Annotated in this window: 62 protein-coding genes and 2 rRNA genes (1 of these 64 running past the window's edge); 27 read left to right on the top strand and 37 right to left on the bottom strand. The window is 46.6% G+C overall.

Going from position 1 to position 56306, the window contains the following annotated elements:
* Positions 1-173 carry the beginning of a tetratricopeptide repeat protein gene (locus V4534_08155; GenBank protein ID MES2504834.1) on the bottom strand. It extends 532 nt beyond the left edge of the window, so only the first 173 of its 705 coding nucleotides appear in the window; its start codon is at positions 171-173; its stop codon lies off the left edge, out of view.
* Between the two features lie 4 nt (positions 174-177).
* On the bottom strand, positions 178-984 hold the full coding sequence (locus V4534_08150; protein ID MES2504833.1) for an AAA family ATPase: 807 nt from the start codon (positions 982-984) through the stop codon (positions 178-180).
* A gap of 42 nt (positions 985-1026) precedes the next feature.
* Between V4534_08150 and V4534_08145 the strand changes: the two genes are divergently transcribed.
* The 4 genes from V4534_08145 to tnpA all read left to right on the top strand — a co-directional run bounded on the left by V4534_08145 (position 1027) and on the right by tnpA (position 4516).
* The gene (locus V4534_08145; GenBank protein ID MES2504832.1) at positions 1027-1872 is read left to right on the top strand and encodes a 3'(2'),5'-bisphosphate nucleotidase CysQ; all 846 of its coding nucleotides are present in this window, start codon (positions 1027-1029) and stop codon (positions 1870-1872) included.
* A complete protein-coding gene (locus V4534_08140) occupies positions 1839-2927 on the top strand; it encodes an AI-2E family transporter (GenBank protein MES2504831.1) in 1089 nt (362 codons plus the stop codon). Before V4534_08145 ends, V4534_08140 begins: the two co-directional genes overlap by 34 nt.
* Positions 2917-3696: a tetratricopeptide repeat protein gene (locus V4534_08135; protein ID MES2504830.1), complete on the top strand. Its 780-nt coding sequence runs from the start codon at positions 2917-2919 to the stop codon at positions 3694-3696. The genes V4534_08140 and V4534_08135 overlap by 11 nt, the downstream gene beginning before the upstream one ends.
* A gap of 367 nt (positions 3697-4063) precedes the next feature.
* Positions 4064-4516, top strand: a complete 453-nt coding sequence (gene tnpA, locus V4534_08130) for an IS200/IS605 family transposase (protein ID MES2504829.1) — start codon at positions 4064-4066, stop codon at positions 4514-4516.
* Positions 4517-4719: 203 nt separating this feature from the next.
* Here tnpA and V4534_08125 read toward each other — a convergent pair whose 3' ends face one another.
* Positions 4720-5514 carry a Fic family protein gene (locus tag V4534_08125; GenBank protein MES2504828.1) on the bottom strand — a complete coding sequence of 265 codons (795 nt, stop codon included), beginning with the start codon at positions 5512-5514 and terminating at the stop codon, positions 4720-4722.
* Between V4534_08125 and V4534_08120 the strand changes: the two genes are divergently transcribed.
* The 8 genes from V4534_08120 (at position 5515) to V4534_08085 (ending at position 14437) form a co-directional block, all read left to right on the top strand.
* A complete protein-coding gene (locus tag V4534_08120) occupies positions 5515-6564 on the top strand; it encodes an FAD-dependent oxidoreductase (GenBank protein ID MES2504827.1) in 1050 nt (349 codons plus the stop codon).
* A 34-nt stretch (positions 6565-6598) separates the two neighbouring features.
* Positions 6599-7303, top strand: a complete 705-nt coding sequence (locus tag V4534_08115; GenBank protein MES2504826.1) for a PspA/IM30 family protein — start codon at positions 6599-6601, stop codon at positions 7301-7303.
* Positions 7300-8046 carry an electron transfer flavoprotein subunit beta/FixA family protein gene (locus V4534_08110; GenBank protein ID MES2504825.1) on the top strand — a complete coding sequence of 249 codons (747 nt, stop codon included), beginning with the start codon at positions 7300-7302 and terminating at the stop codon, positions 8044-8046. Before V4534_08115 ends, V4534_08110 begins: the two co-directional genes overlap by 4 nt.
* Complete coding sequence (locus tag V4534_08105; protein MES2504824.1) at positions 8046-8993, top strand: electron transfer flavoprotein subunit alpha/FixB family protein; 948 nt, start codon at positions 8046-8048, stop codon at positions 8991-8993. Before V4534_08110 ends, V4534_08105 begins: the two co-directional genes overlap by 1 nt.
* Positions 8990-11365, top strand: coding sequence for a signal peptide peptidase SppA (gene sppA, locus V4534_08100; protein ID MES2504823.1), 2376 nt, complete (start codon positions 8990-8992; stop codon positions 11363-11365). The genes V4534_08105 and sppA overlap by 4 nt, the downstream gene beginning before the upstream one ends.
* Positions 11366-11374: 9 nt before the next feature.
* Positions 11375-12664 carry an NADP-dependent isocitrate dehydrogenase gene (gene icd, locus V4534_08095; protein ID MES2504822.1) on the top strand — a complete coding sequence of 430 codons (1290 nt, stop codon included), beginning with the start codon at positions 11375-11377 and terminating at the stop codon, positions 12662-12664.
* Between the two features lie 106 nt (positions 12665-12770).
* Positions 12771-13226, top strand: a complete 456-nt coding sequence (locus tag V4534_08090) for a potassium-transporting ATPase subunit C (protein MES2504821.1) — start codon at positions 12771-12773, stop codon at positions 13224-13226.
* Positions 13223-14437 carry a chloride channel protein gene (locus V4534_08085; GenBank protein ID MES2504820.1) on the top strand — a complete coding sequence of 405 codons (1215 nt, stop codon included), beginning with the start codon at positions 13223-13225 and terminating at the stop codon, positions 14435-14437. Before V4534_08090 ends, V4534_08085 begins: the two co-directional genes overlap by 4 nt.
* Here V4534_08085 and ruvC read toward each other — a convergent pair.
* Positions 14399-14956 carry a crossover junction endodeoxyribonuclease RuvC gene (ruvC, locus tag V4534_08080; protein MES2504819.1) on the bottom strand — a complete coding sequence of 186 codons (558 nt, stop codon included), beginning with the start codon at positions 14954-14956 and terminating at the stop codon, positions 14399-14401. The two genes, V4534_08085 and ruvC, sit on opposite strands and share 39 nt — an antisense overlap.
* Positions 14957-14962: 6 nt before the next feature.
* Positions 14963-15400: a hypothetical protein gene (locus tag V4534_08075; GenBank protein ID MES2504818.1), complete on the bottom strand. Its 438-nt coding sequence runs from the start codon at positions 15398-15400 to the stop codon at positions 14963-14965.
* 42 nt (positions 15401-15442) lie between these two features.
* Here V4534_08075 and V4534_08070 point away from each other — a divergent pair, with 42 nt between their 5' ends.
* Complete coding sequence (locus V4534_08070) at positions 15443-16492, top strand: hypothetical protein (protein ID MES2504817.1); 1050 nt, start codon at positions 15443-15445, stop codon at positions 16490-16492.
* Here the strand turns inward: V4534_08070 and V4534_08065 are convergent.
* From V4534_08065 to V4534_08055, 3 genes are read right to left on the bottom strand one after another with little or no spacing between them, the layout of a single operon-like run.
* Positions 16443-16898, bottom strand: a complete 456-nt coding sequence (locus tag V4534_08065; GenBank protein MES2504816.1) for a hypothetical protein — start codon at positions 16896-16898, stop codon at positions 16443-16445. The two genes, V4534_08070 and V4534_08065, sit on opposite strands and share 50 nt — an antisense overlap.
* A gap of 45 nt (positions 16899-16943) precedes the next feature.
* Positions 16944-18194, bottom strand: a complete 1251-nt coding sequence (locus V4534_08060; GenBank protein MES2504815.1) for a hypothetical protein — start codon at positions 18192-18194, stop codon at positions 16944-16946.
* Positions 18195-18254: 60 nt separating this feature from the next.
* The gene (locus V4534_08055) at positions 18255-18620 is read right to left on the bottom strand and encodes a hypothetical protein (GenBank protein MES2504814.1); all 366 of its coding nucleotides are present in this window, start codon (positions 18618-18620) and stop codon (positions 18255-18257) included.
* Between the two features lie 41 nt (positions 18621-18661).
* Between V4534_08055 and V4534_08050 the strand changes: the two genes are divergently transcribed.
* A complete protein-coding gene (locus V4534_08050; GenBank protein MES2504813.1) occupies positions 18662-19132 on the top strand; it encodes a regulatory protein RecX in 471 nt (156 codons plus the stop codon).
* Here the strand turns inward: V4534_08050 and V4534_08045 are convergent.
* The 5 genes from V4534_08045 to V4534_08025 form a co-directional block, all read right to left on the bottom strand.
* Entirely contained in the window at positions 19110-19505 is a 396-nt protein-coding gene (locus V4534_08045; GenBank protein MES2504812.1) for a type II toxin-antitoxin system VapC family toxin, read from the bottom strand. The two genes, V4534_08050 and V4534_08045, sit on opposite strands and share 23 nt — an antisense overlap.
* A complete protein-coding gene (locus V4534_08040) occupies positions 19502-19762 on the bottom strand; it encodes a hypothetical protein (protein ID MES2504811.1) in 261 nt (86 codons plus the stop codon). Before V4534_08040 ends, V4534_08045 begins: the two co-directional genes overlap by 4 nt.
* Before the next feature lie 61 nt (positions 19763-19823).
* On the bottom strand, positions 19824-22127 hold the full coding sequence (locus tag V4534_08035) for an ATP-binding protein (GenBank protein ID MES2504810.1): 2304 nt from the start codon (positions 22125-22127) through the stop codon (positions 19824-19826).
* On the bottom strand, positions 22124-22519 hold the full coding sequence (locus V4534_08030) for a response regulator (protein MES2504809.1): 396 nt from the start codon (positions 22517-22519) through the stop codon (positions 22124-22126). Before V4534_08030 ends, V4534_08035 begins: the two co-directional genes overlap by 4 nt.
* A gap of 58 nt (positions 22520-22577) precedes the next feature.
* On the bottom strand, positions 22578-22985 hold the full coding sequence (locus V4534_08025; GenBank protein ID MES2504808.1) for a hypothetical protein: 408 nt from the start codon (positions 22983-22985) through the stop codon (positions 22578-22580).
* Positions 22986-23081: 96 nt separating this feature from the next.
* Between V4534_08025 and V4534_08020 the strand changes: the two genes are divergently transcribed.
* Complete coding sequence (locus tag V4534_08020; protein MES2504807.1) at positions 23082-24077, top strand: hypothetical protein; 996 nt, start codon at positions 23082-23084, stop codon at positions 24075-24077.
* Between the two features lie 334 nt (positions 24078-24411).
* Here V4534_08020 and V4534_08015 read toward each other — a convergent pair whose 3' ends face one another.
* Entirely contained in the window at positions 24412-25098 is a 687-nt protein-coding gene (locus tag V4534_08015) for a hypothetical protein (GenBank protein MES2504806.1), read from the bottom strand.
* A gap of 515 nt (positions 25099-25613) precedes the next feature.
* Between V4534_08015 and V4534_08010 the strand changes: the two genes are divergently transcribed.
* Both V4534_08010 and V4534_08005 read left to right on the top strand, forming a co-directional pair.
* The gene (locus V4534_08010; GenBank protein MES2504805.1) at positions 25614-25985 is read left to right on the top strand and encodes a hypothetical protein; all 372 of its coding nucleotides are present in this window, start codon (positions 25614-25616) and stop codon (positions 25983-25985) included.
* Positions 25986-26036: 51 nt separating this feature from the next.
* On the top strand, positions 26037-26699 hold the full coding sequence (locus tag V4534_08005) for a histidine phosphatase family protein (GenBank protein ID MES2504804.1): 663 nt from the start codon (positions 26037-26039) through the stop codon (positions 26697-26699).
* Here V4534_08005 and V4534_08000 read toward each other — a convergent pair.
* Positions 26658-27740, bottom strand: a complete 1083-nt coding sequence (locus V4534_08000) for a hypothetical protein (GenBank protein MES2504803.1) — start codon at positions 27738-27740, stop codon at positions 26658-26660. The two genes, V4534_08005 and V4534_08000, sit on opposite strands and share 42 nt — an antisense overlap.
* Positions 27741-28173: 433 nt before the next feature.
* On the opposite strand from V4534_08000, the gene V4534_07995 reads away from it, so the two are divergent.
* The gene (locus V4534_07995) at positions 28174-28713 is read left to right on the top strand and encodes a hypothetical protein (protein ID MES2504802.1); all 540 of its coding nucleotides are present in this window, start codon (positions 28174-28176) and stop codon (positions 28711-28713) included.
* A gap of 112 nt (positions 28714-28825) precedes the next feature.
* Here the strand turns inward: V4534_07995 and V4534_07990 are convergent, their stop codons facing one another.
* The 4 genes from V4534_07990 to V4534_07975 form a co-directional block, all read right to left on the bottom strand.
* Positions 28826-29023 (bottom strand): hypothetical protein, encoded by a 198-nt coding sequence (locus V4534_07990; protein ID MES2504801.1) that lies wholly within the window; start codon positions 29021-29023, stop codon positions 28826-28828.
* Between the two features lie 83 nt (positions 29024-29106).
* On the bottom strand, positions 29107-29739 hold the full coding sequence (locus tag V4534_07985) for a hypothetical protein (protein MES2504800.1): 633 nt from the start codon (positions 29737-29739) through the stop codon (positions 29107-29109).
* Positions 29740-29844: 105 nt separating this feature from the next.
* Positions 29845-31035: an MFS transporter gene (locus tag V4534_07980; protein MES2504799.1), complete on the bottom strand. Its 1191-nt coding sequence runs from the start codon at positions 31033-31035 to the stop codon at positions 29845-29847.
* Positions 31036-31263: 228 nt separating this feature from the next.
* Positions 31264-32202: a hypothetical protein gene (locus V4534_07975; protein ID MES2504798.1), complete on the bottom strand. Its 939-nt coding sequence runs from the start codon at positions 32200-32202 to the stop codon at positions 31264-31266.
* A gap of 126 nt (positions 32203-32328) precedes the next feature.
* Between V4534_07975 and V4534_07970 the strand changes: the two genes are divergently transcribed.
* On the top strand, positions 32329-32628 hold the full coding sequence (locus tag V4534_07970) for a hypothetical protein (GenBank protein MES2504797.1): 300 nt from the start codon (positions 32329-32331) through the stop codon (positions 32626-32628).
* A gap of 108 nt (positions 32629-32736) precedes the next feature.
* Here the strand turns inward: V4534_07970 and V4534_07965 are convergent, their stop codons facing one another.
* Both V4534_07965 and V4534_07960 read right to left on the bottom strand, forming a co-directional pair.
* On the bottom strand, positions 32737-34005 hold the full coding sequence (locus V4534_07965) for a hypothetical protein (protein MES2504796.1): 1269 nt from the start codon (positions 34003-34005) through the stop codon (positions 32737-32739).
* 29 nt (positions 34006-34034) lie between these two features.
* A complete protein-coding gene (locus V4534_07960) occupies positions 34035-34706 on the bottom strand; it encodes a DUF4382 domain-containing protein (protein ID MES2504795.1) in 672 nt (223 codons plus the stop codon).
* 145 nt (positions 34707-34851) lie between these two features.
* Between V4534_07960 and V4534_07955 the strand changes: the two genes are divergently transcribed.
* The 3 genes from V4534_07955 (at position 34852) to V4534_07945 (ending at position 36390) form a co-directional block, all read left to right on the top strand.
* Positions 34852-35124 carry a hypothetical protein gene (locus V4534_07955; protein ID MES2504794.1) on the top strand — a complete coding sequence of 91 codons (273 nt, stop codon included), beginning with the start codon at positions 34852-34854 and terminating at the stop codon, positions 35122-35124.
* Between the two features lie 169 nt (positions 35125-35293).
* Positions 35294-35467: a hypothetical protein gene (locus tag V4534_07950; protein MES2504793.1), complete on the top strand. Its 174-nt coding sequence runs from the start codon at positions 35294-35296 to the stop codon at positions 35465-35467.
* A 566-nt stretch (positions 35468-36033) separates the two neighbouring features.
* Entirely contained in the window at positions 36034-36390 is a 357-nt protein-coding gene (locus V4534_07945) for a hypothetical protein (protein ID MES2504792.1), read from the top strand.
* A 76-nt stretch (positions 36391-36466) separates the two neighbouring features.
* On the opposite strand, the gene V4534_07940 is transcribed toward V4534_07945, so the two are convergent.
* A complete protein-coding gene (locus V4534_07940) occupies positions 36467-36613 on the bottom strand; it encodes a type II toxin-antitoxin system RelE/ParE family toxin (protein MES2504791.1) in 147 nt (48 codons plus the stop codon).
* Between the two features lie 272 nt (positions 36614-36885).
* A complete protein-coding gene (locus V4534_07935; protein ID MES2504790.1) occupies positions 36886-38781 on the bottom strand; it encodes a hypothetical protein in 1896 nt (631 codons plus the stop codon).
* 362 nt (positions 38782-39143) lie between these two features.
* Here V4534_07935 and V4534_07930 point away from each other — a divergent pair, with 362 nt between their 5' ends.
* The gene (locus tag V4534_07930) at positions 39144-39269 is read left to right on the top strand and encodes a hypothetical protein (GenBank protein ID MES2504789.1); all 126 of its coding nucleotides are present in this window, start codon (positions 39144-39146) and stop codon (positions 39267-39269) included.
* A gap of 43 nt (positions 39270-39312) precedes the next feature.
* Here V4534_07930 and V4534_07925 read toward each other — a convergent pair whose 3' ends face one another.
* The 4 genes from V4534_07925 to V4534_07910 form a co-directional block, all read right to left on the bottom strand.
* The gene (locus tag V4534_07925; protein MES2504788.1) at positions 39313-40119 is read right to left on the bottom strand and encodes a hypothetical protein; all 807 of its coding nucleotides are present in this window, start codon (positions 40117-40119) and stop codon (positions 39313-39315) included.
* A 54-nt stretch (positions 40120-40173) separates the two neighbouring features.
* Positions 40174-40854, bottom strand: a complete 681-nt coding sequence (locus V4534_07920) for a DUF2490 domain-containing protein (protein MES2504787.1) — start codon at positions 40852-40854, stop codon at positions 40174-40176.
* Between the two features lie 76 nt (positions 40855-40930).
* Complete coding sequence (locus V4534_07915) at positions 40931-41509, bottom strand: hypothetical protein (protein MES2504786.1); 579 nt, start codon at positions 41507-41509, stop codon at positions 40931-40933.
* A gap of 176 nt (positions 41510-41685) precedes the next feature.
* Positions 41686-42462, bottom strand: coding sequence for a hypothetical protein (locus tag V4534_07910; GenBank protein MES2504785.1), 777 nt, complete (start codon positions 42460-42462; stop codon positions 41686-41688).
* Positions 42463-42637: 175 nt separating this feature from the next.
* On the opposite strand from V4534_07910, the gene V4534_07905 reads away from it, so the two are divergent.
* Positions 42638-43687, top strand: coding sequence for a hypothetical protein (locus tag V4534_07905; protein ID MES2504784.1), 1050 nt, complete (start codon positions 42638-42640; stop codon positions 43685-43687).
* 175 nt (positions 43688-43862) lie between these two features.
* Here V4534_07905 and V4534_07900 read toward each other — a convergent pair whose 3' ends face one another.
* Complete coding sequence (locus tag V4534_07900; protein ID MES2504783.1) at positions 43863-44570, bottom strand: hypothetical protein; 708 nt, start codon at positions 44568-44570, stop codon at positions 43863-43865.
* Positions 44571-45938: 1368 nt separating this feature from the next.
* On the opposite strand from V4534_07900, the gene V4534_07895 reads away from it, so the two are divergent.
* On the top strand, positions 45939-46958 hold the full coding sequence (locus V4534_07895; protein ID MES2504782.1) for a nodulation protein NodZ: 1020 nt from the start codon (positions 45939-45941) through the stop codon (positions 46956-46958).
* A gap of 125 nt (positions 46959-47083) precedes the next feature.
* On the opposite strand, the gene V4534_07890 is transcribed toward V4534_07895, so the two are convergent.
* Complete coding sequence (locus V4534_07890; GenBank protein MES2504781.1) at positions 47084-48073, bottom strand: M48 family metallopeptidase; 990 nt, start codon at positions 48071-48073, stop codon at positions 47084-47086.
* 232 nt (positions 48074-48305) lie between these two features.
* Here V4534_07890 and V4534_07885 point away from each other — a divergent pair, with 232 nt between their 5' ends.
* Positions 48306-48683, top strand: coding sequence for a hypothetical protein (locus V4534_07885; protein MES2504780.1), 378 nt, complete (start codon positions 48306-48308; stop codon positions 48681-48683).
* A 244-nt stretch (positions 48684-48927) separates the two neighbouring features.
* Here V4534_07885 and V4534_07880 read toward each other — a convergent pair whose 3' ends face one another.
* Both V4534_07880 and V4534_07875 read right to left on the bottom strand, forming a co-directional pair.
* The gene (locus V4534_07880; protein ID MES2504779.1) at positions 48928-49230 is read right to left on the bottom strand and encodes a hypothetical protein; all 303 of its coding nucleotides are present in this window, start codon (positions 49228-49230) and stop codon (positions 48928-48930) included.
* 725 nt (positions 49231-49955) lie between these two features.
* Positions 49956-50291: a hypothetical protein gene (locus V4534_07875; protein ID MES2504778.1), complete on the bottom strand. Its 336-nt coding sequence runs from the start codon at positions 50289-50291 to the stop codon at positions 49956-49958.
* A 236-nt stretch (positions 50292-50527) separates the two neighbouring features.
* Here V4534_07875 and V4534_07870 point away from each other — a divergent pair, with 236 nt between their 5' ends.
* Positions 50528-50905, top strand: coding sequence for a hypothetical protein (locus V4534_07870; protein MES2504777.1), 378 nt, complete (start codon positions 50528-50530; stop codon positions 50903-50905).
* 122 nt (positions 50906-51027) lie between these two features.
* Here V4534_07870 and V4534_07865 read toward each other — a convergent pair whose 3' ends face one another.
* The 6 genes from V4534_07865 to V4534_07840 all read right to left on the bottom strand — a co-directional run.
* Complete coding sequence (locus tag V4534_07865; GenBank protein ID MES2504776.1) at positions 51028-51486, bottom strand: hypothetical protein; 459 nt, start codon at positions 51484-51486, stop codon at positions 51028-51030.
* Between the two features lie 13 nt (positions 51487-51499).
* Positions 51500-52030, bottom strand: coding sequence for an NUDIX hydrolase (locus V4534_07860; GenBank protein ID MES2504775.1), 531 nt, complete (start codon positions 52028-52030; stop codon positions 51500-51502).
* Between the two features lie 14 nt (positions 52031-52044).
* Complete coding sequence (locus tag V4534_07855; GenBank protein MES2504774.1) at positions 52045-53337, bottom strand: hypothetical protein; 1293 nt, start codon at positions 53335-53337, stop codon at positions 52045-52047.
* A gap of 564 nt (positions 53338-53901) precedes the next feature.
* Positions 53902-54546 (bottom strand): hypothetical protein, encoded by a 645-nt coding sequence (locus V4534_07850; GenBank protein MES2504773.1) that lies wholly within the window; start codon positions 54544-54546, stop codon positions 53902-53904.
* Positions 54547-55105: 559 nt separating this feature from the next.
* A 5S ribosomal RNA gene (gene rrf, locus V4534_07845) occupies positions 55106-55222 on the bottom strand.
* 115 nt (positions 55223-55337) lie between these two features.
* Positions 55338-56306 (bottom strand): 23S ribosomal RNA (locus tag V4534_07840); the annotation flags it as partial.

Here is a 56306-nt window from a genome sequence, read left to right as displayed (position 1 = left end):
GCCAGCATCCAAACAGCGCCAAGCCCTGAAGCTAACGCGAAAGCAGATAGCCCTACCACCAGAATCTTAGCGGGAAAGCCACGAGAGGGCCGGTGCGCCGTTGACCAAGTATAACCCTGCTTTTGCTGGGCGGGCGTTTGGCGATGTTTTAAAGCATTCAGAATAACCGACATAGCGCTATCTCCATCCTAAATCGTAAAAAGCTTCTTTTACCAATCGATGGTCAATGCTGCGGGTACGCTTGGAATACGCAGCTAAAAGTGTTCGGTCACAAAGCATGTTGGTCATACGCGGTGAGCCCTTGGCATATTTATAGATATACTTGATGGCCCGGCGATCGAAATCGACGTTCTTTCTATCGCCAGCAACAAATAGCCGATGCTTGATGTACTCAGAAAGCTCTTCAAAAGTCAGAGAACCCAGGCGCTGGCGAATGCTAATGCGTTGGTTTAACTGTCTTAAACGATACTCCTGCAACAGCTTTTCCAGCTCTGGCTGGCCAACCAGCACGATTTGCAAAAGCTTTTTGTCGTCTGTTTCTAAATTCGATAGAAGCCTAATGGCCTCTAGCGCCTCGAATGACAAATTCTGTGCTTCGTCAATCCAAAGCACCGCGTTGTGGCCGCTGCTGGCTTTTTCCAAAAGGGAGCTGTTTAATTGCTCGACCATTTCTTCGTTAGACTCGCCCTGGCGGCTATAGCCAAAATCAGCAAGAATTGCTTTCAGCAGACCAGTGGTTGAAAGGAGCGGATTTAAGATGACCGCCGTGTCTGTCTTTTCATGCAGCCTACCGATGACTTCTCGGCAGATGGTGGTCTTGCCAGTCCCAACTTCGCCAGTCAGCATTAAAAAGCCTTTGCGACCATGAATGCCATAGGCCAGTGCCTCTGCAGCAGCCTCATGTTGCTTAGTCCAATAGATGAAGCGCGGATTCGGCGTCATGGTAAACGCTTCTTCCGAAAGCCCAAAGTAATCCAAATACATGGGCTTATTGTAACTCTATCTCACAAGTGGAATACAAGCATCATGACGCTTTCAATCGAATTAAAAATCGCTGAGCAATTAGCGCGTCAAGCGGGCGAGCGCGCCCTAAAACTTCAACACTTGGGCGTTGCCCGTTATAAAGATAACTTTGAGGGCCCTGTCACGGAAGGCGATTTACAGGCAGACCAAATCATTTGCGAAGGCCTTAAGCAAAGCTTCCCAGATGATTTAATTATCAGTGAAGAGAGCTACGTCGCTGGCTCGTTGGTGCCCGAAGCGCACCGAATCTGGTTTATCGATCCGATTGACGGAACCAAAGACTATGCCGCTGGCGGCGCCGAATACTCGGTGATGATAGGCCTTTGCATAAACAACCAGCCGGTTTTAGGCATCGTGTTCGAGCCCGCAACAGGCATTCTATGGCGCACAGACGGAGAAAGTGCCGAGCGCGTTGAAGCCGATGGAAGCATTCACAGCTTAAATGTTCAGCTGAGGCAGATTTCAGCCACAGGCCCTACACTGGCCGCGAGCCACCACCATCGCTCTGAATTTCTAGATTTTCTCGAAAGTTCGCTGCCTATCTCAAAAATTATTCAAAAAAGTTCAGTTGGACTAAAAATTGCTCTGATTGTGGACGGAAAAGCCGATGCATATATCAGTTCAGGCAGGCGCATTAAACTTTGGGACACTTGCGCGCCAGTAGCAATTTTAATCGCATCTGGCGGCGTTTTTAAAACCATTCAGGGCAACACACCCGATTATATGGGCCCTATTCAGCATGGGATTGAAATTAGTGCTGCAACACCCCATGCTAGCCTCTGGTTGGCAGACAGGCTTCAAAAGGTAATAGAGCAATGGACTACTTTAAGAAAAATCAAAAAGTTCTAATTTTAGCGGCGCTATGGTTTGCGATCGTAGTAGGCCTTTTTCTGCTCAGCGAGGTGCTGTTGCCATTCGCTTTGGCAATCTTGCTCGCTTATGTTTTGGACCCGTTGGTCACCCGCATCAACCACAAACGGATTCGAGGCCGTATGATTCCTCGCTTTGTGGCGGTACTGATTATTTACGGCTGCATCGGCGTTTTTGTTTATCTGTTCTCAACGTTGTTTTTACCTGAACTCTATCAAGAGTTGGTCCGCCTAGCGAAAACGGCTACGGAAGCCTTGAACGAACTGCGCGAAACCAATCTTCAGGAATTTGCCAACCGCATTGAATATTACCTGCAATATTATCACCTGCCGTTTCAGGAAATCGATTTAGTCCAATTGTTACACAACTCTTTGACCGACCTGTCCGAGTTTATCAAAGCGCAATCCTCCAACATTGTGTTCGAACTGCAAAGTTTAGTGAAAGGCGTGTTTGGCTTCTTCTTCAACTTAATCCTAGTGCTCATGATCGCTGGCTTTATCTTGGTAGATACCGGCCGCATCCGAATCTTCGCCATGGGTATGGTCACCGGCAATGCAAGACCAGCATTCGAGCAGTTTTTAGCGAAGGTGGACTCAGGCCTGGCGGGCGTTGTGCGAGGTCAGCTGATTATTTGCGTGGTCAATGCGGTTTTGACTCTGATTGGACTACTCTTACTTAAAGTGAAATTCGCGCTGATTTTAGCCACGTTGGCAGGACTATTCAGCTTGATACCTATTTTTGGCAGCATTATCAGCACGGTTCCGATTGCCCTGGTGGCGATGCTAACCTCTCTATGGACTGGCGTGTTAGCGCTTTTATGGATCGCTGGGATTCATTTCTTAGAAGCCAACTTTTTAAACCCGAAGATTTTAGGCAAAACCGCCCAAATTCATCCGGTCATTGTCGTTTTGGCGCTGGTCGCCGGAGAACACTTCTTCGGCATCTTCGGAGCATTGTTGGCGGTACCTATTGCAAGTATCATGCTAACGCTGTTTGAATCCCTGCTAGTCAAAGCACACACCTATGGCGAATAAGGCAAGCGAAAGACACAACGAACGAGGCATCGAACTAGCCCTCAAAGGCTGGGAGGCCGAAGCGTTGTGTGAGTTCGAAAAAGCCATCGTGCATGACCCTGAATTCGCTCCACCCTACGATAATATTGCAAACGTCTACGCTGAGCGCGGCCAACATTTAGAAGCCCTCAAATTATACATCCGAGCTTTAGAACTCGCACCAGACGACTCCACCATTCATTACAACTTCGGCTGCTTTCTATCAAACTACGCCAGCGACATGGCCATCGCAGCTTACCGGCATGCTGGCCAGTCAGCGTCCAGCTTTCCCGAAGTTCACCTAAATCTCGGCATGTCGCTTATGGCCGGGGGCCATATGGGCGAAGCGATTGAACAACTGCAAATTGCGACTCAAGCGGCTCCTAATGATGCAGCCGCATCTTACGAGTTAGCCTGCGCCTTATTGCAAACGGGGCAATTTAAAGAAGCCGTGTCTGAATTTCGACGCGCAACACTTAAAGATCCTGAGCAGCAAGCCGCTTGGTTTCAACTAGGCAGCTGCTATCTGCAACAAGGCTTTTACACAGAGGCAAACAATGCACTTGCTCGGGCCTTGCAGTTAGAGCCGAAGGATCCCTTTTGCCTGTGCGAACTCGCTTGTTTGCGCCACCTGCAGGGGCAAGAGAAAGAAAGTCAGACCCTTTTAGAAAAGGGGCTAAAACTAGACCGACCCGGCGTAGAATCTAGAATCCTAAAGACACCCCATTTAAAAATATTAAAACGCCCCTAAACCCTCTCCCACTTCGTGGGAGAGGGAGATTTTGGCTAGCCAAAATCGGGAGAGGGCGCACCCGATTTTAATCGTGTCATCAACCACGCCCATGGGGTGCGCCCAACAATTCCGTCGTGCCGTCACCCGGACCATCGGCGGCCGCTGCGCGGCCTTGATTGTCCGGGCTACTGAGTAGGATCGTGCCCTTCGGGCCCTCGCACATGTTTTGCTTTCCGGCCCGGAGGGCTGGAAAATACCCCAGGTAGCCTAGGTTGGAGCAAGCGTAGCGAGCGCAGGCCTAGGTTAGGCATTCGCCCCTCCTATATATGAGCTCTGAAAGAGTGACATAGAAGCCAAATTTCCTCTCAACGTTCTATTAAACGCTATGTCTCAATCATTGGCGTCAGTAAAATTACATATTATTTTTAGCACCAAGGAACGCACGCCTTGGTTGTCGCCCGAAATTCGTCATGAGTGCCACCGGTATCTTGCCACGGTTGCTAAAAATAATAATTCTCACGTATATGAAGTTGGCGGAGTAAGCGACCACGTCCACATTTTACTAACGCTCCCGCGAACATTAACATTGTCAAAATTAGTGGAGATATTAAAAACAGCAACTTCTAAATGGATTAAAAAAAGGGATCAAAGTTTAACGCATTTTGCTTGGCAAACTGGTTATGGCGTTTTTTCTGTAAGCCAATCTCAGCTACCGAAGGTCCAGCGATATATCAAAGAGCAGGAACTTCATCACCAAAAAGCAAGCTTCAAGGACGAACTTGTCCAGTTTTTAAAAAATTCAAATGTCAAATTTAACGAAGAGTATTTGCTAGACTAGAGCGCTCTTTCAGAGCTCATATATGGGAGGGGCGGATGCCTACCCTAGGCCTGCGCTCGCTACGCTCGCTCCAACCTAGGCTACCTGGGGTATTTTCCAGCCCTCCGGGCCGGAAGGCAAAACATGTTGGAGGGCCCAACGGGCACGATCCTACTCAGCAGCCTGGACAATCAAGGCCGCGCAGCGGCCGCCGATGGTCCAGGTTATACCGTCTCTCTAGCGTATTTCAGTTGAGACTCGAGTGCTGAATCCATGCTATCTAGAAGGAATTCCCTTAGCGGTTCCTGCCCTTCTCTTAAGGCTTCGTAATATCGCTGTCTTTCACTGCCGTGGATAATTACGGAGCCGTAGCCGCCTTGTTTGAGGAAGCTGTTCATGTAAAGCCGGCCGATTTTTCCGGAACCTTCTGAGAAAGGGAAAATCGACATGAACTGACGGTGGAATATCACGGCTTGATTAACCGGATGTTGTGCTCTGAACTCTGGGTGTTCTGTTTGAGCGCACAAATCTTGTAGCCGAACTTTGATTAGGCCCGGCTCAATCAGCTCGTGCAGATAGGTTCCGTGAAGGGGGATAATGCGTCTGAAGGCGCCTTGATCGCGTTTACCCACGTTTTGATAGAGCTCTAGATGCAGTTTGATGACATCTTCAAATCTCACCGTGTTGGGCTGATATATCTCGTGTTCAGAGCGCACTTCTTGCGGGACCAGGCACATCTCCTGAAACAGGCGCCGATGGTTTTTAATCTCGTGCATGATTCGGTTTTTGAAAGTAGATGGCCGAACCTGCGCGTTGAAAGCCAGATGAATGTCTTCTACATTTATCACCTGTCCATCTAGAGCAGAATCGTGAAGCACATAGGCCCGACTACACATATCCCGAAATTGATGATTAAACTCATGGTGCTTTTTGTTTAATACATGTTTAAGTTTTTGAACTTTTTCTTCGATAGCGAAAAAACGTTCCCGAACGTCAAAGTCGTCGAATTCAAAAAACATATGAGATTTATAGGGATCATGTCACCACGTCACATCTGTCAAACGTCCGACCTCTTAATTTTAGGCGCAGGGATCACCGGGCTCGCGGCTGCATACTACCTGAAAGACGCATGCGACCTGCGGGTATTAGAGGCGAGCAATGAATTAGGCGGCGTTATTCGCACTCATCAGCAGGAAGGGTATTTGCTAGAATCCGGCCCTGACTGTTTTATGAATCAAAAACCTCAATGCTTGGAGCTCGCCAAAGCAATCGGTTTACACGACGATATTATCGAAAGCCAAGATCAAAATCGGCGTGTCCTGATTCTAAGAGAGGGCCAGCTCCACCACACTGACTATTCAGACAAAGCCGTCACTGAGTTTCTAGGCAACCGAGCACAAACCAACGTCAACCCTGCACCGTTTTTGAGTTTTAAAAATGGCATGCAGGCATTCCCGCAAGCTCTGGCTAGCCAGCTTGGCGAGAGAATCGTGCCAAACACACCAATCACGTCAATTAAATACGCAGACAACTACTGGCAAGTAGGAAATTTCAAAGCACGAGCCGTTCTATCGACTTTGCCTGCGGCGCAAACAGCGAAGCTACTTGGCGTTTCCTGGCCGCAATTCGGAACGGTCTCAACGACTAGCGCCTATTTAGCGTACAAACGCGAAGATATTGCGCATTCGCTGGATGCATTTGGCGTCATGCTGCCTGCAGCCGAGAATCGAAAAATAAGCGCAGTCACCATTGTTTCATCGAAGTTTAAAAATCGTTGTCCAGACGGCACGGTTTTATTCAGAGCCTTCACCAAAAACGCCCCTGCCGATGCGCGCACTGAAATCGAAAACCTTTTCAAACCTGGGGGGCGGCCCGTTTTAGAAAAGCACTTCACTGTCAAGTACGCCGATCCGAAATACGCAAGCGATCACGCCGCGCAAGTAAGGACTATCGAAGCATCTTTACCAGCAAACTTCTTTATCGCAGGCAGTCCTTATCGAGGCGTTGGCTTGGCAGACTGCATTGAACAGGCGCAGCGGTTTAAGCTTGCACGCCACTTCGAACGGTGAGATAAAGCTTCTTATTTGAAGGAGTTCGCTAATTATGGGCTTTTTAAGACGCTTTTGGACGATGATCAAATCGCAATTAAACCATCTGGTTGGAATCGCTGAAGATCCCGAAAAGATGCTGAATCAAACGCTGATGGATATGCAGGAGCAGCTCATTTCAGCCAAGCGCCAGGTGGCGGTTGCCATTGCCGATGAAAAACGACTGATTCAACAATACGAAAAAGAAAAGCAAGCAGCATCCGAATGGGAAGAGCGGGCCATGTTAGCCGTTGGCCAAAATAACGACACCTTAGCGACCCAAGCGCTCGAGCGCCAAGCAGAGCATGTCAGACTTGCCTCCGGGTTCGAAGAAAACTGGCGCGCCCAAAAACAATCCGTCGACACACTTAAAACTGGCCTTTCCAAGCTGAGTCAGAAAATCGACGACGCCAAGCGCGAAAAAGATTTACTCATCGCTAGAGCCAGACGCGCTCAAGCTCAAAAAAGCATCACTGAAACCATGTCGGGCCTAAGCGCTAACAGCGGCCTTGAAACCATGGGTCGTATGGAAGAAAAAATTCGTCAAATGGAAGCCGAAGCCGATGCCACGACGGAACTCGCCGAAGAAATTCACAGCGACAACCTCTTGGCAGAGTTCAAAAAACTTGAGCAACCTGCTAAAAGCAGCGAGGCACTTTTAGCATTGAAGGCCAAAATGGGCGTGTTGCCTCCCGCACAAGAAGTGAGACAACTCAAATGAAAATCTTAGTGACTGTCAAACGTGTTCCTGATTACGCAGCCAAGCTGACCATCGACCCTTCGGGCAATAAAATCAAAACGGAAGGCGTTAACATGATCGCCAATCCTTTTGATGAAATCGCCGTCGAAGAGGCTTTGCGGCTTATTGAAAAGCACGGCGGTGAAACGTGTGTTTTATCGATTGGCACAGATGACTGCACCGCTCAAATCAGGGCCGCCATGGCCATGGGCGCCGACCGCGGCATTTTGGTCAAAACCACGGAAAGCCTCGATTGTGTTTCCATCTCCAAAGTCATCGCCAAAATCTTCGGAGAAGAAAAGCCCGATATTCTGCTCATGGGCAAGCAAGCCATCGATGATGACAGCCACCAAGTCGGCCAAATGGTCGCGGAACGCCTAAACTTGGGTCAAGCAACCCAAGCCAATAAAGTGGTGCTCGAAGGCGAATGGGCAACGGTCATCCGCGAAGCAGACGGTGGCCTAGAAACCCTGAGCCTCAAAATGCCTTGCGTCATCACCACCGATTTACGCTTAAATGAGCCAAGATACGCATCTTTGCCCGGCATCATGAAAGCGAAGAAAAAGCCACTCGATGAGCGGGAGTTGTCTTCCTTGGGCCTCAGCCTAACGCCTAGTGTCACATTGCAAAAATTAGAGATGCCGCCGAATAAACAGGCCGGTCAAATCTTGCCCGATGTTCAAACCCTGGTTTCTAAACTTCGTGACGTGGAAAAGGTGATCTAATGTCAGCAACCCATTTAATTGTCGCCGAATACGATTCAACCCATCTCAAAAATGCCACGCTCAGCGCAGTCACTGCCGCTCAGAAAATCGAAGGCACCGTCCATGGCTTGGTGTTAGGCAAAAATGTCAAACACATTGCCGATGCCTTTGCAAAACACGTCTCTCAGGTTCACTACGCTGAACACGACGGTCTTGAACATCGCGTGGCGCAGCCATACGCTAAAGTCATCGCAGACGTCGCCAAATCTATCGGTGCCACTCATATCTGGGCAGCCGCCACAGCTGCAGGCAAAGACATGATGCCCCGCGTTGCGACCAGGCTTGATGCGGCGATGGCCTCCGACATATCAGATGTCGTAGACACCAAAACCTACAAACGTCCCATGTGGGCAGGTGGCCTCACCGGCACTGTAGCACTCAGCACGTCAATTCAAGTTATTACTGTGCGTCCAACCGAATTTGTTCAAGCTGCGGCCAATGCATCAGGCAATGTCAGCAATTTCGCCGCCGATCCAGGCCCATCCACCACACGCTTTGTCGGCTTCGAAGAAGTAAAATCGGAACGTCCAGAGCTAGCCGACGCAAGCGTCGTTATATCTGGCGGGCGAGGTCTTAAAGGCCCTGAAGGCTTTAAGCAGTTAATCGAGCCGCTGGCCGATCAATTGAACGCCGCCATCGGTGCAAGCCGAGCCGTTTGCGATGCTGGTTGGGTTCCAAACGATTGGCAGGTGGGTCAAACAGGCAAAGTTGTGGCACCAAAGCTTTACATCGCCATCGGCATTTCTGGCGCGATTCAGCATGTTGCTGGCATGAAAGGCTCTAAAGTCACTGTGGCCATTAACAAAGATCCCGAAGCACCCATTTTCCAAGTGGCCGATTATGGCTTGGTGGGCGATGCTTTCACCATTGTCCCTGAACTCATTGAACGTTTAAAGGCTCTTGCATGAAAACTCGTGTCCATGTCGGTTTTGTTCTGCTTACCTGTCTTTTTTCTGTCGGCGGGAACGCGCAAGTTCGAACAGCCGACGTGGCGGAGCGGGTTTTAAACCCTGGCCCTCAGATTGCCAGTGGGCAAGATGCTTGGTCGTTATACAACAATCCTGCGGGTCTAGCCTTTGTCAACGGTTCCGAGCTGGCCGGTGGCTATGCTCACCACTGGAGCAATCCCGACGCCTTGCATCAAGCCCAGTTCACTGCAACATTTAGTCTTTTTAAAGGCCTGTCGCTTGGACTTGGGACGCAGCTTCAACTGCCGGACAATACTTCGGCCACTGACAAAGGTCTGGTGAATGGCCAGCTCGGTCTGGCTTATCGTTTTGGTCGGAGCGTTTCGATGGGTGGTTGGGCGTTTAAGCAACGCCAATATGCCAATGAATCATCGGATCCATTCTTATTTGGATTTGGTGTGCAGCATTACCCAGCGCCATGGATTTCCTACGGCATGCTTTCTCGTCAGGTTTACGACAACTTTGGCTCGCCGGCAGAATTTCAAGTAGGCTTAAGTCTTAGGCCCTTTGGCGATGACTACACTTTTTTTGGTGAGGCGCGCTTTTGGCCAACCAAAGATTCTTGGTCGGGTAGCTATCACATAGATCCCATTGCCGGCGCGCGCATTGACCTAGGCGGCGTCACGCTGATTGGGCAAGCGGTGATTAACAGTTCGCCATCTTTCATGTTCGCCCTAGATTTCAACTTTGAGCACTTCGGCATGGGCGCCGTGGCAGGGAATGCTTACGCTGGTGGCAGATTTAGGATGTCCAGCGAAGCTAAAGAAAGTGTCACCGTGCCATCGAAAAAATGGGTGCGCTTGAACATCAATTCCAAAGGAACTGAAGACCAAAAACCTGACTCATTAGCAGCCAAGCTGTTTGCCAAGCCAAGTTCACCTTTATTTTTTCTAAACTCTCTGGAACGGTTGATTGCAGATACTTCCGTTGAAGGCGTTTTGGTTTATCTAGACTCCCCAGATTTTGGCTTTGCCCGAGCGGAAGAGCTTAAAAATAGTCTAATGGCGCTCAAAAATAGTGGCAAACAAGTGGTGGTGTATTTAAATAACACCAGCGTTGTCGCCTACTACGTGGCTTCAGCCGCAGATAAAATCTATTTAAATCCCGGCGCAGAAGTTAAGCTCGATGCATTCCAAACCACCCTGGTTTACGCAAAAAAAGGGCTAGATAAACTTGGCGTTGAAGCGCAAGCTGTTCATGCCGGTGCTTACAAATCAGCCCCTAGAGTTTTTACAGCAAATGAGCCCGGCGCCGAAGAAGTTGAAGTTGTTAACGCCATTTTAGACGAGCGCTATCAACATTTCGTAGAAGCTTTAGCCAAAAAAACCGGCAAAGCACCGACTGAAATGAAAGCACAAATCGACTTGGGCGAGCTCAGTTCAGACGAAGCGCTCACCGCTGGCTTGGTGAACGCCCTGATGAGCGAAAGCGATGTGCCCGAGCTAAAAAATCAATTCCGCACGCTGGACAAGCAAGCCCACGTGACGACCTGGGGCGAGCAAGACAAAATCGCCATTATACCGATTGTTGGCACCATCATTGCCGGCCATGCAGCACCCTCCTTTTTTTTTCCCAGGGTACAAACCGGCGCGGATGATGTCACTCAGTGGATTGAGCACGCTGTTAACGACCCGTTCACCCAAGGTATCTTAGTTCGCATCGATTCGCCTGGCGGTGATGCTTTCGCTTCCGATCAAATTTTCCAGGCTTTGATGAAAGCGCGTCAAAAAAAACCCGTTGTTGCCTCTATGGGTGATATCGCGGCTTCAGGCGGTTACTACGCTGCCGCAGCAGCTCAACAAATTTGGGCTGAGCCATCAACCCTGACAGGCTCCATTGGCGTTTTCAGCTTGAGTTTTTCCGCCGAAAAACTACTTGATAAACTTGGCGTGTCCAGCTTTGAATTTAATCGAGGCAAACTGCCAGGTCCCACCCTGTTCCGCCCTTTAAGTGCTCCGGAGCGCAAGCGACAAGAACAGCTGATCGAATGGCGCTATACACGTTTTAAACAGGCCATTGCGCAAGGACAAAATCGCCCGGTAGAAGATATTGCTCCGCTGGCGGAAGGCCGTGTTTGGACAGGTGAGCAAGCTTTGGCAAATCATTTGGTTCATCAGCTAGGCGGATTTTCTGAGGCGCTTAACCAACTCAAAGAGCTGGCTGGCCTAAAAAAAGACTCGAAAGTTCAACTCTCCCTTTATCAACCGCAAGGCTTAGGACTATTCAACTTTGGCGCAAGTCCGTTTGCATCCGCCCTGGACCTCATCGAGCATAACGGCAAAGCCATGGCCCTCATGCCATTCATTTTATAGGAGAATCATATGACCGAATCCACAGTTGTTCCTTATATTGAAGGCGACGGCACCGGCCCAGATATTTGGCGGGCCAGCCAGCGTGTTTTTGATGCAGCGGTAGAAAAAGCCTATCAAGGTAAACGAAAAATCGAGTGGCTTGAAGTCTACGCAGGCGAAAAAGCATTCCGCAAATTCGGCAACTGGCTTCCTGATGAGACGTTGGAAGCATTCAAAAAACACAAGATTGGCATCAAAGGCCCGCTGACCACCCCTGTTGGCGGCGGTATTCGCTCCCTCAACGTGGCGCTACGTCAAATCCTTGATCTTTATGTCTGCCTACGCCCAGTGCGATGGTTTCAAGGTGTACCCTCGCCTGTTAAACGCCCTGAAAGCGTTGACATGGTTATCTTCCGAGAAAACACCGAGGACATCTACGCTGGCATCGAATACGCCGCTGAAAGCGCTGAAGCTCAGAAATTAATCGCCTTTTTGCAAAAGGAAATGGGCGTTAATAAAATCAGGTTTCCTGAAACCAGCGCCATCGGTATCAAGCCAGTGTCCAAACAAGGCACTGAACGCTTAGTCAAAAGCGCCATCGAATACGCTTTGAAAGAAAAGCGTAAAAGCGTGACCTTTGTGCACAAAGGCAACATCATGAAATACACCGAAGGTGGCTTTCGTGATTGGGGTTATGCCTTGGCCAAGCGCGATTTCAGAGACCAAATCATTACCGAGAGAGAATCGTGGATTTTAAATGACCCGAGCAAAAATCCAACCAATTTAGAGCCAGGCTTTGATATGATGACTGAAAGCCAGCAGCGCGCTATTGTCGATGAAATCAATCAAGTTTGGAGCACTTTGTCGCCGGCTCATTTGGGCAAGGTGATGATTAAAGACTCCATCGCAGACATCACCTTACAGCAAGTGCTGACTAGGCCGAAAGAGTTTGACGTGATTGCAACGCTGAATCTCAATGGCGATTATTTAAGCGATGCGCTGGCAGCGCAAGTCGGCGGCATTGGCATCGCGCCTGGTGGCAATATCAACTATCAAACAGGCCATGCCATTTTCGAAGCGACGCATGGCACAGCACCGAAATATGCAGGTCTTGATAAAGTGAACCCAGGTTCAGTGATATTGTCCGGCGAGATGATGCTCAGATATATGGGTTGGAACGAAGCCGCCGACTTGATTATCAAGGGCATGGACGGCGCGATCTCAGACAAGCAAGTGACCTACGATTTCCACCGGCTAATGGAAGGTGCAACACTCCTAAAGTGCTCCGAATTCGCCGGCGCCGTCATCGGTCACATGTAACCTCACCCCCAGCCCCTCTCCATTAAAGTCCCTCTCCAGATCCTGGAGAGGGATTTAGGGTGAGGTTGCCACGGAATATAACACCGTCCCCCTCGGTTCCCATCTCATGGGCCCAGTGTTGTTCTTTTTATCGATGCTTGTTGTTACCGGGCTTTTGTATCCCCTGGCGGTTACCGGGGTCGTCAGAGTGATTTTCCCTGAAAAAAGCGCTGGCAGCCTCATTGTAAAAGACGGCAAAGTCATCGGCAGTGAACTCATTGCTCAGCCTTTCACCAACCCAAAATATTTCTGGCCGAGACCTTCCGCCAGCAACTATCATGCAGTACCTTCAGCAGCCAGCAACTTGGCGCCGACCAACCCGCAGTTTCCTAAGCAAGGCGAGCCTACCAGCTCAGGCAGTGGTCTTGATCCGCACATCACTTTAGAAATGGCGCTCGACCAAATTGACCGCATTGCAAGCGCTAGAGGTGTCGACCGAAAGACTGTCGAGTCGGTGCTCACCGGCAAGCACCATATGAATGTGTTGCTCGCCAATCTGGAATTAGACATTATAGCCCCATGATTCTCAAGCGACTGACGGCCACCATCTTGGTCGGTATTACCGCCGGCCTGCTGGGCATGGGCTTAGCCCTGCTCTTGCACGCTTTGCAAACTATAGCTTTTGGAACTCACTCCGCCGATTTTTTAAGGGCGGTCGAAAATGCTTCACCTGAGCGCAGGCTAATCGTTGTCATCAGTGGGGGTCTACTCGGCGGCATAGGCTGGTGGCTCTTATACCACTTCGGCAAACCTCTAGTCAGCATTTCCCAAGCGGTGCAAAACAACCACCCTATGCCGCCCGTGAAAACAGTCCTGGGCGGTATCTTACAAATCACCTCAGCAGCGCTGGGCTCACCGCTTGGGCGAGAAGTTGCCCCACGGGAACTTGGGGCTTTAAGCGCACAATGGCTTTGCAAAAAATTCGACCTCACACCGGCGGATACGCGCACGCTTATTGCCTGTGGTGCAGGCGCGGGCCTTGCGGCGATTTATAACGTCCCTTTAGCAGGTGCGCTATTTGCGCTGGAAGTCATCTTGCGGAAAGTCAGCTTGCAACTTGCTTGCCAAGCTTTTTTTGTCTCTGGCCTCGCGGTCTTGGTCTCATGGATTGGGCTCAAAAATCAGCCTGCCTATCACATAGCGCCCATGCATCTGACGGTATCATTGATTGTCTGGTCTCTCATTGCTGGATTACTGCTGAACTTTTTAGGCGTGCAATTTAAAAAAGCTGCACAGCGCATGAAAAGCAGCGCTCCAAAAAACTGGCGGCTGCCGGTATTTTGCTTTATCAACTTCGCGTTGTTAGGTATCTTATCCGTCTATTATCCAGCGTTGTTGGGCAACGGCAAAAGTCCAGCTCGATTAGAATTCGATCACGAAATCAATTTATGGCTGACGGGAATCTTGCTGATCCTACGGATTTTCTTCACGCTCTCAACGGTGAGAACTGGCCTGCCTGGCGGATTATTAACCCCATCGTTGGCTATTGGCGCATTGTTATCTGCATTGCTGGGTGCTGGCTGGAACATGATATGGCCAGGCTCAGAGCTCAACGCTTTTGCAATTATCGGCGCCGCGGTATTTTTAGGCGCCGCACAAAGCATGCCGGTCACGTCGGCTGTGATGATTTTTGAATTCACGCGCATGGATCTGAGGTTCGCTCTCCCGGTTGCGTTGGCAATCGGCATTCCGTGGTTATTTCAGCAGACCTTGAGCCTGCGCAAGCGCCATTAACCCGTCTCGGGATTTCTTCGCACTAACGCGCGGGATCTTTAAACCTTCCGGTGCCAGCAAATGAGACATCGCCAAAGCCAGCGCATCGCCAGCGTCCTCAGCAGGCTTTTTATCGAGCTTTAATAATACGCGAACCATCTCGCCCACTTGATCTTTGCTCGCACTGCCTGTGCCAGTCATAGCCTGTTTTACTTTTCGGGGAGCCATCGCCGTGACTTCAATTTTTTTGAGGCCCAGCATGGCGAGACAAGCGCCACGCGCTTGACCTAAAATCAACGCTGCACGGGGATGCTCACCCGAAAATACATCTTCCAAGACAGCATGATGCGGCTGATAAAGCTCTAATACTGATTGCAACCGCTCGGCCAGCTCGCCAAGTCGTGTATGCAGTTCTGTCTCCAAATCAAGGCGCAACACCGTGGCATGAACCAAGTGAATTTTTCTTTGTGCAATATCATAGTCAATGATACCCACACCGGTTTTTCGCGAACCGGGATCTATGCCAATAATACGCCGCATTGGCGCTTAAGGTAGCCGATTTTGCAGCCGTTGACCATTGCCAAGAGGGCTATCCGGCCCATGTAAGGCCTGGTTCGGGTGAGACCTCACCCAATAGCCAGCAATCCTCGTTGTCACCATTTTCCAAACGCCAATGGTTCCCATCCCCACAATTACCGCTGCAAAGGTAGCCAGCGCAAAAGTTCCAGCCAAATAAGCTGACTCCGTCCGGCTCTCAACCAATTTAGTGGTCTCAGCAACTTGCACTCTAATATCTTCGATCGTCTTCAACATGGATGGAACTTGCGCGCTGATATCTGCCACAATATCGCTTAAATGACGCACAGTCTCTACAGCTTCCTGCACCACCGCCATGCAAGTGGCGTTACCAGCATCAGCATGACTCCCTTTTGCCGGACCTAGAATCAAAATCAGAGAAAACAAGTGAAAAGTGATGGTACGCATGCGTGGAGTAAGAGCACCTTTTTAATAGTTATTATTCCTCCCATGCGCCTCTTGATTCTTCTAGTCTTCTTAAGCTTACCTACCTATGCCACCTGCCAATATTACGAAGGCAAATGCCAGGCAGATTGGATGCGAGACCTCCCAGACAGTATTAAAAGCCGGCCTCTGAATCAGATTCACCTACCCGGCTCCCATGACAGCGCTGCCTATTATTTTAATCTTTCAGCAACACCCAGCCTAAAGACACCCATGATGAACTGGGCCATCAACATCGCCCGCCGAGAACCTATTATCGCAGGCCTCATTCAGCGCACCACCCTCACGCAGAAGCTGACGCTCATGCAGCAGCTCGAACAAGGCGTGCGCGCGCTTGATTTAAGGATATTTTATAACCAAGCGCTCAAAGCATTTTACTTGGCACACAGTATTGCGAGCATTCCACTCGATTCCGCTCTGGAGCAAATACAAGCCTTTTTAAAGGTCCACCCCACTGAACTTTTACTGGTACAGATGCAGCCGGACGCGGAACACAGCGAAAACCACCAGCCCTATCAAGAGCAGGCTCTAGATAAAATCGAAATAACTTTGTCAAGTTTACTCGTGCCACGTTTAAACAAATTCACCTTCAACCAAACACTAACCATGAGAGATTTGCTCGCCAAAAAATACCAAATACTTTGGAGCACAACGCTTGACCCTCAAAGACCTCGTCGCGCCATCTGGCCAACAAATGCTTTCAATACCTACTGGCCAAACTCCCAAAACACGACCGAATCGCTCGATCGAATCGTTGATTATATTCAGGAACTTGAATCCGGCAATCAATTGAATCTAGTATTCTTCACGGTTACCCCAACCCAAGACTCCCTTATCGCGGCCATCGTCGGCTATGCCGCCGAATGCGACACGCCAGACAGCCTCATCGAATGGTCAGAACTCATGAACAGAGCTTCAATCGAGTATATCAACAACGCATCGAGAGAACTAAAATCAGTCAATATTATCAGCTCGGATGCGCCATCTGACGAGCTTATTCAAAAAATTATTGAGCTAAATTTTCACGTCCCCGCGAAGCCTGCCATAACTGGATAATACGACGTATTTCTTTGGCCAACTCGGTAGGAAGGGTCAAGATCCTAAAGTCGCTTCGTACATACGGGAGCAGCTCACCATTTCGGGAAAGAGAAGTAAGAGCCAGGCGTACTGGGCCAGTCGGGACAACAGGAATTGAGCTTGGGTTCATCCCCATATCGAGTATGGCAGCGAATGCCATTGGCGAAGGCTGTATCGTTCCTAAGTTAACATAAAGCCAATTAGCCAACTCTTGAACTTCTACATTACCAGAGAGCGAAAAATGCAACCGCAAATGAGATCGAAGCGCGTCAATTTTTTGGGAATCGCTCATCTCTGGACCGAAAGTCGCCAGATGATCCGTAAAATTTCCAGCTAAAAGGCTATACCCAAAAAGAATCCCGCAAACCACTTGAACAAATCTCATGGCTTACGGGAATAGTATCAAATCCAAATGAATTCAACGCCTGAACTAACCATCTGAAAGCGGTGCGTGTCGACGTAGTCTAACCCCAGTTCTAGCTGCACCAGCCCCGTCTGTGACATCGGCGCTATCCGGCTCACCATTACCGTTATGCCGATCGAAAGCAACAAATACCCCATCAAATTCACGATGCGGATCTAAGTTAACTACAGCAAATTCACGTCGCCGATCCAGGTCAACGTTGATCACAGATACTACATCTTCTTTAGAAAATGTTTTGGTCACAAATTGATAAGCCTCCGTCCACTTTCCTTCAGCAAGTAAATTGGCAAACCATTCTAACTGAGAGCCGATTGTTAAACGGGGAACTGCATAGGAAATAAGACTGACAATATCTTCATCTACTATTTTATAACCGGAACTTATTAAAGAAGACTTTTCGTCATTAGTAGCCATTGCATAGGCAAAAGGCAGGATTACTGCATTATGAACAGAACCGATAAGTAAAGCAGCAGAGTTACGACTTTTCGCCGCTAGAATTTCTAAGGCTTTAAGGGCTAAAGGGTTCAAAGGTTTAAGTCCCATCGATAGCAATCTTGGGCGCAAGTGTGGAGACATCGCCATCGCAAGATGAAGACGAGGAGAGGTCGCTCGCTGAGGCTGTCCTGTAAGCGCAGATGTTTTCGAGGTCAGTTTCGCATGCCTCATCGTTAAAGCAATCAAGTCTCTGGACACACCATTTAGAGCATCATTGCAAACTCTAAATAGCCCATCTGAACTTCGCACAACAGCGTTACTTTTGGACTTCAGCAGTGAAGAAGACTGATAAATCGCAACCGCAGATACGGCAGCTCGTACCAAAACGAGGTTTTTAGCCATTGCTTGCCGACCAGAGTCGAAAGCCGCGCTTTTCGCCTGGCTCAAATATCTTGGCAAAGCGAGATAATCCAAAACCGTCGAAACCAAGTACCCTGGAATCAACAAAGGGTTATAACCATTAACACGCCGAACATACGGCACATGACCGGTTTGCCAACTGATGATTTCTTCGATGCCATCCGCCACATTAACAGCGTGCATGCCAAGGATGATTGGAGGAGCAACAATTATGCCAGCAGCATTCAAAGCCGACGAAGACAAGATTTTAGAACACAAGTAAACACTGCCACCAGCTAGACTGGCTTCATAAATTCCACCCAGCAAAAAAGCAGACGACGTATCTTCTTTCTTACTTGCAGCGACTTGTGGATTGGCAAATATCGATACAGAAAACAACGCAAGCGTCAGTATATATTTCATTTCAAAATGACTATTTAATATTAATCAAATGTCAAATAGATGTAGGCGTGTCCTCACGTCCTACATTCTTTCCAAGATTCTTTTGCAGGGCTCAGACACAGGATGGATGTCTACGCCAGACCAATTCAGTTGACTGTTGCGCAGATCTGTAGCCGAACAATGAGCAGCCAAGTAATTTTTTGCAAAGTATCCGTCTGCTTCGAACAGAGATACTGGCAGCTTACGATGCCAGTATCTTTCGTTTCCCTGTTCTGCCATTAGCAATCGAATGTCTGAAGCCTTTGGCTTTTCGATGTCACAACCTTGTAAGTGGCATTTTGCACACAGCAGTAACTGATAATGCTTAAGAATGCCGGACCCTAGGTCGGAATCCTGAAATTCAGCTGCCAAAAGATTGAACGAGAGCAAAAATAATATTAACTTCATGGTGATTCGCGGCCAATAAGGTGATATTTACCATCCGTCAAATGACCCCCGAATTCAAAACAGCCAGAAGTGCCGCTATGGACAGGTGCAGCCGCCGCGAAACGTCATCCGCGGATTTAATGACCTATCTCTACAAAAAAGGCTACGCAAAGGATATAGCCCGCGCCGTTTGTGAAGAGATGGTTGCGTCTAACTTCATTAATGACGAGCGCTACGCCGGGCTATGGGTGCGCGCTCAAGCGCTGCGCGGCAAAGGTGCGTTATGGATACGTAGCAAGCTGAACGAAAAAGGCATTCAGCTTTCCGTGCAGCAAATCAAAGCCTTGCTTCAAGAAGCAACGAACGTCAGCGAAGAAGATACCGCTCGGCGATTGATCGAGCGCAAATACCCAGGCGCAGCAAACGACCCGAAGATTGCTCTAAGAGCCAGCCAAATGCTGCTGCGCAATGGTTATTCGTTTGATATTGTGCGGCGCATCAATGCTAGACCTAATCCCAAATCGTTTGAATAAGACTTGAATTGGTAATTCGCTCATCTGCGGTCAATAGCGGTATCCCAGAGACACGAGCCGTGGCAACAATCAGCCGGTCAAAAGGATCTTTTAATGAGCCCAACAGCATAAACTCAATGGCGTGTGCCAAGTCAATCGATTGAATTCGAAAGCCAGGATGCTGCTTCACAAGAGATTCCAACTCTGGAGGCCCAGGCACCCGTCGTCCGGCTTCTCTGATAAGGGCTAACTCCACAGCTACAATAGCAGGAATAATTGCAATTGCTTTACCTGCATCTACTTGAGTCATGGCTCGATGGGCCGCTTTCCCCAATCGCTTCGGGGCAGTAAGATGCCAAATAAGCGCATGAGTGTCCAAAACGACTTGTTTCATGGCAACCAAGTGCCAATATTTTGCGTGTAGGTCCTTCGCAAATCGCCTAATTCTTCCAGCGTGGGAGCTTCGAATTGGCTAAACATCCCCTCGCTTTTTAAAACAGGGTGAAAGTCTCCTGTAGCAGGCGCCACTTGTTGTTTAATCATCTGCGTGACTTCTGCTGACACACTCCTACCCACATGCCGAGCTCGCTCTTTCAATGCGGTCAAGAGCGCAGCATCCAATCTAACGGTCATAATATTTGTATGCGCCATGTATTCAAACATAATACAAATCGAGACATTTTGCAATCCGTTGCGCCCTGCTCCATAAGAATTATACACGCTCTTTCAAAATATTCTTAATGATGTCGATGATTTTGGCTTCGGACATTTTGGCCTTTACGATGGAAGCGGCCACCTGCCTTTGTACTTCTGGCATGACCGTGTCGGCAGACAGAATAACCACAGGCAAAGGCTCTGAGACAATGCTGTCTAATTGATCAAGCAAATCGATGCCGGATCCATCGGGCATGCCAACGTCTAGGATAATTAGGTCAAAATGCTGCTTTCTTAAGTAATACTCAGCTTGCCGCAGAGAGGTTGCCCTGACCAGCTCAGCCGTTCCGTTTAAGGCTAACGAAATAATGCGGGTGAAATCAATGTCATCTTCAATGTGCAGTATGCGCGGCAAAGAAGTTTCTGCGCCTGCAGTATACTGAAGCCGTTCGAATTCGATCCAAAAGGTTGTTCCTTTGCCAGGTTCGGTGTCGAAGCCAATATTGCCGTTCATTTTAGACACAATCTGTTTAGAAATGTGTAAGCCAAGGCCGGTACCCTCTTTGGCGCGTGTGTCTGAAGAATCAGCCTGACTAAATTTGCCGAAAATCTTAGATTGAAACTCTTCAGGAATGCCAGGACCGTGATCTTGCACATAGATGCGAACTTTGGAGTCCTCGACAGCCGAAAGCACCTCGATCTGTCCACCACTTGGCGAAAACTTGGCCGCATTCGACAATAGATTTGATAGCACCTGCACATAACGGTCTGGATCTAAGACCACGCGGATGCTTTCATCTAGAGGCGCAAGTTCGATTCGGACATTAAGCCTTTCTGCATAGGCCTGATTAACCTGAACAGCCTGCTTGGTGATGTCTGCGAGCGAGACGTCCTGCATATCGAAACGCATCTTTCCTGCTGCTATCTTGTCAATATCCAAGATGTCGTTAATCAGTAAAATCAGGCGCTCACAGTTCTTATTGGCAATCTGAAGCAAAGTAGAGATTTTCGGTGGTAGTTCCTTCGCTGAGTCTCCGAGCACAATGCCCAATGAGCCGCGAATGGATGTAAGCGGCGTACGGAGTTCATGACTAATAATCGAAATAAACTCGCTTTTGATGCGTTCCGCTTCTTTATGAGCGGAAATGTTTTCGATGACTCCTAAATAACCGATGATCCCGCCCTTCTCGTTGCGCCTTGCAGTCATAATTAGATTGCCAGGGAATTTCGAGCCATCCTTACGAATAAACGTCCACTCTCTCGATTCCACGCCTTCTTGAATCGTTTTAAAAGTAAAGACTTCAGGACCGGGAGGTATGAAGCGGCCCATTTCTTCGCTCAGCTCAGCCGCGCGTTTCACAATCTCTTCTTTGTCATGCCAAATGGCAGGGGTAAGACGGCCGATAACTTCGTCCGCTTGATAACCCAAGGTACTTTCGGCCGCTCGGTTAAATACTTGTATTTTGCCATCCAAGTCAGTTGCGATAATTAGATGCACTGCGCTGGACATAATATCTTCATTAAAGCGATTTAACTGACCCAGGCGTTTTGCACGCCACCTGCTGACCGACATGGCATGAAAGGCTAGGCAGATCAAGATAACGACTAAAATTCCTCCCAAAAGTACTACCAGAGGAAGCCTAGTAAAATTGCTGTCTATAAAACTTTTCGTTGGGATTAAAGTTAGCAACCATTGGTCGTCATACCATCTCAATGTCTGAGAGACTGAGAAATTCTTCTCCAACGAATCGTGCGTTTTGTTCTCAAAAACCGTATTTCCTTGATAGGAAACTTTGACTTCATACCAGTCGGCTAGGCTATCAATAACAACATGCTTAAAAAACTCATCAGTATAAAATACCGCTTCAAAGAAACCGTCATTTTGGCCGTTTATTTTGAGTGGCACATACAAAATAAATCCCTTTTGATGTGGCGCTACTTCAAGCGGCGCCGTCATGACCATTCTATTTAACTGCGCCGCATTGCTCAGGGCGGTTTCATCTACCGGCACCTGCTCATTTTGGTCTGAAGACGAAATGCTCCAGATAACTGCATGATCTATGCCGAGCCTTTCGATTTTTTTAAGGCCCGTGATGGAGTTAATATAATTCTTTGCGTCTTCAAACCAAAGGTCCTTGGGGATTCCCCCAGCCGCTTCCCAGCGTTGCCCCATACGTTTCAAAGACGAGAGTTTATTTTTAGTTTCATTGGCCAGGATCAAGTCAATTCTTTCAGCCTGCCTTGCCACAATTTGTTTAACCAGCTTCTCTTCAGACGCATTCATCGCGTTGTAGAGCATCATCACCCCGCCAGTCGCTACGAGGAAAAAGATGACCTCAATAACAACGTGACGCGCCTTCATTGCCGGCCCGCGGCCTCAAAAATTTGCTGGACCTCTTTGGCTAATCCCATCGGTTCAAAGGGCTTACTAATCACACCAATTGCCCCTTCTGCCAGATATTGCGCCTTTTCTTCACGCTGGATCTTTGAAGTCATGAAGATCACCGGGATATTTTTAGTAATATCTTGGCTTTTGAGGGCTCTCATGGTCGAAAGCCCATCCATACCCGGCATCATGGCATCCAAAATAATCAGGTCGGGCAGCAGTTCAGAAGCTTTCTGAAGCGCATCTGTTCCGGATGAACTGGAAATCACTTCCCAGCTTTTATTCATGCCAATGGCGATTTCACCAATTACTCTAATGTCATCGACATCTTCAACGTATAATATTTTTTTTAGTGGCGCATCAGGCATAACATACAGCTCCACTAAAAATAATACCACTTACGCCCAAAGGATGAGCGGAATCTTATTAATTTTTGGTCAATTCAGCCACATAAACAGGCTTTTTAACTTTCATCATGGCACCGGAAGCCGCATCAATGATAAATCCTGGCCAGAACAAAATGTTTAAAATAGCGATTGGATCAAAACTCTTTTCAACAACAATGGCCTTATCTTGGTAGCCAGCCATCTTGAGCGTAACGGATTGTGCCTCAAAGCCTTTTTTTAATATATGAGTTTCAGTCGCGGAACCAACATGCTCACCATCAACAAATACCGCGGCATCTGCAGGATTTGATTTAAAGCGAACCCGTTCGGTCGTACCTTTAAATACAGTGGCACAACCGGAAAAAATAATGGAAGACAAAATAATAGCAACAATACGCATGTAAAATCTCCTTTTTGCAATAATTACAGAGCGATTAACACCTGTCAAAGGGCGCAGAAAAATACACGTATTAACTTTGCATCTCTATGTTGCGCCCATCTGATACATGCATTAAACGCACTCCGTAAAAACGGAGCAGGTAATATGTTCAAAAACATTTTCATCACAAGTCTACTAGTATCCTCATTCTTATCAGCACAAATACTAAAACCCGCGTATATCGCCGAGAGAGCGAACCTCGGGGATGTCTTAAAGCGGCGAGTTCGCCAAATATTTAGAGGCGGATTAAGCGACAGACCCGAATGGAAGCCAGCTCAACTTCTAGATTCCGATGGCCAAGCAACTCATCTAAAAACGCGCTTGGCAAAAGAGCTCGCGAAAGAAAAAGAGCAATTAGAAGCCACCAGTAAAAACTTCCATTTATCCGCCGCAGAAAAATCTCGGCATCACTGGCTCGAAAGGCAATTAGAATCCATCACCCCCGAGCCCGAAGCGACAGCAAGCGACAAAGCAGAGGCTTCACGTCCAGTCTCTTTAACAAATGTTCCAGGCATCGTTGAGATACCCATGGGGCCAGCAAATGTACGAGTAGGCTTAGCAACAACGGCAGCACGCAATCAAGGCGTGGTCTGTTCTAACTTCAAAAACGGCAACTGCACGGTTATGAATTGCCCTTACGCCCATCTCAGCGAAAGGGCACCCATTCCGAGAAGGGTATGCACTTACTATCAAAACAAAGTCTGTCTCCGTCCGAACTGCGGATTTTTTCATGGCTCACAGGAAGCTTTAACTGCGCTCCAAAATTCGGGAGCGCGCGATTACGATCCCGCCCTGGGGCAGCTTCTAGGTAACCCTGTAACGGGAGAGAGGTTCCACCCCCAACAGCCTATCCCCTCCTTTACGACTCCAAATCCGCCCCCAATCCCAGATGCGTACGGAAACCCAGTAACCATCTATCGTTCCACCGAGGGCGATTTTCAAGGTGTAGTCATAAATGATCTTGTGAAAGTAATGCGATATTTTCCCGCGGAAGGCGTTTGGAAATCGGTAATACATGAAGTCGCGCCAAACCAATTCTTAATCCACGTCTATCATCCCGAACTAGGCTGGGCGAAACAGCATTTTGTCCGACGGACTTAAGCGGCAAAGCTATTTAAATTCATGGATAGCACCATTCTTCACGACAACACTGAACTGCTGCGGCTACAACCAAAGTTGCCCCGCTCAAGCCCAGTGCAACTCTGATTAAACGACCCATACCCGTTTGCGTGTACCCTTCAGGCGGATATATGCATAAATAAACGGCCATCCCACCTGAAATCGCCGCCATTCACAAATTGACAACTCGATTCTGTTTTTTCTCACTTTCAGACATCGGATTCGGTTGTCCATTCACATGAAAAGATAGCAAACATAGGATAAATAGCAGACTTTTAATCACGGCTTTCCCATTTCATAGTGACCCACGCTGAGACTAGCGCCTACCCAACACGCTCGCAGCTCCCAATATCCTAACAAGAGGTCTAACAACGGTTGGCTGTTGCATAACCCAGGCCAAGACTTCGGTCGAAGGCAAATTGTCCGAGCCGGGAGGCGTCGGATTAAAAGGAGAGACCTGTGCAGGCGCGCTGATGGAATGCGGCGGGGCAGTCTGAACCGGAACCACTTCAGGAGCGACGTCGGTCACCGGGATCGCTGGCGGGTTGTCAGCAAGAACGCTGAGTGCGGTGCCAAGCTGCAGCAGATCTGGAAAAACGGATAACAAAGCAGAAGGAGAGCTTGCCACAGATACGGGCCCCGTCCAAATGTCGGCGTCTGCTAAAGGATCCTCATCATCGTTGTTAATGAAAACCTGCGACGCTCCGCTGTCAGGCGCTTCATCTTCCGAGTCCGCTAGTAATAAAAGTATCACATAATTGTATTCACTTTGAAATACAGAGCTTTCATTGTCAAACATAGGCTCTAGAACATAAAGTAATTCTCGGGCAGCGGCTTGCCTATCTGCCAGAGAAGCATTTTTATTGTGGGCCACTTCAACCCAAGAAGCAACATTTGCATCCCAATGCCCGAGATACGCCGGCTCCAAATGCAGATGCTCATTAGCATTGACAGAAATCGACAACATCGACGCGAATCCAACTGTTTTATTGAATAGCTGCATTTTCGGAAATAAACACAGTTTACACTTCCGGGCAATGCTGACCGGGGTGTTAGAGCGAAAACAAAAGAAAATGACCCTTATTCAAAGACTCTGTCCATGCCCAATAACCTTGAATGCGCTCTTGAGCAGACTGTATAACTTTTGGGAATGACTCTTCACTCACGCCCTCACAAATTTCAATTACATTGTTGTAACACGGGTTGAACTCTGCTGGCTCCCTTTCGCGAGCGCAAGAGTGTAGAACTGTTTGAATGCATTCAATTTTAACAGGATCCACTGGTGAAGAACTTGCAAAAATCACAGCACTAGCGCCAAAAAATAGAAATTTAAATACTGTATTAATCATTTTCTTGGATCTAGCATCATAATCCTACTTGCACCAACCATTGCTACCCTTAACCGTCCCAGCGGAACTTTAGATGAGTCTTTAGCTGATAATGACGCCTCAATCGGAAGCTTTTTGATTCGAAAACAAGTCGATTGTGATGGTTTGTCTGCCATGTCAAAGATATTTCATGAAGAAAACAGCCTTACTTTTTCTGTTTTGCATACCTACTATAGCAACACCATTTGAAGACTTTTTGAAGGACTATGACCAAAAAGGCTATAACGTGGTGCGCGATCTATTTCGGAACCTACCCCATCACAACCAAAGATACTTAGGTAAACGCAGAGAAATGCTGCAGCTACTTATCTCCCTTCGACCTCAAGTAGTGCATCAAGCCATCGAGTGGAACGATATACCCATGCTGGAGTATGCAGTAACTTTTCCAGGGATAGAACTGCAGAATTTGGTCTATGAAACTCGGAGCGCTTTGGAATTAGCGCAATATCTCCATTGTGAGCCAAGGCTTATCAACGCGCTCACCTCAGCCAAGCGTCTGTAGGTTCAATTACACCGCTCTAGACACAGGAAATAATGTCTGTAGGACAGCGCAATGAATTCTGGTCTCGCACTTGTTGTTCTACTCTCACTTTTAACGTTCCACGCTAGTTTGGCTGCCCAAACTGTCTACTTTATTCGTCATGCCGAATCTGAAGGCAATGTGCTTTTGAAAAAAGGCCTAAAAGATCAACATGCTGCACTTTCAGACCCCAGTTTGACTCCGTACGGCAAACGACAAGCCCTTACAACTCGTTACTATTTGGAGCTAAGGGAAATCGAGGCAGTCGTTGTATCACCCATGAGCCGAACATTAGAGACAGCCGCTTTGGTCTTTGGCCATAGCGACGTACCATTTTACGTTGCACCAACGGTCGTTGAATTTTGTCGCTCCGAACGTAAGGGCATATTGCCTTGTACAATACGACCTAAAAACGAACTCAAAGAGAAATTTACAAAGTTCGACTTTGACTCCTTAGATACTAATCGGGCTTGGGGCTATCACTCAGAAAGCGAAGCCGAGTTTGAAAAGCGAGTTAATGATTTTAAAGCATGGTTACGTCAATGGATGAGAGACAGAAAATTTGGGACAATAGCTGTTGTCACCCATAGTGGCTTTCTGAAAACAATTTTTAATACATCTTCTTGGTTCAAAAACTGTCAGGTATTTGTCGCGTCATTCGATTCGGATGGTCGACTGATTGGCATTTTTGACTAGCCGCCACACCACAGCCACTTGCTCTGCACTAAGGTTGCTATCTTCTTCCATAGGTCCCAAAAAAGCTTGTTGATAGGCTTCATCAGCTACTGTAGCGCCATACTTTTGTTCGATTTGTTTTGCCAGTTTGTTTTTAATATCTTTCAATTCGGTTTCCAAAGCAATTTGCAAATCCTGCATTGTCCGAATATTTTTATATTTAGTCTGCCATTGGTGCCTTTCAGAATCGCTGACAGACTGAATCCCCATCGACAAGAATTGTTGATACTCAACATTCTGAACCATCTCTGAAGCCGCTTCGCTGGGATCTTTTCCAGCAAGCTGCCGCATGGACAACAGAAAACGTTCTGCAATACCTTTAATGCAGGAGATTTGCGCCAAAGAGGGATCTGGTCGATCCACATAGGCAATCAAAGAATCATAAAGCCCTTGATGTAGCAAAACCGGAATAAACTCCGGATGTTGATCGCAGAAATTCACCACCAACGTGAGCAACTCTTGACCTGATACAGATGGCTTTTCAAAACCCGGTAAATTATACTTTAACGCAGCCTCAAATTGCCATGAGCCCAAAAAATTCATTAGTTTCGCTCTGAAAACTTCCTGTTCTTCAGAGTTAGTCGCAAATTCGGAAAAATCAGCTTCTTTAATCCATGTTTTCAGTTTCTCAGTAGTTGAACTTGGCAATGCGGGTTGCTCTACTAAATCGTTCGTTAACTTCAAATAGATAGGTCTTCCTACTTGCAGCCAAGCTCTATGCACTTGGTACGGATCTCCTTGGTTGGTATTTGCTTGCATTAGGCCAGCCAGACGCAAGACGGACATATGTGGGTCCAAGCCTTGTCTCACTCTATCGATTCTAGCAACTGGCACTGAAACAACGGCCCGAAGGAACGCTACAACTTCCGAAAAATTGCCTTCCCGTTGAGCTATAAGTTCTCGCACGGTGCTCAGAATACGAGCGCGCATCGATTCAGGAATTTCTGCGATTAACCGCGCACATTCCGCTTTGGCCAGTTTAGATACTCCCGACCGATTCATAGCTAGTTGATCAGCATTTCCTATGGCACTGCTCAAATCCTTTTCAGGGATTGCCGCCAAGCATTTTGAACTTCTTTTTGTAAAATAATCTACCACGTTCGACATATGAGCAACAAAATTAGAAATTCGAGAACTCAGAGTTTTTATTGTTACTACAGGAGAATCCAATGTAGATGCAGGTGGTTCGACGAAGTGATCCTGCGCAACAGCTCTTGAAGCGGGAGGAGCTTGAGAAACCTCAGGAGCAATCACGTCTTTTCGCCAAAGCTCAATTTCAGATCGATTCACAAATATGCCTCCATGTATACAATATTAACCTAACCGAAAGCGAATCCATTCAGCTACTTTTAAATACTTTAGCACAACCGGAGGATATGATGGAAAACAGAATACACTTATTGACCAACTACCTTGGAATACTTAATTGATTTCAATGCATTCAAATGGAACTTTCATTCTTCTCTTATTGTTAGTCGTAACTTCAGCATCCCAAGCTCGCCCCTTAAAAGAACTCTACCTCGTGGTGGGTTCGACAAGAAATACTCGGGATGGTTATGGGCCTAAATACGCAGATTTTCATGGCAACCCTGATTTGACACATCTAAGAACTTTCGACGGCCAGGCCACTACTTTTGACGTTCACCCCTCTATTTTGGACAGAACACAACATATCGAAGGAGACGTTAAAACCTTTGATTTCTCAGAATTTATTTTGAGAAGCGTCTATCTAGAGCGGCTACCCACAACACGCTCCGGTTCGTTCCAGCCACAAGTGCCCTTGATTGAGCACTTTAAGCAAGAGCGTTTCATCGAGGAAGCCGTCATCAACCTAGGCAAAGCCATGGCCTCCAATGCAGTACTCGAAATAGAATGGAATCCCTATATTATCTTGGTTGGCGCTTCAATAAATGCTATAAAACACGCGGTAAAGGAAACCCGTTTCAAGGAATATTTAATCCCTATGCTTCAATAGAAATGATCGCCAATTTTCTCGCTAAAGAAACTCAGTCGCCCAAGACTACAAAGAAGGCCAACCTTACCTAATGCATAAAGATGGTCGACCAATTTCCGGGATGCTGTATAGCCTACATGCATTCGCCCAAAAGAGTTTTTTTAATTTTCTGCTTTCCGACATTGCTGTGTTGCAAAATAGCGATGCCGTAACTGAGTTTCTTCAAACCAATGGGTTTACCAATGTCAGCATCAAGCGAATGACCAGCCCACATAACGGGCGAAAAAACGTTTGGATTGTACGTGCCATTAAAAAATAACGTAAACGGCATTGCCGGGTGCCAGGTCTAATAAGCAGAGAATATTCCGAACTCATAAGGTTATATAGGTCAAGCTTGCAGGACCGCTAAAAAACCTAATCTAAACGAGGGAAAGGTATCATAGGGCAGGTAGCATTGGTATTAATATTGGATATCAATTTTCGCAGGTCTTCAAGCGTTCTGCGTTTCTCACCAACAACCTCTTCCTGGTCGGCTAAATCAGCAAATCGCATACAAACAGAGCGAAATCGTTGCAGCTGCCATTTTTCCGCTTCAAAAAATTTGCGCGATAACTTCTGATATTCAGAAATATTCTCCCCAAACGGAGGCGCGTTAAAGAAGTTAATACATAACCTCTTGCCGATTCGCAAATCACGGATGCCTACTCCCAGTTTACCCAGTTCCTGTATAGTCTTGATATAGTTATCAACTGTATAACGCAGTGGCCGCTCACCAATATTTTTGCATTTTTCATAACTCAGACTGCCCTCTTCCAGCCCACTGCGAATACGCTGTTCGCATAAATCTTTAGCCTGTTGCAAACCTACATCCCTAGACAAATCCTGCCGTTCAAGCTCTTGTAAAAACAAATAGTCTTCATTTTTTTCAGGAACCTCAACCAGAGAAACACCGATTTGTTCAGCCTCAGCAGGGGGATTTTGTGCACAGCTAATGGTCCACAGTGCAACAATAACTACGGCGCATGTCATTCTGCTTAAAAAGAACATTACAAAGGATAAAATATGATAAACAAATTATCCACTCATTTGCTTATCGCATTGCACCCAAGGGCAGCAATTGCTGCCCCAGGCTGGCCGTCAATAAAGTGAATTTTAATAAGTCTTCCGAGCCATCATCACGCCAAACCCGATTGCGGCAATCATCAATGCAATGGGTATCACGCTAATACCAAAGACAAACCCTTGGGCAGTCATGCTAAATGCATCTATCACCTTTCCAATCACCGTATGAAAGAAATATCCAAAAAGCATAATAATCATATTGGCGACAGCACTTGTTAAGCCCGCAACCTGTTTAGGAACACATGTTGCCGCATAAGCGATGGCCAATATTTGGTAAGCACACAGCATGCCCACAACAAAAAACAATACAGACAGCACGGCTGTACTCATAGATGTTGTCAACAATGCCACAAAAGCGATAGCCATCATTAGCGCACAAGCAAATACAACGCCTAAATAGCTTTGTGTTTTCTCAGCAATAAAGCTTAAGAAAGGACCACCAAACATCATGCCGATATACATCATCGATGGCAGGCCGGCAGCAACGGTCGCATCGATGCCATAGACATTTTTTAGAAAAGTGGTTCCCCATACGTCCGCAAATCCTTCCAACGGTCCAACCATAAGACCCGCTAAGATGCAAATGCCAATCACTTTGGTATTTCCAAATACGGTCCAGACTTCACGAACAATACTTTGTTCACTGTCACTGGCTTCGTACTTAGGCAAAACAAAATAGGTCAAAATGCTCAGCGCAATTCCCATGATCATGCCAAACATAATCACTTTTTCGAAGCCAAAATGTTCGTGCAAATATTGAACCGGTGCCCCACCGTAAATGGTGCCTGACAGACCAATGGTCACAGAAAGGCTCAGCATCCAGGCAAATTTTTCTTCGGCAAACGACATTCGAATGATTTTAAACACACCCAAAATCGCTGAAGACGAACCAATACCGACCAACGCACGACCGATAATGGGATAAAGCCAAAAATCACTGAACGCCAAAGGCGCCATACCGATTACCGTCAAAACCATAAAGACAGGCATCGTCTTTTTAGGCCCGTATCGATCCAATAAAATTCCTACGGGGATGTGCACCAACGCATAACCGATATAGTAAAATCCAGAAAATTGCCCAAATACCGTCGCATTAATTTGATATTTTGTCATGATGTCTTCCATCATGATATTGGGCATCACTCTTAAAATATATTGATAAGCATAAAAAACCGAACCGAAAAACCACATAATCCATGCGGCATATCTACCTGAAAACATACGAAAACTCTCCTAGGGTTACTAAGTTAAAACAGAAATAAATTGTGTGTAAAACGTTTAGTAATTGGCGGTGCGGCCGCCGAGGAGGAGCAGCCTAGCATTTTGCAATGATGTGCGTGAAATGCTTCGCATGAGTCCAGCAAATTAGCAGCATGTTTTAAATAGTCAAATTAAAAATGGTCTTCAAACGCTTAATTAATTCCAAAGCGGCTTCTCGTAAGTACCGCCTCAATATCTCGGGATGATTACATAAAAAACATCGGCATGATGATATATTTGATAACATTTCTGAAGCGCTTCTGCCACCTGGTCAGGGCCCATAAGAGGAAGCAAGTCGATGCCCAATACCTTGGAAGGAACAGGGAAAGCCTTGAAAGAGATTTCCTGCCCATGCGTGGTAACCATCGAAAAATGAGTGGTACCACTTTGAGCTTCGTCATCTTTACTTAATGGCGGAAGCTGCTGTAAAATTGACCCTACATTTAGCTTGAAGAAATTTTTATCCCGAAAGAACAAATGTTGGCCTGCAGCCATCGTGTCGCTAACATCAGCGGCAGTCCTAATTGGAGTCAAGAGCCTAAGAGGCACAGCATCAACAAGGTTATAAATGACACTTTTTGTCGGCTGGCCAGCATGATCTGCAAGATAAAAAATACTCTGCCGATAAGAAATAAGTTTGCCCTGTAGATACAAGCGCACCGCTTGCTCCACCCCAATGAGGGGTCGCCTTGTATCGAGCGCAATTTGCGGAAGTGGGTACGCTATGGTTAAAATGTCGTTAAGCCAAAATAAATGAAAAGGCAGCCTGAAATCAGTGCGAACAGGTTGAAGTGGATCAGGCAAAGACCCTTCTGATGATAAGCCACCCGCAGGTCCCGAATTATTGACCATTTCGACTAGCCAAAATTTATCACCTTCCTCCTCAGGTTTCAAACTCAGCCTAAGCGCCTGCTCTACATGGACACCTGGAATATAAACAACATAATCCGACGTCTTTATATCCCTTGTTAGGATAAAGCCGGTACCGCCTAAATTGGTGAAGAGTCTCTCGACATCTACCGGGGTGATTTTACTATCTCCAAGTCGAATAACAACTTGCGCAGCCAATGCATTGATACAAAACAGAAAAAATATTGTTGAGCGGACCATGGCGGCAAATTTCAACATAAACTATCTCGAATGTAAACCTGCTAAAGCACTGAAATGTACGCTGTACAAGGGCGAGCCTTTGCTGAGCGATTTGCTATGAAAGAATAATTCAGTAAACCGGGAAGTTGAACGACAGAGGTCACCATGAGAATACCACCAGCTTCATTCGCACCAAGGATTTCGCCCACTTCAAATAAAGCTCAAGGCGCCATCACCCATATAGCCGTAGGCGCATACGCTCGGTTTGAAAATGTGTTGAGCCACCCATATATCACGACAATGCCCGCCCAAATCATTGTCGATAATGTCAAAGTAGAATATCGGGGCCACAACATGGCAACTAAATCAATCGATATGTACATCTATCATCCCGACCGTTCACAAGGCGGAGAGTATCGGGTGAATCAAGATGGTGAACTTCAACATCTACCCCAAACATTTTAGCTCATCCAATAAAGGTGTCAGGCACTTGCTATCTGTCATCTTGCCAAAATGCCCCTCCTCCCATTAGCCATCTCCATTAAAAAGGACACACTGCCCTGCATTATATTATTACAAAGTTGCCTTTGGACGCTGCTCTAAAAGATCCCTAAGCTCTTGCAATCTTTCCGGCGGCGGATTGAGTTTAGCCGCCTCTCGTATAGAAGCGCGGATTAAATCAGTGGTCTCTTCGGAAATCGAACCTCGTCTGTCTTTCAGGCCCTTAATCAAAAACTCCACCGCTCTCCTGCCATTGGCCTCCACCTCATTGCCTGCAGCGGCCTGAGCCAGAAAATAGTTAGGGCGAACGATACCTAAAAGCTGTCTATATTCCTCAGCTTTGTTCATTGTCCTTAGAGTATGCCCGATGAGGCTTTCTACCGTGTCGTTCGACATCACATGACCACTTTCAAGGACGGCTTTCGTTGTTTCGATTGAAAGATTAGGGATACTAGGCAAAGAATCCATCGATCCGGCCGGCATTTTGTGAAGCATCTCTGCAACTTCAACCGCGCGGGATTGCTCCAATGCCACACTCAACTCATCTCGGCTAATTTGAGTACCGGGAAGTTTGCGGATAATCGCTGTCGTAATCTCTGAATTACCGACCCATAACGCTATCTGCAATGCAGAGGCGTTTTCCGACGGTCTTGCCGCGGCCACCACCAAACTCTCATGATAAAGACCTTCAGTTTGAAGCGCGGCATCTCGCAATTTTCCATATTCACTACTATGTTGAGAAACCGCGTCCCTTGCTGCTAAAGCGTCAGTATGGTTGGCTAAAGCCTCTCGCATTTGCAGCACTGCTTGCTGGTGTTTTACAAAATGCTCTGGATTAGAGAAACCTACTCGTTGGCTAAGTTGCTCTATAGAGGCTCCCTGGATAATTTTCAAAGTCTCTGCGACTCGCTCCGGGCCTTGGTGACTCGCCCTGATAAACCGCGTAAGGCCATTATTCCCATCGATGTTGTTGGTCCAAAACTCCTTTGTTTCAGGCCTAAACAACGTTGCTTGTCTCAAAGCTTCTTGTTCTTGGAAGTATTGGGTACTTTTGCCGGCTTTAAGGGCTTCTTGCAGCCGGGTAGCCCTCTTACTCTTTTGGGCATTAAAATGCTCCACGGTTCCCGGGCGGGGTGCGCGACCAGCTGCCTTTCTTGCAAGCAGTGGAGGCTTTGGGACAGCCGTTCGATTCATATCTGGGTGTGCCACCAAGGTGTCCGAAGACGTTTCCAGACTGTCCCGTTGACTAGGCATCGGTGTCTCAGGTTTGCTGCCCTCTCCCAGTTCAGTTGACCGAGTTTCAGAGACAGGACTTCTTGAATCAGGTCGCATTTTATCCATGAAAATACCCTCCGTTCATTAACTTGAAACTATCTATTTATATAAGCAGAACCTTTCAATGTGGCATCAACACTAGTGCCTTCACTCGAAACCTTGCCAAAGTGGGCCATGATAACTGGTTTCAGCGAATAACCTCCATTGCCTTGTGAAACAATGCTTTCGCTTGCAATAAAGTCCAAGATGAAGGCAGCTTTTGTCTCAGCGTCTATCGTCACGTTGAGGTTTTTTATCTTAAGGCCGCTTTGACTAGCGGATGGCGTGGCCAGATTGTGCCGGGAACCATCTTTGGCCAACACGACATAGTTATCTCCTTCAGTGGAAGACAGAACCAAACGCACCTGATGATATGTCGCAGCCGCAATATTGCCGCTAATCAGCAACGCAGTCTTATCGTTTTGAAGCGCCAACAGATCCAGCCTCACTGGGTTAACCGGTTTAAACGAGGTCCATCCTGAATCTCCTTCAGTAGCATTTAGGTGGACTTCAGTCACCGTGACATAGACATGGCTGAATGTATCCACATTTACTGCAACACCAGCCGAAAGACTAACATCGACCTGATCAGTCATATAAAAACCGACATTGTGGTTCGGTTCCCATTGCGACGTATCGACAGAATAGGTTTTCCCTGTTGGCTCACTACTAGAGCAAGCCACCAAAAGAGCTGCGAATAAAGCGACTAAATAAGATTTGTGCATCATAACATCCCCTATTTTGAGACTAGCACAGACATCTTGCCCAAGCCCCGCATTTCATAATTAGCGCCTACCCAAAATGCTCGCAGCTCCCAATATCCTAACAAGAGGCCTCATGCACAAGGCAGCAAATCTAGGCTTTCCGCGAGCTATGACAGCACTCGCGATGACTAATGCCGACAACGATTCAACGCAGCAACTCTTCTGGCAAGCCAAAGCAGCTCAATGCGAACTTGGCCAAGATGAACAGACTAACGCCATTATTCTACGAGCGAGAGCGGTATTATACGGCATGCTGGCCCCTATGGCAGCCGCATCCACAATGTCTGTTATCACTAACAAAATCAGGATCTATGATATTGAGATAAATCATCAACTAGAGACAGCATTGCCCCTAGGAAAAATCGAGCTGGTTGGTTTTTAAGACGCAAACAATGTCCAACAAGAGGCAAACAATGTCCAACAAGAGGCAAATGTCAGACATAAAAATTCACACAACTTCTCTTGAAAACTGGCCCAGCCTTGTTCAAGTACTTTTCTATTGATTGGCACAGTAAGGAGTTGGTTGCGGTGGCAGGAATTGGCAGTTTATAGTGTCGGATAAACCGGACGCGTTGACGCAGCCATTGCTGCCGGAATTTAAGTTACAGGTGCTGCCAGCTACCAAGACCATACAGGCAGGTGCCGAAAATCCGATGGGCGGGCTTGCGCAGCCCGGATCGTTTGTGTTGGCTACTGCGCATCCGGCGGATGTACAACAGTTATAGGTGGAACTAGTGCTCGGGACGAGTTGGCAGGAGGTTGCCACACTTGTGCAGGTCCCGTTTACATTTTTACAATTAATTTCGTCTACCTGCTGGCATCCAGCAGAACTTCCTAGGCAACACAAGCTGCCCAAAGAGGATCTTGTGCAGGTGTTAACAACACATCTCCCGTCTGCAGCATGTGGAACGCAATGCTGACCCACGTTATCGAGGCCCCCAGTGGTCGAACACGAAGCAAATGGAACTGAAGCACAAGTGGCACCTGCACCGCTTGAACAATCCACCGTAAAGAGTAGACCGACAACACAGAAACACATCTTCAACATTTGACTTGACTGCATTTTTCCCTCTTTCGGATAATAGCACATGTTCTGTCATGGAAAATTGCGATATCGAAAATGGAAATAAAAAAGCCCCCTAGCTGGATTCTTTCGAACCAGATTAGGGGGCGGGGAACTTTAAAGCTCGAATAATCCAAACATTCCTGCGGCCATTGTGCGGAATGTGTTGCCAGGTATTTACTAATTTAGAATACATATTATTATCTTTGCAATCTGTAGGAGCTGAGCATGGGTATTTCGGTCAACGTTAGGGTAAATATGAAAACGATTTTTCTTTTGTTACTGATTACCATTATGTCGCTTCTACAAATGGGTGCATCTTTAAATACTCAACTTATCCAACAAGGCATTTCTTCTACAGCCCAGGATTCAAAATATAGAAAGCAACTTGATTGGAAACAGCCTCTTGAATACGGATCACGATGGGCGATCGAATCCAAGCTTCCTGTGTCTACTCATAACCCATTACTATATCGATCAACGCCCTCACCATTAAACATGGTTTGCCAATCTGGCATTCGGTGCCTTTCTGGAGAAAGCCAAATGTCGGTGAACCCCTTGACCGGTACTGTTTTGGGTTATTAAAACTAAATAAGGTGCCAGGTTATTTCCCCGGCATCGCGTAACGGACTGAAGTACCCACAGGTTCCGCTCTCGCGTCTCATTCGTAAATATCTTTTCGATGTTTAATCGCGATAATAACCACCGTCTGATTTTGAGGCTCGATTCGATATACCACGCGGTAATCGCCAACACGCAAACGGCGATGGCCCTTCAAACTGTAGCGAAGGGGCTTACCAAGCCCAATGGGATCGATAGTCAGACACTCATCTTTAAATAGGCGCCGGGCTATTTCGCTCCGAACTATTCAGCCGATTCACCCGCAGGTTCCGCTTCACGGAAAGGCATAAGCAGCAGGTATTCCAATCTTCCCGTTTCTACGCGCCTTTCAGGCACATAAGGGGTAGACAGCCCGTGGCTTTCATTACATTGTCCGCCGCACATCCAGATAACTTTAAATCAAGATATATAGCCAGTTTCTAAATCTCACATAAAGAGAAACTAGTTAGAATATCTGACCTATAAGCGTCGTAAAGCATTCAGAAATCGCCTTAAGAACCTGGAGGGCCCCGGTGGAGTGGGATTAGCAACAGGTTCTACAGGAGCGGCCGGAGCCACAGCGTTTCCTTCTGCCGATTCCTCTTTAGCTCCACTGACAGATGCTTCTTCACTATCCTCATCTTCAGAAGTTGATTGCTCATGAGCCAGACTCAGCTCGGCTTTTGCTGCAGCATCCGCAGCGGCGGCCTCTTGCTGAGCCATACGATGCTCTTCTTCTGCTTCGTCACGGGCCTCTCTGGCAGCAACAAAAACTGCCGTCATCTCCTCAACGGTGGCGTCCAAGTTCCCATTCCATCTCAAGATAGGCAAAGGAGCATCTCCAGCAGCAGATGGGGTGGCATCATTTTGCCCGGGGCGAGGCGCACCTCTTTCACCGCGAGGCTTTGCCTTTAGTTTAGCCCGAGCCGCTTCAATCGATTTTCTAATGACTTCTCTAGGATCTTCGCCCGGACGCACGGTAACTTCCAGCTCTACAGGATTCTTTTCAGCGTCTTCAACTCGCTTTAGTCTATCCGCATATTGTTTCGCAAAATAAGTACCCGCAGCCTCGTTTTTTTCGTGACGTTTTTTTCGAAGAGCCTCATCACGTTGAGCCTTTCTTTCGTTCACGAGGGCCTCTGCCTCTGATCTCATTTTCTCAAACTTGTTCTTGTCTCTTTGGGCAATTTGTTCAGCTTTTGCCAAGGCAGCGTCCTCATCCAATTTAGTTTGCTTTTTTTTGGCCGCCTTTTGAGCAGCTGCTTTTTGAGCAGTCTCTTCACGCGGAGCTTTTGGAGGAACAGATTTCTTGCTCTTTGCAGCTGCTAAAGGAGGAGGAGGAACGTGTCTCTCCTCATCTTCATCACTTAACGGTGTTCCTCGAGCAGACAGAAACATCCCGTCCAAGAAGTCGTCGCTTTCAGAATCATCATGGGCTGAAGGTGCGTCTGGTTCCCTAACCGCCACGATCTCTTCAATTTCCTTATTCACTTGCTCAACTGGATCTGCAGCAGCCGCTGATCTAGAAACGGCTTCTTCGACGTCTCCCCTGGCACAGGCTGCGGCTGGCCTTCGCGCAACTTTTCTCTGCCGACGCGGTGAAGAGCTCTTAGCGTCAGACTCATGAGGAGCACGAGCTACAGGCATGGAAAGACCTGAAGATGCCGCGAGCTCTTGAGATACAGGGATTGGCGCAACTGCATTATTAGGACGACTCGTTGCCGCTAGATTCCTCTTTACTGCCTCTAGCCACGGAGCGGGCGCGCCAACCCTATCCAGCCTCGCGCGCGCATCTTGCAACTGCCGGTTTGCCTCCGCTAACCTTTCTTCAGCAGCAAGAAGCTTCTTATTTGCAGCTACACTTTGCTGATTTAGCTTCATCCACCTCTTTGCGTTCCGAATGGCATAGGACTCAGCAACCTTTCCCCAAGCAATCACCTTTTTGTTGGGATTCCCATTGCCTACACTCTGCCCATGCCCAGCTGCCTTGGGAACGGGGTCATTTAGTGGGCCGTTATATCCAGCCGCCTGTGGGGGCGGAATAGAGCCTAGAATGCCATGACCCGGACTGGTGGCTGATGGAGCGAAAATAAAACCTTGACCATCATAACCCGCTGCTAAAGGCGGAGCAAAGCCATAATATTCATCCTCTGCGTCAAATATATCTCGACCTGTAGTCTCAGGCGGCCCCTGGAATGAATCATCTTCATCATCTCGACGAACCGGCTGCCCATCGGCTGTTGCTGCAGTATCTCCATCAGTTGAATCAATGGGAGCACCTGACGGCCCATTGCGATTATAGCCATAGCCTGGGCTAAATATCTTAGGAAACGTTTCTCGTTGTCGCCAAAGATCATGCGAAGAAATTATGCGCACATATTGCCCGTTTAGCCATATGTAGAGGGAACCCGTGGCTCTGTATGCAAAAGCTGGATAGGGAGGATTTCCATCCAAATAAAGGAGTCCATCCTCTCCTCTAAAAAAAGAAGATTGATGCGTGTGAGTGAGCATAGAATTCAGACGAATTAGCAAATCATTATCTGCAATAATATGGTGAAAATCTTTGACGGCCATCCCGGGAGAGGAAATACTCAGGCATAAGCAGAGAGTCCCCCAAAACCGTAAAGACCTATTAAGAGCAAAAGTTTTCACCAATATAAAAGACATCATAGAACTCCAGAAGTTTGATTTATAAATAGACATAGACATAAACTCAGTTTATTTTTGCAACTTATTACATGAAATACATTCAAATGCCAAGTTTTTTTGACTTTTTAAAGATTCTATTTGATTATTTCACTTGTTATTTAGCGCGCCCGGGATGGCGAGAAATCGCCTCAGTCTATTCGCCCGCCGGTTTATAATTCCAAGCAACACCGCTCGGATTTGGCTATTACTTCAACTTTATCACCTCACATAGAAAACGAGGCCGGTCGTAAAGTTAAGCACATTCAGAGTATTGTATGTGTAACTTTCACCGGAGGTTCGCTTGCTGCCATCTCCATCCGCGCCACCGCCGATTAAGCGGGTAGAGATATAGACATCTAGCCAATCCACTGCATGGATACCGCCTCTGACCGAAGTATCATAAATCCACCCCGTGGTCATTTTATCACTACCGTTGGCAATCGGGATGGGTGACCACCACCCCGCAGCATCAAGACTCATGAATAGGTGATTATCAAATTCATATCTCAAGCGCGTCAGCAGGAGGGGGACCGGCCCAATGTTGGTTTGCACAAAGCTCTTGCGCGTCGTTTCATCAAAAAATGAAATGCTAGCAGAGCGCATTTGAAGCCCTGCGCCCACTGACCAAAAAAAGTTGGGCAGGTTAATAAGGCGGTAGAAATAAGAAAGTCGATAGAGCGGAAAGAAGTACCGGGCTTGGAAAGAACTGCCTTTGCTAATGGTGACATCATCGAATTTGAGATCACGGTCTGCTATCGTCAGCGTATCAAGAAAAATGGGTTGATAGGTCAATTCTATATCATGCCGTTGATAGATATTTAGCCCTAGGCTCGCTCTCCAGTTTGGAAACAAAAAATTTTGCTTGGCTTCGCTAGCAAAGTTAAATCTCGTTCCCGTACTGCCCGACTGATATTGATTGCCTAAAATAGCGTTGAAGCCGCCTTCAACATCCATGGTAAGGCGATACCAAGGCTGTGCCTGTAAACTTAAGGAAAATAGACTGATTAGTAGAAGTCGAGAGTACATTTTCCAAGCTTAGCCCAATCGCAAATAAAGCGTCCCAACTTTGATCCACGCAGCTCAAGAAAACGGGGGAACGTCAATCAAGAGCTGCAAAAATATACCTTGGTCTACTATCCAAATTTGGTGCTCTGGGCTACGACGATGGCGCATGAGGTACCCGATATCAAGTCGCATACCTTCACCAAATGGAACACCGATGCCTACCGACATCCGATTTTGACTCAATCCTACCCTGGTGCCAGTCAGATCAAAAATAACCTCGCCCCAAATAAAAGGATGCATTGCCCAGTCCGCAGGTGCGAGATTGACACGAAGCTGATTCCGGTAACGCCAATCTGAACGCGCTTCGCGACAACGAAATTCCATTCGGTTACGGTCATTAATATTGAAGAACCCCAACCTGCCATATAGATTTGGTTCAAGCTCCGCACGGGCTTCCATTGCATACCTTCCATCTGATAGCCTGTCCGAATACACTGTTGCTTGGGTGGCCACAAAAAGCCAGGGTGCCAAATCGAAAAGCGGACCCACACGCGCAAATGCCTGGTGTAACCCTCCTGAACGCGTATTAAAACGAAATTCCGTCTGTACTCGTAAGGATAGGCGACCCAATCCAGGTTTCGCTCGGATCAAAGGCAGACGATACTCAAACACGTTCCAACTTTCAAAATCAGCCAAGCTTGCCTGGCTATACGCCATAAGGTTAAAGATCCAAAAAGCACTCCGAAGTTTGAGCATTGGTGCAGCGTATTAAAACCCCACCTTCGTTTGCAACTATAATCAATGAAACATGGCCTGAATCCTGAGCTTCAGCTTACCCTTGCCATTTACCGATACCCGCCCAGAGAAACTCGATGGACTTATGATAAGCCGCTTTCGCTTTAGCACCACCGGTCATTAGTTCCATGAATTGTATTAACCCGGGAACTTTTTCGCAAATTCTTAACATGGTTTTAGAACCAAAAGTTAGATAGATGTAACCACCAATCGCTCTAATCTTCACAATAGCAAGACTGTAATTAACAGATCCCTTTTTGGTTTTAATAATTTCTTTTCGAAGATCGGTCAAAAGTTCGACTAACGCCGATTCTTCTTCTGAAGAAATTCTCTCTTGACCTTCAACCAGCTGTTCGATGACGACCTCTCTTAAACTGCTAGCCTCAAAAGATCTATTCAAAGGATCCCAAAAATACACAATTGAACCTGAGGAAACACAGGCTGAAGTCCGAGCGCTAGACCAATCCTCAGAAAAACAGGCTGAGACTTTGACTTTTTCCACATCAGTCATAGGAGCCAACTCAGCTTTAAGAAGCTCAATCACGTCAAAGGCATATGATAACCGTGAAAGGCAAATCAATAAAAAGAATAAGTTTAGCGAATTTTTTATGTTCATTTATACACGCTAATATTTTAGAATTTGGTTTGCAAGCGGCATCATTCTATACCGGCTGATTAATCTCAAGGCGTTTACGGGAATAGGCTCCACCCTCGATCACTCCGACCGCAGAAATGTGTAATTCACACCCAGCCGCTTTTGCAGTGCGTCTTCATATAGAGCGAAAGCAGTAATTAACCCAGTAGCACCTTCATCTCCCAATAGAACTTCCGTATTAACTTTACCACCTCCGGGTGAAATGCCCGACCCTGAGGATAAGACACTTCAATGGATTTCCAGCTCGTCCATTTCTTTTGGGACAGCACGAGGGGAAGATTTGTCAAATCATAGACGCCATTAGCTTCCCCTTCCATTGACCATGCGTCCAATATTACTGCTTCTCCCCATGTTGAGAGGCTGGACAAGGTGCTGCTCAACGGCCGGTTAAGAACGACAAAAGCATGTCCATCCAATTTGTCCTTAAGTTGAATGATTTCTATTCTACCTGCGATCTCAAGAACGATCGCGAATGCAGCCGAGACAGACGCTAGGTGCCCGCAAGCTCCTTTTCGATATACCAACCCAGCATTCATCCTCGCTAAAACAGTGTTAAGGTGATCTAAATACCTAACAATATCATCGTCCAATGCCCCCGGGTGACGTTGATGGATTTGGGATAAATCGTGCAAGAGCGCTTGTCGCCTCTGCAGCGCCAATCGTTCAAAATAGGTTTCCAAGATTATTGATTGTTGCCTCGCTTCCTGTTGGTCCCATATGACATCCAAGCCAGGACGCTCCTCAAAATAAAAACGGTCATCCCTAGCACCAATAACGGCCGGACGGTTAATAATAAGGGGGATTTTCTGCCGGGTGGCTGCGATAACTATTTGTGCTGCAGTATAGACATCGGCAAAGCAATTTAACGGCAAAAACACAAACAAAAAAACGACAAAAATATAGCGATAATTCACGGCTTATATTTTCATCACCTAAACGAACTGTCAAGCTGTGGGTTCCACTACACAACGCGAACGCAAGACGCTTCAGTAGAACCGGCATCGGAATTTAATGACATAGACGAACAAAATTGCAGAAAATTAGAATACACTTATTGACTAACTACTTTGAAATATTTAACGGATTTCAATGAATTCAAATAGGACTTTCATTCTTCTCTTATTGCTAGTAGCAACTTCAGCATCACAAGCCCGTCCCTTAAAAGAACTCTACCTCGTAGCGGGTTCGACAAGAAATACTCAGGATGGCTATGGTCCTAAATATGCAGATTTTCATGGCAATGCTGATTTAACACATCTAAGAACTTTCGACGGCCGGGCCACGACTTTTGACGTTCGCCCCTCTGTTTTAGAAGGAACACAACATATCGAAGGAGACATTAAAACCTTCAATTTCTCAGAATTTGTTTTGAGAAGAGTCTATCTAGAGCGGCTGCCGACAACACGATCCGGTTCTTTCCAGGTACAAGTGCCCCTGTTTGAGCACCTCGAGCAAGAGCGTTTTATCGAAGAAGCCGTCATCAACTTGGGCAAAGCCATGGCCCCAGGCACGGTACTCGAAATAGAATGGAATCCCTATGTCATGCTGATTGGCGCTTCAGCAGACAACATAAAACGTGCGGCGATCAGAAATCCGTTTCAGGGAGTATTTAATCCCTATGCTTCAATAGAAATGATCGACAAATTTCTCGCTAAAGAAACCCAATCGCCCATATCAGAGTTGGTTCAATACTATGCTAAGCATAATTTAGGAACCGAACAGCAAATTCGAAGACGCTTAGACACCGAAACGAGTATCTTATCTGCCCTCATCATGCAAAATGACTTGCGCGTCTTTTTGCCGGTAGATCCAGAGCGTGGGTTTAACGAATTCGACCAAAGTATGGATGATACTATTCTCCGAGCATCAAAGCAGATTAGGCAAGACTATAAAGAAGGCCAACCTTACCTAATGTATAAAGATCGTAGACCAATTTATGGGATGCTGTACAGCCTAAATGCATTCGCCCAAAAGAGTTTCTTCAATTTTCTGCTGTCCGACATTGCTGTGCTGCAAAATAGCGATGCCGTAACAGAGTTTCTTCAAACCAACGGGTTTACCGATGTCAGCATCAAGCGAATGACCAGCCCACATAACGGGCGAAAAAACGTTTGGATTGTACGTGCCGTTAAAAAATAACGGGGATGTCTGACACTTGATGCCGGCCGAGATGAACTTCCCGTTTCTGGTCTCGTGCGTTCTCCCTTCCCTCAAATCAAATCTATTTTAGCTTGGTGAGCCTTTGGGAAATTGGGATTAAAGCATTATGGATGTAATGTTTGGGAATAGATGCGGGTGTAAAGATGTCAGTCTTTCAGATTCTTTGGTAAACAAACAACCTGTCATGATAGCCCGGCCAAGTTGGGATTTCTAACTCTTCAATCAACTCAAAGTGCTTTTCCAATAGTCTGAAGAACTCAGGTTCAGCAGTAGCGGCATCTTTCGAATACTCGCCAACATAAATCACTTTTTGACCTCCAAAAACCAGATAGTTATGTAAAGTCAAAGTAGCCATGCCTGTTTTTTTGGGCGGCCAACACAAAAATAGCGTCCTAGGCTCGGATCGTTCAAAGGGCGGCATGATTGGCATCCGCTTAACTGGGAACCACAATTTACGCCTAGTAGTCCAGCTAAAGTCATCATAAGCCACAATATCGACGTCCATTTCACTCAACAGATGCGCCCAATAGCCCGCACCCGCTCCTATTTCTATAATCGGAGAATGCTTTTGCAGCATACGAAGTGCTGGGATATCAGGGATGGCCCAAGCATATTGCCGAGCAAGATCACGAATGATTCCAGGTTCATCAAGAGCACCGATCCTCTGCAAGCGCTGGTCAGCAGAAAGCAGCTTATTACCCAGTATTAAGTCCCGCTGAAACTCGAACTCACTTCGCTTCTTCTCCAGAGATACAAGCTGGCTAATATACTCCTTCCAAAACGGATTTTCGGGGATTGAGTCATTGCGATTAACCGACCCCAAATTGCTAAACAATAATACAACTAAAAATAACAAGTTCATCTGGATGAATAATACAGATTAAGTGAGAACTTGCAAGAAGCGTCTCCTTCGGGGAGTTAGAATCAATTAGGACCCGGGCACATCTGATCTTACCTGAAGCGTTCTTTACCTCGCAATTAGGGGGCAGATATCACCCATGCTAGGGTGCGGATATGATGAATAACTTACTATTTGCACTACTATATCTTACGCTGTCTGGCTGCCATGAAAAACCGTCCCAACCTACACCAATCACCGATACCAGTCCCGGCTACTCAGAAAAACATGCATGGAAAGAATTCTATCGACGCAACTGCCTAGAATCACTGCAAGAACACCCGGAACATTCGCAAGATAAAGAAGCTGCTTGCAGCAGTAAAGACGCTATTGAATGCACAAGAAAGTTGATTAATTGCGGAACTGTTGCCAGCGCGATCGAAGTATGTAGAAACCCTGGGGCAAATCAGTGCATAGATACGATATTGTACTACTCATCTGACGCAGGTATAGCTATTGACGTATGCAAGCATAGAGATGCAGCAAAATGTGTCGACCTCGTACTAAACCACAGTAGGGATGCATCTGTGGCTATAGAGGTATGCAAGAATCCCGAAGGAAATGAGTGCATGGAAACACTAATGCCCCTTACACGCTCCGAACCTGAAACATTTAAAGTATGTAAAGACACAACAATATTTAAGTGCGTGCAAGATAAGCGCAAGTTGAATGCGTCCACAGACATTCATCAAATCATCCGCTCATGCACACGCTGGACTCCCAGCTTTTTTGAAAGAATATAGGATCTGCTGCTCTGAAGAGCTCGTTCCTCTGGCGCATCCTCCTTTTTAAGACTGATTTAATGTGCATTGATACTCCGAATGAAACCGCAGCAAATTGCTATTCTAAGTATATTTATTCTCTCAGCCTCGTTATGGTCCGGCCAAGATCAAAGCACTATCCCATCTAAGAAGGCAGACGCAAATCGCTCCGCTAAATACATAGAGACTCCAGACTTAGTTTGGATGTGGAGCCTAGGTGCTTTACCAGTAGCTATTTGCCAAAAATTCATTGCGCCAGCCGTTTTTCGCAATCAAAACCCCATAATAAACAAGTTACAATATACCTCCAATATCGCTGCCATTGGAATCTATGGAGTGACAATATTAGAAACGGTCTTATGGGCCTATGAATTAGGGGCGGGGAACTAATCTCGGCAGCGACCTGCTCTCCCGCACAGTCTCCCATGCAGCGCCATCGGCGCAGACAGACTCATCAGACTCAGATACTTTCACAGTTCAGGAAATTGCCGTTTATGGGTCCCATAAGACCTTGCTTTTGGGTGAAAAAATCGGCTTGACTCCAAATGACTAATTAATACATAATTTAAATATGATAATTGGCGCGATTTTCATTATTCTTTTTGTTGGGATCGGCTGGAGCTATCAAGACTCCGGTTTTAGAAATAACTGTCACAAAAAAAACAACTGCGTAGGGCCATATCTCGGTCCAGTAGACCCAGATGATGAGTTAGATGAAAGAGATGAAAGAGATGTAGAAGATATTTTCGAGTGGCTGCCACCGAAGCTAACAACCATCCAACAAGGAGATGCTGTCATTTTGACCGCTCGACCAGCTATAACTTCTAGCGGTCTTTTTAGTGTATTGGATGATGTTTGGAGCTTGCTGCGGTGCTATGAAATCAAACTATGCTCCGCTGTTAAGGTTGATTTCGGCAAAGACGGGCTTTATTATGATCCCAAAATAGGTGAAAATTGGTATAACTATTATTTCAAACCGATCGACTTGGGTGACCGTCAAAAGGATTTTATTAGGTCAAACGACCCAAGTTCAACAAATCATCAGATGCCAGAATTTGGTGGCCCACCCCGAGATCAAATCGCTGTTTTAGTGCATAAGTATATTATTCCGACTCCGGCAATTCAACAGCAAGTAAATAAGTTTGTAAAAAATCATTTTCGTCATCAATTTGTTTTTGGCGTTCACTATCGAGGAACAGATAAAACGAGCGAAGCACCAAGAACACCTTATGAAGTCGTATCTGAAAAAATTCGCGCCGAAATCGCGCAGCGGCGGCTAACGGCTTTTAAGATATTTGTTGCAACAGACGAGGCGCCATTTATCAAGTTCCTTGAGTCCGAATTTCCCGGAAAAATCATATACGACACCATGATTATACGATCTACCAACGGAAGACCTCTTCATATAAATATGACCGAAAATCAATACACAACAGGCCGAGATGCCCTTATTGATTGCCTTTTGCTGTCCAGAACAAATTTTTTGTTCAGAACAAGTTCAAATCTGAGCAGATGGGCCACTTACTTTAACCCAAAACTTCCTGTCGAAGAACTGAGTCAGCGGCACGAAAAGAAGCTCAACAATCGCTGATGAGAATGGAAATGGAAAAAATGGCCCTATATTCGAAGAATTATGACCTTTGCCTTTAGTGCTCTTACTTACCTTGGTTTGAAATTAGGGCCCAAGTATACTTAATTTAGATATTCACCCAGCGCTTAATACTCCGCACCCGAAATACTCTGCTCTTCAATAGGCGCTTCTTGAACTGGTTGAGATTGAACCTCTTGTCGATTATAAATCGTATATCCAAAAAAGAAGGCAAAATAGGCGGCAATCAGCCCACCCCACCCGACACAGGGAATAAGCATTGAAAATAGACAAGATAAAACATTGCGTTCCACATTAACTGGAGGGGTATTGAAATGAAAAGCTATCAAATCTGAAACACGTTTTGACAAGGTTGGGTAACTTGAAAGCAACTCATGCAATGAAACAAAAAAGCCCCGATTACCTTCAAGCTGCTTAGCAAAAGCCTTCGCGCTCAAGTTGTGACAAAGTGTCCTGCCCCCTGCCAAGGCCAACATCGCCCGCGTGCTGGCATCTGCATCGCCTGAAATCAAGGCACCAAACCGGTCACATGTACTTTCGCAAGCGCGCCGATAAGCAAACCCTAACATCGGAATAAACATACTGGGCCACAAAAACACGTGCTTAGAGACATGCTTACGACTGATATGACCTAACTCATGACCTAAAATAAAGCGCAGTTCTGCTGAACCGACAGGAAAAGCTTCAACAAAATCAGAGAAGAGCACAACAAAATGCCGCCGTGCATGGCGCATGGCGAATGCGTTTAGCATACCATTAGACTGCATTACAAATAGTCTGGGGATGGACTTTAATCCCAATCGCCGGCATGCATCAACTAATTCCTGATGTAGCTGTGGCAACTGTTGAGCCGAAATCTCGACAGACTCAGATTTTAAACTCGCGGCCAGCATTCCAGTTGCGAATACAACGATAAAACAAATACCAAGCGCCCCGGAGGTTACCAACCAAATTGCTGAGCTATTTGAAGTAATAGCGAAGGATATTAAACCTACCCAAACTAGACTCGAAATCAATGCTAACGTTCGGAAAAGATAAACTTCTTTTTTTAGCGCCAGGTCTGAAATATTCGCAAAAGCTAAATGATTAGAATTCATACAATCAATGTATGTAAATATTCTTTAATGTAAAGAGCTCACCCTTCGGTTCTCAGATTGAAATTATCGCGTTTACCCACAGGTTCCCGCTGCGAGGACCCGCAGGGTTCGATCTTGCCAGCAGCCAGGCCACGCAAGGCCCTTTGGGCCGCCGCGGGGCCGGGTAGTGTCGAAGTTCTCACCTAAATACAGTCAAAGTTGACCCTTTTTGAAAGTATGCTAAACAATCAATATGACTATAAAATCATTAGTTCTGTCAACCATGGCAACGTTCCTGTGTCTTGTGGGAGGATGTGGAAATGAAATAGACATCAATGAAAGCACAAATAAAAAGGCGGCTTCACAAGCTCCAACATTTTGCGATGTTAATGGAACAGTTCCCCACTTCGAAATCAAATGTAGAAAAGAAATTGAATCTTTTCTGATAGATGGGATGAACTTCTACGGAAAATCCATTAATTTGACCGGCATGATAAATGGTAAAATGCGAAATCTCCAACTTTTGCGAGCAGGAAACCATGTTACTGGTTCCGATAAATCGGGAGCTAGCTCGGTTTCGTTGCAGATTGTACACACAGACGGCACGAAATCGTCTGTTATGATTCAATAGAATTTTTGCGACAGCGCAACGCATTTACCCAGGCAACACGTTCCCGCTCCGCGGCAACGCAACCTGGGCTGCCAACAATATTACCCCTTCGGGGAGTTAGAACCAATAAGGACCCGGAGGGTCTGAAGTTGCCGGCTCGGGATGCCGGAATGCGCGGGACCCGCAGGGCTCGAACTTGCTAGCAGCCCGGCCACGCAAGGCCCTTTGGGGCCTCCCCCCTAGAAACGGTTAAATCATCGTCCTGTTAGTCGTTCTGCAAAATAAACTGAACCGCTGCAATCGCAATAAAAGTTGCCGCGCTCAAGCCAAACATAGTTCGAATAAAACGGTCCAATGCGACATGCTCAGGCATATGGGGCTGGAGCGGATTTACACAAAAATAAATAGCTAGACCACCTGTAACCGAGATCAACATTAGCCTAACATTCGGACTTATCCTAACATCCCGATCCTGCTTTTTGTCACTTTCAGACATCGGATTCTGTTGTGCGTTTAGATCAGCAGTAAAAGACAGAAAACACACAATAAACAGTAGATTTTTAATCATAGCCATCCCCTTCTCATAATAAACAGAGAATAACAATTAACTTAGAACCGCATTCTCAGGCGCCCTAGATTGGACCTGTTTTGACAAGGAATCAGAAGCATATATTGGTTTACGTGGCGCCCAAGCATTGCCCATACGAACGAATATATCTCGCACCATTACCATTGGCCCAGAGTATTGGATCGTCTCAAGAGCCTACAGCTGCCATGTTAGCCCGCCCCTATACACAAGAGGCAGGTGTCAAATCGACGCGGATCTGGGAACTGGCTTTTCAGCGCCTAATTCTTGTTCACATAGTCATTACAACAATGCCCGCCATGAAGGCCGATATTACAATGAAAAAAGTATATCCAGGAAACAGGAAATATGATTTCCACCCATTGCAATAATTTTTGATGAGTTCACCGCAGAGTCTGTGGTCACTCACGCATTGTTTATGTTCCTGCAGTGAAAGCCGCGTTTTTTCTGGGCATTTTTTGGTATCATCTATGCACTCAGCGTACGACTCCCGCAAACAACGTTCACAGCTGTCATCTGTATTAAGGCGCACATTTTCAGGTGGTGCTGCAAGTATGAGCCCTGAGACAGACAATAAAAAAAATACCATATGAAAACCAAAGTGAACCACTTTCTCTCCCAAATTTGGTTCACAATTTAGAGATTTAAATCATTTATAACAAGAGGATTTAGAAGAGAAAGCCAGCGATATGCATAACACTAAGATGTCAAAATCGAATCAGAACAGCCTTAACTATATTTGTAAGATTTCTAAGGCCAAGCCTTATTAAGTGCCTTCCATTTTCAAGTTGAGTCATGTCTTTGATCGCCACCAAAACGGATGGGAATTGCAGCTCCCCTGCTTCATTAACAAAGCCGATTCCCAAGGTTTTATTCGTCACTAAGTTGATGAGAATTAACTGCTGTTTGGGCACCGAGCCACGTGCGCGGGCGGAAATCAGAGCGCCATCAGGCGTACGTTTGAAATCCACAAAAAGTTCAACTTCAGCCCAAGCAACAGAGGCTATTAGGTAAACCAGACAGAAACAGCTTGCGTTCTTCATCTGGAATCGTAGCGAGCAATCGCCATTTTTGGCGGTAGAAGCCAGAATTACGAATAGACCAGATTAACGCCGCAACTTTTCTCCAGAAAACCCAAACAGGCATAAAAAGCCCCAACTTAGTTCTTCGGAACCGAACTTGGGACAGTGTCGGTTTTAAGATTTTTGCGTTGCAGCACTATCTGGAATATTTGTCTGTCTTGCCGGCTTCGCAGTTCAAGGAGCCAAAAATGAAGATGATGCATTTAGCTATTTTGTTCGCTTTAACCAGCCTTTCTTTTGCAACAGGTCCCCAAATTGAACCGGCCCCTATCAAAAAACTATCTGAAGATTCCGCGGAAATTGGTAAAATACTAATGGATGATAAAGTTTATCAAAATTGCACCTCTAAGATAAACAAAATAAAAGCAAGTTTCTATTTGATATCCATCGAAAGACAACAGCTTTCGCCGAACAAAAGTCTTTATACTTTTACAGGAAATTTAATCCAAGGTGGCGATATGCATCGCGGAAAGCTAAAGTTTTTTGTAACCAAAACCACGGGGAAAGGCTTTTTCGGCAACCCTGAAACAGGGTATGAATGCGAACTTGAAGACGCCCCTGATGATTTGCTGTAAATAGATACAAATCTCTCAGGTCTTCGCCCAAGACAACACCGATTTAATTCCCCGCAGGGTTAAGCGGGAACGGGTTGTCTGGTTAAAGCATGCGCGCCAGCGCCGTCACCCCTTTATTTAGATTATTCTTTTCGAGAATCCTTAACGTCTTTAACATCTATTTCATGATTCACACCCAGCCGCTTTTGCAGTGCATTATCATATATAGCAAATGCGGCTTGCTCATCAACACTCGCGGAAAGACCGAGCCCTACACCCGTCAACTCAGCAGCTAAGCCGCCCACCCCTAAACCGATTCCAACCCACGAAAGCGTACTGCCAAAGTGCATTATCGAAGCTGACATCACGGAAATCCCAACAATCGCGACGATTGCGCCCGGGTACAAAAGAAAATTACCTATCGTAGATTTTCTTTTTGATTTCTGCACATAATTAGCAAACGCCGGGTCATCTCCAACCACTGGCATCAAGTCTTCAGCATGCCTAACAACGGTTCCGTTTCCCAATACCATGGCCGCGTCGACACCAGAACCATAGCCGACCGTAGGCGCAACTGGTCTTAGTTCTTTGTACGCTTTCAAACGTTGCTCAGCGCTACAAACCTGTCCATTTATGAAACATGCGAACGACAGACAGATTATCCGTGGGCAAATCATTGACGTTTTTAGAAACCCATCTCAGTTCTTTAGATTCAGCATTCTGCACTAATAGTTCGTCGCTCGTGACCTGCAATAAAAAACGTACATCATAGTGAAAATGCCGAGGTTCCTTCGCATTGGCTGGAATCTCATGAATATCCAGATCGAAAATGCCCGGCTGAACAAACCCAATGCCCTGAATACCCGATTCCTCTTGAGCCTCTTTAAGGGCAACTCTCGCCAAATCGGTATCACCGTCCGCATGGCCACCCAGCTGAAACCAACGATCCAACTTGCGATGATGTAGCAGCAGGGCGTTTTCACCACTGCGGTCAAGAAGCCAAGCTGAGCCAGTAAAGTGAGCCACAAGATTGTTTCGGCTAAAGCAGTCCGCATGCTGCCGAGCGAAATCAAGCATCGCCTGCTTGTTCAGCCGCTCTTGCTCAGACGGAGGATCGTAGGTGTTTAGAAGGTCGACAATGTTCACACAATCTTCTCCGATTAAAGCTTAACGTCATCAAAATCCAAAGTCATCCCACGATTGCGGTCGCCTTGAGCTCTACCGACTGGACCGCCCCTATCCGATGGAACCTGCCGCTGAATGTTTACCATCATCGGTTCCCTTGGTGGAGCCTCAGGTCTAGCCCGCAATACACTACCGTCAGCGTTGCCATTATATTGACTCTGGAAATCAAAATCCACTGTTCTGAAAACTTGATCTATATTAAAGCTATACCCCACATCAAAACCAAGATCGGCGAGACGATCACGATCCGAAGTCGAAGCATGTGAATTGATAAATTCTACAGCTTCATCCCAATTATCTTTTAATAACAAATAAACAAAATCCGCGAACTGATTTTGAGCTTTTGCAGTTCTCACACCAACTTCGATCAGTGACGCAACTTTAATATCATCTGGATTATAGTCAGGGAGGCCTGATTCTAACAAGGCATGCGCCAAAGGAACTACCAACTGAGATTTGTCCGAGGTCATTACTATTCCTGCAATGAAGACATTTTCCATTGCTAATACACGCACACTTTCAGCAGCCAATTGATTAGGCATTTGCACGTATCCGATTCGACTCAAATCGTCACTAGATTGAGGCATTAAAGCATTAACAAGATGAAGCCTAACACTGGGAAAAGCCATCATATGCCCTGCAACAACTCTACGACCGCGTGCAAGCTCGCTCAGCTGAAACTGCGTCTGCGGTGGTTGAAGTGCACTTGGGCACCTTATTACCATCGCCCCACTTTGAGCCTTATTGGTCGCTGGAACAATCGCACCTTTAGGAACTGAAGGCCCATAATACATGTGTGAGAGAGAAAATGCGGAAACCAAAGCATTAATATTTTTCAGATAAGCACTCATAGAATTTCTACCTTCTAAGAATGAATGAAACTGTTGCTCGTTAAAATATCTTGGGGATGCAAGATTATCTAAAACAGCTCTTACGATTCTTGCTGGATATAATAAAGGGTTCTGTTGGTTATAAGGACCGATAACAGGCTTATGACCCGTATAATGACTCGCAAACTCTTCAACGAAGTCAGCAACGTTGATAACGTGAAGTCCCACCATAATTGGTGCCCCAATTACAAATCCCGCTGCGTTCAGCTTAACATAAAGCAACTGAGAGGCCCCTACGCTTCCCGCTGCTAACGAAGCTTCATAAACCTGGCCTAAAGTATAAGTGTACCTCTCCAAAGGCACATTTTTTGCGTTAGAATGTGAACCTACTGAAGAAAGAAAGAAAAAAAGCATTATCAAGGCGGATACATTTTTCATGAAACTAATGTAGAGCGATATGATTTACATGCAATAGCGGCTAGATCACGACGCCGGGCCAAACTTGAACCTGACGCTTTATCTATTGCTTTTGATAGCCTAGTATTAAATACTCCCACTCAGATGAAGTTCTTACATAAACGGGAACCGATGTAACCTTATCTAAATGCAGCAATCCTCCCTTTTATTGAAGGAAATAAGAGAATTGCCTTCACGGTGACGGATATTTTTCTCCACATTAATGGATTTTTCTTAGATTGCGAATCCGATTCAACCTACATACATTGGATGCGACTGTTTAAAGAGCAACAGTTTCGCTATGATACCCTACTGACTTGGTTGGACACGGCCTGCAAAGTTTACCCAGGTAACACCCTCCGCACCGGGATTTAACTCCCCGAAGGGGTTATGTTGGAACAGCCCAGGTTGCGTTGCCGCGCAGCGGAAACGTGTTGCCTGGGTATGCGATGCGCGTCAGCGACCTTCCCCTTGGTTTTAAGCCCTGCAAGGGCGCAATAAAAAGGTGCAGTTATGGACAGCGAGAAGTCTTTGAGCGCATTCGGTTCACATTAAATCATCCTTTTCAACATAAATTGAGCGTTCAACTTCATGGTTCAAGTTAAGTCTTCCTTCGAAGACTGGCTGTTCTAAATAAGTTGAGTTCACCAAAACACCTTCAACAAAGTTCATGCTTGCTTGAGGCTTCAATCTAAGAATTTGGTCAAAGCTAGGTTTGCCCTGGATGAAATGAAGGGCATAGGGTTCTTGGCTGCTACCAAACAAGTACGCACTGTAACGAAAAGCAGCTGATTTTTCACTTAACTTTCGATTAAGCACAACCCGGGAAATATTCACCTGATCGATTTTTAGGATTTCAACACCGCCGCGTTCGAAATGACCCCGATATAACCTAGCAGAAAAAGCTCTAGGAGATTTAAGCATTTCTGGCAAAACAAACGGCTCCGGTACTAAAGTGTAAATCCACCGGGCCCCGTGAATCTTAGCGTCTTTGAAGTAGATGTCAGCCGCTTTACTCGGAAGATTTAACTCCATGACAGCTTGATAATCGTGAGGCATATGAAACATAGGTAGATGCGATGCATAAATCTTGCTTTTCCCAAAAATTAGCATGCCGTGTACGCCTGGTGGATCAGCCCGCAAACCAAGAGAGCAAATAAACACCAGGGAAATGCAAAGCAGATTCGTCATGAGATTGATTAGATACTTTGCCGCGAATTTGGCCACCAATTACCCAGGCAACACGTTTCCGCTACGCGGCAACGCAACCTGGGCTATCTGGAGAACGACCCCTTCGAGGAATTAGAGCAACCTAAGCCCAACAAGACAAAATGAAAGCGTAAAGACTACTGTATTTGAAAGCATAATCCCTACATGGTAACGGCGTTGGTCATTTTTCGCTAAGGCTTCGCTGCAATCGCCTGAACTATCCGAAACACAATCTGCCTTCAGTACCTTGTTTAGGCTGTGTATCACTGAAAACATACTTGAGAATCCAATGAGTGTATAAAGACTTACAATGATTTTATCATTTGAAGAATACGATTTAGCAGAAGCATCAAATGTAAAAATAAGAAAACAAAGTACAATACAATATCGTGACATTTAACAAACTCCATCTGGACGGCCAGTCAGGCTGACAAAGGTCCAGGGGATGGATCCCGGCTCAAAGGCCGGGATGACAGAAAAAAGGCATAAAAAAGCCCCCTAACTGGATTCTTTCGAACCTAGTTAGGGGGCGGGGAACTAATCTCGGCAGCGACCTACTCTCCCACACGGTCTCCCGTGCAGTACCATCGGCGCAGACAGGCTTAACTTCCGAGTTCGAGATGGGATCGGGTGTGGCCCTGTCGCAATAGCCACCGAAAACTTTACAAATCTTAGAAACGATTGATAACCTAATCTGGTTTTCGAGTCAAGCTCGAAATGACACAGAATAAACAATCAGCTGAACACAACAACCCTGACCTTATATATCTGGAGATGCTAAGCCGCACGACCGATTAGTAATGGTCCGCTTCATACATTGCTGCACTTCCACTTCCATCCTATCAACCTTGTAGTCTACAAGGGGTCTTTAGAGGCTTAAAGCCTGTGAAGTATAATCTTGGGAGGGGCTTCCCGCTTAGATGCTTTCAGCGGTTATCCCTTCCGAACATAGCTACCCGGCTGTACCACTGGCGTGATAACCGGTCCACCAGAGGTTCGTTCGACCCGGTCCTCTCGTACTAAGGTCAACTTCCCTCAAACTTCCTACGCCTGTAGCAGATAGGGACCAAACTGTCTCACGACGTTTTGAACCCAGCTCGCGTACCGCTTTAAATGGCGAACAGCCATACCCTTGGGACCTACTTCAGCCCCAGGATGCGATGAGCCGACATCGAGGTGCCAAACCACGCCGTCGATGTGAACTCTTGGGCGTGATCAGCCTGTTATCCCCGGAGTACCTTTTATCCGTTAAGCGATGGCCCTTCCATGCGGAACCACCGGCCCACTATGACCTGCTTTCGCACCTGCTCGACCCGTCGGTCTCGCAGTCAAGCTCCCTTATGCCATTACACTCGTCGCCCGGTTTCCAATCGGGCTGAGGGAACCATTGCGCGCCTCCGTTACTCTTTTGGAGGCGACCGCCCCAGTCAAACTACCCACCAGACAGTGTCCCTGATCCCGGTTAGGGATCTAGGTTAGATATCCAAATAAATCAGGGTGGTATTTCAAGGTTGGCTCCATGATGGCTAGCGCCACCACTTCAAAGCCTCCCACCTATCCTACACAGATTTGCCCGAATATCACTGTCAAGCTATAGTAAAGGTTCACGGGGTCTTTCCGTCTTGCTACAGGTACACTGCGTTTTCACAGCACACTCAATTTCACTGAGTCCCAGTCCGAGACAGTGCGGAGATCGTTACGCCATTCGTGCAGGTCGGAACTTACCCGACAAGGAATTTCGC

Source organism: Myxococcota bacterium (assembly GCA_040387835.1).
Classification (GTDB): Bacteria; Myxococcota; UBA727; order UBA727; family JABDBI01; genus JAZKCZ01.
This window is presented reverse-complemented; position numbering and strand designations above follow the sequence as displayed.

What these genes read in the sequence shown, in the direction of transcription:
- V4534_07995 (MES2504802.1), top strand. Translation starts at nt 28,174, where the DNA reads ATGCATTCAAATGGAACTTTCATTCTTCTCTTATTGTTAGTCGTAACT.
- V4534_08065 (MES2504816.1), bottom strand. Translation starts at nt 16,898, where the DNA reads ATGAGATTTGTTCAAGTGGTTTGCGGGATTCTTTTTGGGTATAGCCTT.
- V4534_07880 (MES2504779.1), bottom strand. Translation starts at nt 49,230, where the DNA reads ATGATTAAAAATCTACTGTTTATTGTGTGTTTTCTGTCTTTTACTGCT.
- V4534_07975 (MES2504798.1), bottom strand. Translation starts at nt 32,202, where the DNA reads ATGTTGAAATTTGCCGCCATGGTCCGCTCAACAATATTTTTTCTGTTT.
- V4534_08135 (MES2504830.1), top strand. Translation starts at nt 2,917, where the DNA reads ATGGCGAATAAGGCAAGCGAAAGACACAACGAACGAGGCATCGAACTA.
- V4534_08000 (MES2504803.1), bottom strand. Translation starts at nt 27,740, where the DNA reads ATGAATCGGTCGGGAGTATCTAAACTGGCCAAAGCGGAATGTGCGCGG.
- V4534_07875 (MES2504778.1), bottom strand. Translation starts at nt 50,291, where the DNA reads ATGAAGAACGCAAGCTGTTTCTGTCTGGTTTACCTAATAGCCTCTGTT.
- V4534_08085 (MES2504820.1), top strand. Translation starts at nt 13,223, where the DNA reads ATGATTCTCAAGCGACTGACGGCCACCATCTTGGTCGGTATTACCGCC.
- V4534_07870 (MES2504777.1), top strand. Translation starts at nt 50,528, where the DNA reads ATGCATTTAGCTATTTTGTTCGCTTTAACCAGCCTTTCTTTTGCAACA.
- V4534_08120 (MES2504827.1), top strand. Translation starts at nt 5,515, where the DNA reads ATGAGATTTATAGGGATCATGTCACCACGTCACATCTGTCAAACGTCC.
- V4534_08050 (MES2504813.1), top strand. Translation starts at nt 18,662, where the DNA reads ATGACCCCCGAATTCAAAACAGCCAGAAGTGCCGCTATGGACAGGTGC.
- V4534_08040 (MES2504811.1), bottom strand. Translation starts at nt 19,762, where the DNA reads ATGGCGCATACAAATATTATGACCGTTAGATTGGATGCTGCGCTCTTG.
- V4534_07895 (MES2504782.1), top strand. Translation starts at nt 45,939, where the DNA reads ATGATAATTGGCGCGATTTTCATTATTCTTTTTGTTGGGATCGGCTGG.
- V4534_08010 (MES2504805.1), top strand. Translation starts at nt 25,614, where the DNA reads ATGAAGAAAACAGCCTTACTTTTTCTGTTTTGCATACCTACTATAGCA.
- V4534_07915 (MES2504786.1), bottom strand. Translation starts at nt 41,509, where the DNA reads ATGAACATAAAAAATTCGCTAAACTTATTCTTTTTATTGATTTGCCTT.
- V4534_07945 (MES2504792.1), top strand. Translation starts at nt 36,034, where the DNA reads ATGGGTATTTCGGTCAACGTTAGGGTAAATATGAAAACGATTTTTCTT.
- V4534_08005 (MES2504804.1), top strand. Translation starts at nt 26,037, where the DNA reads ATGAATTCTGGTCTCGCACTTGTTGTTCTACTCTCACTTTTAACGTTC.
- sppA (MES2504823.1), top strand. Translation starts at nt 8,990, where the DNA reads ATGAAAACTCGTGTCCATGTCGGTTTTGTTCTGCTTACCTGTCTTTTT.
- V4534_07925 (MES2504788.1), bottom strand. Translation starts at nt 40,119, where the DNA reads ATGTACTCTCGACTTCTACTAATCAGTCTATTTTCCTTAAGTTTACAG.
- V4534_07855 (MES2504774.1), bottom strand. Translation starts at nt 53,337, where the DNA reads ATGAAAAATGTATCCGCCTTGATAATGCTTTTTTTCTTTCTTTCTTCA.
- V4534_07850 (MES2504773.1), bottom strand. Translation starts at nt 54,546, where the DNA reads ATGACGAATCTGCTTTGCATTTCCCTGGTGTTTATTTGCTCTCTTGGT.
- V4534_07890 (MES2504781.1), bottom strand. Translation starts at nt 48,073, where the DNA reads ATGAATTCTAATCATTTAGCTTTTGCGAATATTTCAGACCTGGCGCTA.
- V4534_08125 (MES2504828.1), bottom strand. Translation starts at nt 5,514, where the DNA reads ATGTTTTTTGAATTCGACGACTTTGACGTTCGGGAACGTTTTTTCGCT.
- V4534_08015 (MES2504806.1), bottom strand. Translation starts at nt 25,098, where the DNA reads ATGCAGCTATTCAATAAAACAGTTGGATTCGCGTCGATGTTGTCGATT.
- icd (MES2504822.1), top strand. Translation starts at nt 11,375, where the DNA reads ATGACCGAATCCACAGTTGTTCCTTATATTGAAGGCGACGGCACCGGC.
- V4534_08140 (MES2504831.1), top strand. Translation starts at nt 1,839, where the DNA reads ATGGACTACTTTAAGAAAAATCAAAAAGTTCTAATTTTAGCGGCGCTA.
- ruvC (MES2504819.1), bottom strand. Translation starts at nt 14,956, where the DNA reads ATGCGGCGTATTATTGGCATAGATCCCGGTTCGCGAAAAACCGGTGTG.
- V4534_07905 (MES2504784.1), top strand. Translation starts at nt 42,638, where the DNA reads ATGAATTCAAATAGGACTTTCATTCTTCTCTTATTGCTAGTAGCAACT.
- V4534_08145 (MES2504832.1), top strand. Translation starts at nt 1,027, where the DNA reads ATGACGCTTTCAATCGAATTAAAAATCGCTGAGCAATTAGCGCGTCAA.
- V4534_07990 (MES2504801.1), bottom strand. Translation starts at nt 29,023, where the DNA reads ATGCCGTTTACGTTATTTTTTAATGGCACGTACAATCCAAACGTTTTT.
- V4534_07900 (MES2504783.1), bottom strand. Translation starts at nt 44,570, where the DNA reads ATGAACTTGTTATTTTTAGTTGTATTATTGTTTAGCAATTTGGGGTCG.
- V4534_08090 (MES2504821.1), top strand. Translation starts at nt 12,771, where the DNA reads ATGGGCCCAGTGTTGTTCTTTTTATCGATGCTTGTTGTTACCGGGCTT.
- V4534_07955 (MES2504794.1), top strand. Translation starts at nt 34,852, where the DNA reads ATGACAGCACTCGCGATGACTAATGCCGACAACGATTCAACGCAGCAA.
- V4534_08115 (MES2504826.1), top strand. Translation starts at nt 6,599, where the DNA reads ATGGGCTTTTTAAGACGCTTTTGGACGATGATCAAATCGCAATTAAAC.
- V4534_08045 (MES2504812.1), bottom strand. Translation starts at nt 19,505, where the DNA reads ATGAAACAAGTCGTTTTGGACACTCATGCGCTTATTTGGCATCTTACT.
- V4534_07985 (MES2504800.1), bottom strand. Translation starts at nt 29,739, where the DNA reads ATGTTCTTTTTAAGCAGAATGACATGCGCCGTAGTTATTGTTGCACTG.
- V4534_08150 (MES2504833.1), bottom strand. Translation starts at nt 984, where the DNA reads ATGTATTTGGATTACTTTGGGCTTTCGGAAGAAGCGTTTACCATGACG.
- V4534_07885 (MES2504780.1), top strand. Translation starts at nt 48,306, where the DNA reads ATGACTATAAAATCATTAGTTCTGTCAACCATGGCAACGTTCCTGTGT.
- V4534_07970 (MES2504797.1), top strand. Translation starts at nt 32,329, where the DNA reads ATGAGAATACCACCAGCTTCATTCGCACCAAGGATTTCGCCCACTTCA.
- V4534_08110 (MES2504825.1), top strand. Translation starts at nt 7,300, where the DNA reads ATGAAAATCTTAGTGACTGTCAAACGTGTTCCTGATTACGCAGCCAAG.
- V4534_08105 (MES2504824.1), top strand. Translation starts at nt 8,046, where the DNA reads ATGTCAGCAACCCATTTAATTGTCGCCGAATACGATTCAACCCATCTC.
- V4534_08020 (MES2504807.1), top strand. Translation starts at nt 23,082, where the DNA reads ATGTTCAAAAACATTTTCATCACAAGTCTACTAGTATCCTCATTCTTA.
- tnpA (MES2504829.1), top strand. Translation starts at nt 4,064, where the DNA reads ATGTCTCAATCATTGGCGTCAGTAAAATTACATATTATTTTTAGCACC.
- V4534_08070 (MES2504817.1), top strand. Translation starts at nt 15,443, where the DNA reads ATGCGCCTCTTGATTCTTCTAGTCTTCTTAAGCTTACCTACCTATGCC.
- V4534_08075 (MES2504818.1), bottom strand. Translation starts at nt 15,400, where the DNA reads ATGCGTACCATCACTTTTCACTTGTTTTCTCTGATTTTGATTCTAGGT.
- V4534_08030 (MES2504809.1), bottom strand. Translation starts at nt 22,519, where the DNA reads ATGCCTGATGCGCCACTAAAAAAAATATTATACGTTGAAGATGTCGAT.
- V4534_07980 (MES2504799.1), bottom strand. Translation starts at nt 31,035, where the DNA reads ATGTTTTCAGGTAGATATGCCGCATGGATTATGTGGTTTTTCGGTTCG.
- V4534_08035 (MES2504810.1), bottom strand. Translation starts at nt 22,127, where the DNA reads ATGAAGGCGCGTCACGTTGTTATTGAGGTCATCTTTTTCCTCGTAGCG.
- V4534_07920 (MES2504787.1), bottom strand. Translation starts at nt 40,854, where the DNA reads ATGCTCAAACTTCGGAGTGCTTTTTGGATCTTTAACCTTATGGCGTAT.
- V4534_07930 (MES2504789.1), top strand. Translation starts at nt 39,144, where the DNA reads ATGAAATACATTCAAATGCCAAGTTTTTTTGACTTTTTAAAGATTCTA.
- V4534_08055 (MES2504814.1), bottom strand. Translation starts at nt 18,620, where the DNA reads ATGAAGTTAATATTATTTTTGCTCTCGTTCAATCTTTTGGCAGCTGAA.
- V4534_07965 (MES2504796.1), bottom strand. Translation starts at nt 34,005, where the DNA reads ATGGATAAAATGCGACCTGATTCAAGAAGTCCTGTCTCTGAAACTCGG.
- V4534_08060 (MES2504815.1), bottom strand. Translation starts at nt 18,194, where the DNA reads ATGAAATATATACTGACGCTTGCGTTGTTTTCTGTATCGATATTTGCC.
- V4534_07960 (MES2504795.1), bottom strand. Translation starts at nt 34,706, where the DNA reads ATGATGCACAAATCTTATTTAGTCGCTTTATTCGCAGCTCTTTTGGTG.